Source organism: Allobosea sp. AAP35 (genome assembly GCF_001295925.1).
In the GTDB taxonomy this organism is placed as follows: domain Bacteria; phylum Pseudomonadota; class Alphaproteobacteria; order Rhizobiales; family Beijerinckiaceae; genus Allobosea.
The window spans coordinates 1-57,671 of the sequence record NZ_LJHQ01000037.1 but is presented as its reverse complement, the minus strand read 5'-3'; the positions used below and the strand labels follow the sequence as shown (position 1 = coordinate 57,671).

Genomic DNA, 57,671 nt, shown 5'->3' with positions numbered 1-57,671 from the left:
TTCATCTTCCGCTCGGTCGCCCATATGCGCACGGTGATGGACGGTCCGATCGGCGATGCCTTGCTGAAGGAGTTCGAGAAGCACGACCTGATCGGCCTGGCCTTCTACGATTCCGGCTCGCGCTCCTTCTACAATTCCAAGCGCGCCATCAACACGCCCGCCGACATGAAGGGCCTGAAGATCCGCGTGCAGCAGTCCGACATGTTCGTCAGCCTGGTCTCGGCGCTCGGCGCCAACGCCACGCCGATGAATTTCGGCGAGGTCTATTCCGGCCTGCAGACCGGTGTCATCGACGGCGCCGAAAACAACTGGCCTTCCTATGAATCGACCAAGCATTACGAGGTCTCGAAGTTCTACTCGCTGACCGAGCACTCGCTTTCGCCTGAGGTGCTGGTGATGTCGAAGAAGAGCTTCGACAAGTTCAACGCCGAGGACAAGGCGCTGATCAAGGCCGCGGCGAAGGAATCCGTCGCCAAGATGCGCGAGCTTTGGGATGCCCGCGAGAAGGCCTCCGAAGCCAAGGTCAAGGCTGGCGGCGCGGTCGTCAACGCGGTCGAGAAGCAGCCCTTCATCGACGCGATGAAGCCGGTCTACGACAAGTTCGTCACCGATGCGAAGCTCAAGGAGATGGTTGCCGCCATCCAGGCGGTGAAGTGAGCTTCTCCTGACACGGAATGGCGCGCCGAAACGGCGCGCCATTTGCGTTGCATCGAATGCTGCCCCGGGACAAACGCCGATGTCACCAGCCTTGAATCGTCTTTCCAGCTTTCTGGCCACGCTGGCGTTATGGCTGTCCGCGATCGGCCTGATCGGCATGACGCTGGCCGTCGCCTGGCAGGTCTTCGGGCGCTATGTGCTCAACAGCACGCCGACCTGGACCGAGGCGCTGTCGATCCAGCTGATGGGCTGGTTCATTCTCCTCGGCGCCGCCGTCGGCGTCCGCGAGGGCTATCATCTCGGCTTCGACATCCTGCGCATCGCGTTCCCGGGGCGGCCCGCCAAGCTGATGGCGCTCGTCAGCCATCTCGTCGTGCTCGCCTTCGGCCTCGCCATGGTCTGGTACAGCTGGGACCTCGTCATCGGCACCTGGACCGCCACGATCCCGATCCTGGGCTGGCCGGGCGGTGTCGATTTCCTGCCGCTGCTCGGCGGTGGCGCGCTGATCTCCTTCTTCACCCTCGAACATCTCTACAATCTGGCCACCGGCCATGAGGATGGGACCGGCGCATGAGCCTCGAACTGATCATCCTCTTCGGCAGCTTCGTCGTGCTGCTGCTGATCGGCACGCCGATCGCGTTTTGCCTGGGCGCCGCCTCGCTGGCGACCGTCGTCTATATGGGAATCCCGCCGCTGGTCGTCTTCCAGCGTCTGAATTCCGGCATCAGCGTGTTCTCGCTGATGGCGATCCCCTTCTTCATCTATGCCGGCGACCTGATGATCCGCGGCGGCATCGCCGAGCGGCTGGTGCGCTTCGCCGGCTCGCTGGTCGGGCATCTGCGCGGTGGGCTGGGCCAGGTGAACATCGCCGCATCGACCCTGTTCGGCGGCATCTCCGGCTCGGCCGTGGCGGACGCATCCGCCATCGGCGGGCTGATGATCCCGCAGATGCAGAAGCGCGGCTATGACACCTCCTTTGCCGTCAACGTCACGGTCAGCTCCGCCATCATCGCGCTGCTGATCCCGCCCTCCCACAACATGATCATCTATTCGCTGTCGGCCGGTGGCGCGATCTCGATCGCCGATCTCTTCACCGCCGGCATCGTGCCGGGCCTGATGCTGGCCACGGCGCTGATGCTCGTGACCTGGATCGTCGCGCGCAAGCGCGGCTACCCGGCCGAAGCCTTCCCCGGCTGGGCGCGAGTCGCGACCTATGCCGTCTCAGCCTTCCCCGGCATCATCCTGATCGGCATCATCTTCGGCGGCGTGCGCTCGGGCGTCTTCACCGCCACGGAAAGCTCCTGCATCGCGGCGGTCTACGCCCTGCTGATCACGGTGCTGGTCTATCGCGGCATGAACCTCGTCGAGTTCAAGGACGCGACCTTCGCGGCCGTGCGCACCACGGCGATGGTGCTGCTGGTGATCGGCTGCGCGGCCGCCTTCGGCTGGCTGCTCGCCTTCTTCCAGGTGCCCTCGGCCATGGTCGCGTTCATGCGGTCGATCTCGAACGACCCGATCGTGATCTTCCTGCTGATCAACCTGCTGCTGTTGTTCCTGGGCACCTTCATGGACATGTCGCCGCTGATCATCATCACCACGCCGATCTTCCTGCCGGTGGTGACGGCTTTCGGCATGGACCCGGTTCATTTCGGCGCGATCCTGATCCTCAATCTCGGCATCGGCCTGTGCACCCCGCCGGTCGGCGCCGTGCTCTTCGTCGGCTGCGCGATCGGCCGGATCTCGATCTGGGAGGCGATGCGCACCATCTGGCCTTTCTACGGCGCCAGCCTCGCCGTACTGATGCTCGTCACTTATGTCCCCGCCTTCTCCCTCTGGCTGCCGAGCGTATTCCGTTGACGCGACTGAAGACGAACACCCTCACCGCCCTGCCCGCAACCGTCCGCCGTCCCGCCTATGACCGCTCGCGGCTGACGCCGGGCATCGTCCATCTGGGCTTGGGCGCCTTCGCCCGCGCCCATCTCTGCGAATACACCGAGGATGCGCTGGAGCGCGAGTTCGGCGCCTGGGGCGTCACCGGAGCGAGCCTGCAGCGGCCCGACCAGCGCGACAGGTTGGCCCCCCAGGACGGGCTCTACACCCTGCTGAAGCGCGCCCCGGCGGGGCCGGAGCTGCGCCTCATCGGCTGCCTTGGTGAGGTGCTCGTCGCCCCGGAAAACCCCGCCACGCTGATCGCCCGCATGGCGTCACCCGACACCCGCATCGTCTCGCTGACAGTGACCGAGAAGGGCTATTGCCACGACCCCGCCACCGGCAGGCTGAAAGCCGACCATCCCGGCATCGTCCACGACCTCGCCAACCCGCTCAGCCCCCGCTCGGCCGTCGGCCTGATCGTCGCTGCGCTGAAGGCCCGTCGCGCCGCCGGGCTCGGGCCCTTCACCGCGCTGAGCTGCGACAACCTTCCCCATAATGGCGGCGTGCTGCGCGGCCTCGTGCGCGATTTCGCGGCGCTGAGCGATGACGGGCTCGCCCAGTGGATCGAGGCCGAGGGCGCCTTCCCGGCGACGATGGTCGACCGCATCGTGCCCGCCACGACGCAGGCCGACATCGCCGAGGTCGCCGGCCTGATCGGGCTGGAGGACGCAGCCCCCGTGATCGGCGAGCCCTTCCGGCAATGGGCGATCCAGGACGTCTTCGCAGCCGGCCGCCCCGCCTGGGAGCGCGTCGGCGCGCAGATGGTTTCCGAGGTTGCGCCCTTCGAGTTCATGAAGCTGCGCATGCTCAACGGCGCGCATTCCAGCCTCGCCTATCTCGGCTATCTTGCCGGCCATGAGACGGTCGCCGAGGCCAGCGGCGACGCCGTCTTCGCCCGCTTCCTCGAAGGCCTCTGGGCCGAGATCATCCCCACTGTCCCGGCCCCGCAGGGCGTGATGCTCGGCGACTATGGGCAGGCGCTGCTGGCCCGCTTCCGCAATCCCGCCATCCGCCACCGCACCTGGCAGATCGCCATGGACGGTTCGCAGAAGCTGCCGCAGCGGCTGCTGGGCACGATCCGCGACCGCCTCAAGGCCGGCGCGCCGATCGACCATCTCGCCCTCGGCGTTGCAGCCTGGATGGCCTATGTCGCGGGCACCGACGAGAAGGGCGCGCCGATCGACGTCCGCGATCCGCTGGCCGCGACCTTCGCGGAGAAGAGCCTAGCCGCCGGTCGCAACGCTGAAGCCCTGAGCCGTTCCCTGCTCGGCATCGAAGCGATCTTCGGCACCGATCTGCCGCGCGAGCCGCGCTTCACGCGGGCCGTCGAGACGCACCTTGCGGCCCTGTTCGACAAGGGCGCGAAGGCGACGGTGGCCGGGGTCGCTTCATAAGAGGCGCGCGACGATGGCGTCATTCTCGGGCGAAGCGCAGCGCAGACCCGAGAATCTCGTGCAGAATGAGGCTCACTGGTCCTGAGATGCTCGGGTCAATCCCGAGCATGACGCGCAATGGCAGCCCAGCGCTTGCAAGGCCCTTGATCCCGCCCGCGCCCTCGCGCCAGATGCGCGCATGATCCGCGCCCTTCTCCTCACATTGGCCCTGCTGACGCTCGCCCCGCAGACCGCACTCGCCCAGTCGCGCGTCACCGTGCCGAATTTCTGGGACCCGCGCATCCGGCTCGACCGGCCCGAGCCCGGCCCGCCGCGCGTGATCCGCTTCCTCACCGATGACGAGTACCCGCCGCTGCACTTCGCCGGGCCCGATGGCACCCTGACTGGGTTTTCGGTCGAACTCGCCCGCGCCGTCTGCGAAAAGCTCGGCTGGACCTGCACCGTGCAGGCGCGCCGCTTCGACACGCTGCTGGACTCGCTCGCCGAGGGTCGCGGCGACGTGCTGGCGGCTGCGATCAACCTCACGCCACAGATCCGCGCGCGCTTTGCCGCGAGCCATCTCTATTTTCGCAGCGCGGCCCGCCTCGCCACGACGCGCGGCAACGCGCAGGCCGAACTCGACACCCGCTCCCTGCAGGGCAAGCGCGTCGCCGTCGTCGCCGGCACGGCCCATCACGCCTTTCTCGAACGGCTGCTGCCCTTCGTCCAGCGCCGCGAGTCCGGCACGCTTCTCGCGGCGGTCACGGCACTGCGCAGCGGCGATGCCGAATTCGTCTTCGCCGACGGCGTCGCGCTCTCGCTGCTGCTGGCCGGCACGGGCGGCAGCGAACTCGCCTTCACCGGCGGACCCTTCCTCGAAAGCCGCTATTTCGGCGAGGGCGTCGGCTTCCTGATCCGCAAGGACGAGGCGCCGCTCAAGCGCTCCCTCGACTATGCGCTGCAATCGCTCTGGGACGACGGCACCTATGCCAGGCTCTATCTGCGGTTTTTTCCGGTGAGCCCGTTTTGACCACTTTCGTCATTCTCGGGCGAAGCGAAGCGCAGACCCGAGAATCTCGTGCAGGAGATGCTTCCGGAGAGATGCTCCGGCGAGAGATGCTCGGGTCTTCGCCCGAGCATGACGTATCCCCTCAAACCGTCTCCGCAGGCGCGTTCGCGCTCAGCGCCTGCTTCGCCACCGCCGCCAGCCAGCCCGACGCGGCAGGCAGGATCGCGTCGTTGAAATCGTAGCGGTCGTTGTGGAGTTCGCCGCCATCGCGCACCGGCCCGTTGCCGATCCAGACATAGGCGCCCGGCAGGCGCGCCAGGAAATGCGCGAAATCCTCGCCGGTGGTGCTGGCCTTCAGGTCGCGCCGGACGGCCAGCCCCGCAGCCTCTGCAGCGGCAGCAGCCAGCGCCTCCTCCGGCGCGGTGTTGACGGTGGCGAGGCCATGCGTCGTCTCGACCTCGGCCTCCATCTCGAAGGTCGCGGCGATGTTGTCCGCGACGGCACGGATGCGCGCCAGCACCCGTTCGCGCACCGCCGGCACGAAGGTGCGGAAGGTCCCTTCGATGAAGACGCTGGTCGGGATCTGGTTGGCGGCGAGCCCGCCATGCACCTGGCCGATCGACACCACCGCCGACTCCATCGGATCGACATTGCGCGAGACGATGGTCTGCAGCGCGAGGATGAGATGGCCCATCGCCACGATCGGGTCGCGCGTCGTCTCCGGCAGCGCCGCGTGCCCGGCCGTGCCGTTGAGCGTGATCTTGAAGCGGCCGGGCTCCGACATCACCGGCCCGCGATGCACGGCGATCGTGCCGGCCTCAAGCCCCGGCCAATTGTGCAGGGCAAAGATGCGCTCCATCGGAAATCGCGCGAGCACCCCGTCGGCGAGCATCGCCTGCGCCCCGCCCGCGCCCTCCTCCGCCGGCTGGAAGACGAAGCGCACCGTGCCGCTCCAGCCCTCGTCGCGCGCGAGCAGCGCGGCCGCTCCCAGCAGCGCGGTGGTGTGCCCGTCATGGCCGCAGGCATGCATGACATTGGCGGTTCCAGACTTATAAGGCAGATCGTTCGCCTCGGCGATCGGCAGCGCGTCCATGTCGGCGCGCAGGCCCACGGATCGCTCGGACCCACCGCGCGTCAGCGTCGCCACCACGCCATGCCCGCCGATGCCGGCCGTGAACGGCACGCCGAGTTCGGCCAGCTTCTCCTGCACGAAGGCACTCGTCGCTTTCTCGTGCCGCCCGAGTTCGGGATGGGCGTGCAGGTGTCGGCGCCAGGCAGTCAGGGTCTCGTGGAGGTGGGAATCCAAGGCAGGCGTCCTTCGTAGGTCTGGAAGGGCAGCACACTATACCCCGCACCCGCTCGGACAACCTCTGGTGACGTCGAGGCGGGTCAGACTCATTGACGCCCCCCTTGGCAATCTGCGAAAGCCCCTCCCTCGCATTTTCGCGCAGAACCTTGGAGAGGACACCACCCGACATGCCCGTTTTCGACCCCGCCCTTGTGGACGCCGCCCAGCGTTCGGCCGCCTGGCCGTTCGAGGAAGCTCGCAAGCTCGTCGCGCGGATCGAGAAATCGGGCAAGACGGAGGTGATCTTCGAGACGGGCTACGGCCCCTCGGGCCTGCCCCATATTGGCACCTTCGGCGAGGTCGCGCGCACCTCGATGGTCCGCCATGCCTTCCGGGTCCTCACCGACGATGCCGTCCCCACGCGGCTGATCGCCTTCTCCGACGACATGGACGGGCTGCGCAAGGTGCCCGACAACGTCCCCAACAAGGAGCTGCTGACGGCCGCACTCGGCAAGCCCCTGACCGAGGTGCCCGACCCCTTCGGCACGCATGACTCGTTTGGCCGGCACAACAATGCGCGGCTGCGCGCCTTCCTCGACCAGTTCGGCTTCGACTACGAGTTCAGGTCCTCGACGGACGCCTACCGCGCCGGCGAATTCGACGCGACGCTGCTCAAGATGCTGGCGCGCTACGACGCGATCATGAAGATCATGCTGCCGACACTGCGCGAGGAGCGGGCAGCGACCTATTCGCCCTTCCTGCCGATCCACCCGGTGACGCGCATCGTCATGCAGGTGCCGATCGAGGCGCGCGACATCGAAGCCGGCACCATCACCTGGACGGACCCAGCCACGGGCGAACGTTTCGTGACGCCGGTCACCGGCGGCCATGTCAAGCTGCAGTGGAAGCCCGACTGGGCGATGCGCTGGGTCGCGCTCGGCATCGATTACGAAATGGCGGGCAAGGACCTGATCGACTCGGTCAAGGTCTCCTCGCAGATCGCGCGCGCGCTCGATGCGCAGCCGCCCGAAGGCTTCAATTACGAGCTCTTCCTGGACGAACAGGGCCAGAAGATCTCCAAGTCCAAGGGCAACGGGCTGACCATCGAGCAATGGCTCGAATATGGCCCGCCCGAAAGCCTGGCGCTCTACATGTTCCAGCGCCCGCGCGAGGCCAAGAAGCTGCATTTCGACGTCATCCCGCGCGCGGTCGACGAATATCTGCAGTTCCTCAGCGGCTATGAGCGCCAGGACTGGAAGAGCCGCCTCGGCAACCCGGTCTGGCATCTGCACCATGGGCAGCCGCCCCAGCCAGAGGTCATCGCCACCGGCGAGGGCGAGAACGCGACGCGTGCGCAGGTCACCTTCGGCCTGCTGATGAACCTCGTCGCCGTCGCCAATTCCGAGGACAAGGCCGTGCTCTGGGGCTTCCTCCAGCGCTATGCGCCGGGCATCTCGCCGCAGACCCATCCGCGGCTCGACGCGCTGGTCGGCTACGCGATCGCCTATTTCCGCGACTTCGTGAAGCCGGCAAAAAACTACCGCGTCGCCGACGAAACCGAGACCACCGCCTTCGCCGCGCTGGATGCCGCCATCGCCGCCCTGCCGGCGGACGCCACCGCCGAGATGGTGCAGGACACGGCGCTCGACGTCGCCCGTGCCATCCCGCGCTACCAGAACCTCACCGCCAAGAACGCCACGCCCGATCGGCCCGGCGTCTCCGGCGACTGGTGGAAGGCGATTTACCAGGTGATGTTCGGCGAGGAGCAGGGCCCCCGCTTCGGCTCCTTCGCCGCGATCTATGGCCTTGCCAACACCCGCGCTTTGATCGCCAAAGCGCTGGCCGGCGGGCTGGTTGAGGAACACGCGGCGTTCATCGCGTCGCGGAAGGGGTAACACCCGTCCCGTCATTCCGGACAAGCGGCGCAGCCGCGCAGATCCGGAATCCATCTTAGGGCGGACAGTTCTACGATGGATTTCCGGCGCTCCGCTTCGCTACGGCCGGAATGACGACGTTGAAGGGACAGTATGTGACGACACCCGCCCAGGCCGTCGAGCACGCCATCACCTCGCGCCGCGCCACCCGCGCCTTCCTGCCGACGCCGGTCGACCCCGCCCTGCTGCACCGCCTGATCGAGGTCGCCGCCCGCGCGCCCAGCGGCACCAACATGCAGCCCTGGAAGCTGCGCGTTATCGGCCCGCAGGCCCGCGAACGGCTTGAAGCCGCGCTGATCGCGGCGCTGGAGTCGGGAGAAATGCCCGCGGAGGAGGAATACCGCTACTATCCGCAGATTTTCCGCGAGCCCTATCTCTCGCGCCGCCGCAAGGTCGGCTGGGATCTTTACGGGCTGCTTGGCGTCACCAAGGGCGACACGGCCGGCATGAAGCGCCAGAGCGCCGCCAATCTGCGCTTCTTTGGCGCGCCGGTCGCGTTGATGCTGACAATGGACCGCGACCTCGAAATCGGCTCCTGGCTCGATCTCGGCATGTTCGTCCAGAGCCTGCTGATCGCGGCGCAGGGCCATGGCCTGCAATCCTGCCCGCAGGCGATCTTCGCGCGCTTTCACCCCGTGGTGCGGCGCGAGCTCTCCATCCCCGACAGCGAGATCGTCGTCTGCGGCATCGCCATCGGCCATGCCGACCCCGACGCTCCGCAGAACCACCTCGTATCCGAGCGCGAGCCGGTCGAGGGCTTCACCACTTGGCTCGATTAGACACCGGCAGCGTCAGGCCGGCTGCCCGGACTTGCCCATGCCCTTCATGATGGGCTGCACGACGTAATGCATCACCACGATGGCGATGCCGCCGACGATCAGCCCGAACACGGCCGAGAACACCGCTCCCGTCAGCCATTCAAGAACACCGCCCGCAGGCAGCATTGAACCGGCCGCGACCGCGAGCCCATGGCTGGCATGGCCCAGTCCGGTCAGACCAAACTCTTCCAGCCCGTGGATGATGATGCCGCCGCCGACCCAAAGCATCGCCGCCGTCCCGACCGCGCTAAGGGCGGAGAGGAAATACGGCATGCCGAGCACCAGGCCACGCCCGAACAGCGCAACCGGCGCGAATCGCTGCTGCGCCAGCGCCAGCCCGATATCGTCGGCTTTCACGATCAGCGCCACGGCACCGTAGACAATCACCGTGATGCCGATACCGACCACAGCGAGCACCGTCGCCTGCATCCAAAACGAAGCGGTCGAGACCGTCGAGAGCGTGATCGCCATGATCTCGGCCGAGAGGATGAAATCCGTCTTGATCGCGCCGGCGATCTTCTGCTCTTCGAGCAGCTTGGGATCGAGCACGGCCTTGCCGGCCTCTTCGGGGCTCGCGGCCGCATGCGGCACGACGAGTTCGAGGATTTTCTCGGCGCCCTCGTAACAAAGATAGACACCGCCCGCCATCAGCAGCGGCGTGATCAGCCAGGGCGCGACGAGCGCCAGAATCAGCGCGCCCGGAAGCAGGAACAGCAGCTTGTTCTTCAGCGAGCCGAGCGCGATCTTCCAGATGATCGGCAGTTCGCGCGCGGCCGCAAAGCCGACCGCATAGCGCGGCGTCACGGCCGCATCGTCGATGACGATGCCCGCCGCCTTGGTGCCGGCCTTGGTCGCCTGCGCCACGACATCGTCGACGGAGGATGCCGCAACCTTGGCGATCCCGGCGATATCGTCGAGCAGCGCAAACAGTCCTGAAGCCACGGTCTCATTCCCCTGCTGCACGACAGCGAACCGGCTAGCGACCCGCCGCGACTGCGTCGTGACAAAGACGCAGATCGACCGGTTTGGTTCAACCCGGATTGATCTCGAACAGACCGGCGCAGCCCATGCCACCGGCGACGCACATGGTGACGACCGCATAGCGCGCCTTGCGTCGGCGGCCTTCCAGCAGCGCATGGCCGACGAGGCGCGCCCCGCTCATGCCGAAGGGGTGGCCGATCGCGATCGCCCCGCCATTGACGTTGACCTTGTCGGGATCGATGCCAAGCGTATCGCGGCAATAGAGCGACTGCGAGGCGAAGGCCTCGTTGAGCTCCCAAAGGTCGATGTCGGAAACCGTCAGCCCGTTGCGCTCCAGCAGGCGCGGCACCGCAAACACCGGGCCGATGCCCATCTCGTCAGGCTCGCAGCCGGCCGAGGCGAAGCCGCGGAAGATGCCCAGCGGCGAAAGCCCGCGTCGTGCCGCCTCCTCCGCCGACATCACCACGCTGGCCGAGGCCCCGTCCGACAACTGGCTGGCATTGCCGGCGGTGACGAACTGCTCTTCGCCGCGCACCGGTTTGAGCTTGAGCAGCCCCTCCAGCGTCGTGTCGGGCCGGTTGCCCTCGTCCTGCGAGAGCGTGACCTCGCGCTGGCTGACCTCGCCGGTCGCCTTGTCGGTAACAGTCATGACGGCGCTCATCGGCACGATCTCGTCGTCGAACAGCCGGCGCTGCTGGGCGGCAGCCGTGCGCTGCTGGCTCTCCAACGAGAATTCGTCCTGGGCCTGCCGCGAGATGCCGTAACGCTGCGCCACGATGTCGGCCGTCTCGATCATTGAGGTGTAGATCGTCGGCTTGTGGGCGAGCAGCCAGTCGTTCTGTGTCAGGTCGCGCCGCACCACGGGCTGCACGAGGCTGATGGACTCGACGCCGCCGCCGACCGCGACCGGCACGCCGTCCATGACGACCCGCCGCGCCGCATGCGCGATCGCCTCCAGCCCGGAGGCGCAGAAGCGGCTGACCGTAACGCCGGCCGACTGGACAGGGAGGCCTGCGACCAGCGCCGCATGGCGCGCGACATTGCCGCCGGTTGCGGCTTCCGGATAGCCGCAGCCCATCACCACCTCTTCGACGGCGCCGGGTTCGAGATCGGCGCGCAGCAACGCATGCCGGATCGCATGGGCCGCCAGATCGGCGCCCCGCACCTGGTTGAAGGCGCCGCGATGAGCCTTGCCGATGGGCGTGCGGGCGGTGGAGACGATCACGGCTTCGGTCATGAACGGTTCATTCCTTCATCGGCTTCGGCACGGTCTGGCCACCTAGATAGTCGTTGCCTTCAGATCGGCAAATCCCTTGCCCTCCGCCGCGAGCCTGCGCAGCAATGGCGCGGGTTCAAGCGTCGCATCGCCCATCTCCGCGGCCTGCGCCTCCAGCCGCGCGACGAGGATGTCGAGCCCGACACTGTCGGCCCAATGCATCGGCCCGCCGCGCCAGGCCGGCCAGTTGTAGCCGTTGAGCCAGATCACATCGATGTCGCCGGGCCGCACCGCGATGCCCTCTTCCAGAATGCGGGCGCCCTCATTGACCATCGGATCGAGCAGGCGCGACAGGATCTCGTCGCTCTTAAAGCTGCGGCGGTTCGCGCCCTGCTCTTCCGAAATCCGCGCGATCAGGGCCTCGACCTCCGGGTCGCGCAGCCCGCTGCGCGCACCGTCCGGATAGAGGAAATAGCCGCGCCCGGTCTTCTGGCCGAACCAGCCGGCCTCGCAGATCGCGTCCGCGACGGCCGCCGTCTTGCCGCGCGCCTTGCGCGACCGCCAGCCGATATCGTTGCCCGCGAGATCGGCCATGGCGCAGGGGCCCATCTTGAAGCCGAAGCCGGTCAGCGCCGCATCGACCTCATGCGGCAACGCGCCGGCGACGAGCAGGCGCTCGGTCGCCCGGGTGCGGGCCTCCAGCATGCGGTTGCCGACGAAGCCGAAGCCGTTGCCGACCACGACCGGCACCTTGCCGAGCCGGCGCCCGAGCGCCATGGCGGTGACGACGGCCTCGTCCGAGACCCCATCGGGGCGCACCACCTCAAGCAGCTTCATGACATTGGCGGGGCTGAAGAAATGCATCCCCAGCACGTCCTGCGGGCGTTTCGTCGCCGCCGCGATCGTCGGAATATCGAGATAGGACGTGTTGCTGGCGAGGATCGCGCCGGGTTTCGCGATGGCGTCGAGCGCGCCGAAGATCTGCTGTTTGACGCCCATCTCCTCGAAGGCCGCCTCGATCACGACATCCGCGTCCGCCGCCGCATCGAGCCCCAGGGCCGGCGTGATCAGAGCCAGGCGCTCGTCGCGCTTCTCGGGGCTCAGCGAACCGCGCGTCACCGACATCTCGTAGATCGCCGCGACCCGGTTCATGCCGTTGTCGATCTGCGCCTGCTCCTGTTCGATCAACGTCACCGGGATGCCGGCATTGGCGAAGCACATGGCGATGCCGCCGCCCATCGTACCCGCGCCGATCACCGCAGCCTTCGCGATCGCGCGCGGCTTCACGTCAGCGCCGATGCCCGGCACCCGGGCAATCTCGCGCTCGGCGAAGAAGACATGGCGCAATGCCCGCGAGCGCGGATCGGCGACGAGCTTCACAAACAGCGCCCGCTCGGCCGCCAGCCCCTCGGTGAAAGGCAACGTGAAGACACCGCGCACCGCCTCGATCAGCGCCATGGCATCGGGCATCTCGCCGGAGGTCTTGGTCGCGGCAAGGGCTTGCGCCTCGAACGCCTCGCGATCGGCGGCCGTCAGACGGGCGGTCATATCGCGCACCGGTTCCGGCGCCCCGCGCGCCGCGAGAGCACGCGCCAGCGCCATGGCGGCGGCCACGACATCGCCATCGGCCACGTCATCGACCAGGCCGAGTTGCAACGCCCGGCTGGCAGGGATCGGCTCGCCCGACAGCATCATCGGAAAGGCCTGCGCCGCCCCGATCAGGCGCGGCAGGCGCTGCGTGCCACCCGCGCCCGGGATCAGCCCGAGCTTGATCTCGGGCTGGCCGAACGACGCCGACGCGGAGCCGACGCGACCATGACAGGCTAGCGCAAGCTCCAGCCCGCCGCCGAGCGCCACGCCCTGGATCGCGGCGACGACGGGCTTGGGGCAGTTCTCGATCGCATCGAGCAGATCCGGCAGGAGAGGAGCGACTGGAGGCTTGCCAAATTCGCTGATGTCGGCGCCGGCAATAAAAGCCCTGCCAACCGCCGCGATCACGATGGCCGCGACAGCCGGGTCGGAGCCCACATCCGCAATCACACGAGCAAGGTCGGCGCGCAGGGCCTGGCCGAGCGCATTGACTGGCGGGTTGTCGATCGTCGCGATCGCGATCTCGCCATGGCGGGCGAGCCGGACGGTCTCCATCAGCGCGTGTCCTTAAGGCTTGCCGGCGCCTTCGGTCCGGCCGATTGAGGGCGAAGGAGGAAGTCCGGCAGGTGGCTTTTTGTCAAGCGGGCACGGCGCTTGACCCTCCGCGAAACGCCATGCCAAGCCTGTCGGCGGGACGCCAACGCGCTGTCGCATCCGCGACCGTCAACGCGTTGGAGCCGGCAGCATAAGCCGCAGGGATGGAGACGAGCCGATGAGCGCCACTGTTTTAACCGAGATCGTCGCGCCCGGCGTCATCCAGATCACCATGAACCGGCCGGAGCGCAAGAACGCGCTCGACCGCGCGAGCTATGTCGGGCTGATCGAGGCCTTCGCCGCCGCCGAGGCCGATCCGCAGAGCCGCGTCATCGTCATCACGGGCGCAGGCGGCTGCTTCACCAGCGGCAACGACATCCGCGATTTCGCCGCGGCAGCCGGCGATGGCGCGCGCATCGCCATGGATTTCTTAGGCGCGATCTCGACCGCGACCAAGCCGATCGTCGCCGCGGTGGAGGGCTTCGCGGTCGGCATCGGTACGACGATGCTGCTGCATTGCGACCTGGCCTATGCCGGGGCCGGCGCGACCTTCCGTATGCCTTTCGTCACGTTGGGGCTCTCGCCTGAAGGCGCCTCGAGCTACCTGCTGCCGCTCGTCGCCGGCTCCAAGCGCGCCGCGGAGTTGCTGATGCTGGGCGAGGCTTTCGGGCCGCAGGCCGCGCAGGAAGCCGGCCTCGTCAATGCCGTGGTGGCGGAGGGCGCTGCGCTGGATGCCGCACTGGCAAACGCGAAGGCGCTGGCTGCGCTGCCGCCGCAATCGGTCGCTCTGACCAAGCTTCTGCTGAAGCGCGGCCAGGCTGCCAGCGTGGCCGAAACGCTGGTCGTCGAGGCGAAGCATTTCGGCGAGCGCCTGCGCTCGGATGAAGCGCAGGCCGCGTTTGCCGCCTTCCTGAAGCGCTGAACTCAGCCGCGCCCCGCGCGCGACCTTAAGCGCCGCTTGGGCTCTCGATGGCCGGCTTTGGCCGGCTCGTCACGCCACGCCAGGCCATGAAGGCCCATAGCCCCATGGTGGCGACGCCCAGCGTGCCCGCGATCGGCCGCGACAGGAATCCGATCAGGGAGCCGTCGGCCTTGATCATCGACGACATGAAGTTCTGCTCCAGCATCTCGCCGAGCACGAGGCCCAGGATCAGCGGCGCGACCGGAACGCCATGCTCCTCGAGGAACCAGCCGAACACGCCCATCACCACCATCAACACGACGCCGTAGAGCGAGTTGGTCATCGCAAACGAGCCGACGATGCAGAAGATCAGGATGATCGGCATGAGGATGTTGCGCGGCACCCGCAGGATCTGCTTGGCGGATTTGATCGCCGCCCAGCCGAGCGGGAACATCAGCAGATTGGCGATGATGAAGATGATGAAGACGGCGTAGATCAGTTCCGGCGTCTGCAGGAAGACGGTCGGCCCCGGATTCATGCCCTTCATGTAGAGCACGCCGATGACGATCGCCGTAATCGAATCGCCGGGAATGCCGAAGACGAGGGCCGGAATCCAGGCCGCGCCCAGAGCCGAATTATTGGCCGAGGTCGCATCGACGATGCCTTCGATATGGCCTTTGCCGAATTTCTCGGGCTCCTTGGAGGTCTTCTTCGAGACCGCATAGGAGACCCAGGACGCGATGTCGGCGCCCGCGCCCGGCAGCGCGCCGATCACGGTCCCGATCATCGAGCCGCGCAGGAAGTTGAACCAGTATTTCTTGAACACGCCCCAGACGCCGGTCATCAGGCTACCGATGGCCTGCGGCACGGAGCGCCCGCCCTTTTCCATCGTCACGGCGCCCCGGAGCAGTTCCGAGACGGCGAACATGCCGATCAGCGTCGGGATGAAGTTGATGCCCGACATCAGGTCGATGTTGCCGAAGGTGAAGCGCGGCTGGCCGGCGGCGGGATCGATGCCCACGCAGGCGATCGCCAGCCCGATGAAGAGCGAGAGCAGCCCCTTCAGCGCATCGCCCGTGCCGATGAAGACGGCACAGGTCAGGCCGAGGCAGGCCAGCCAGAAATATTCAAAGGACGAAAAGTTGATCGCGACCTCGGCCAGAACCGGTGCCAGCAGGATCAGGATGGCGACGCCGAAGATGCCGCCCAGCACCGAGAAGACGAGGTTGACGCCCATCGCCAGGTCGAGCTGACCCTTCTTGGTCATCTCGTAACTCTCATCGGCATAGGCCGCCGAAGCCGGCGTTCCCGGCATCCGCAGCATGGCGGCCGGGATGTCTCCGGCGAAGATCGCCATGGCGGTTGCGGTCACAATCGCCCCAAGCGCCGGCACCGGCGCCATGAAGAACGTCACCGGCACCAGAAGCGCCGTCGCCATCGTCGCGGTAAGGCCCGGCATGGCGCCGACGAACATCCCGAACATCGCCGAGCCCATGATGACCGCGAGCACGGTCGGGTCGAAGACCATCCCGAAAGCGGTGTAGATTGCTGTCATGTCAGGGCTTTCTCAAAGCACGCTGTCGAGGATGCCGCGCGGCAGCGGCACCCGCATCACGCTTCCAAAGAAATACTGCACGGCGGCCGTCATCACGATGGCGACGATCAGCGCCGTCAGCGGGCGCACGCCGAACCACAGGAAGAGGCCGAACTGGATGAGGAAGGCCGTCGGAATGAAGCCGAGCGGCTCCGACGCCACCAGATAGAACACCATCGCCGCCAGCATCAGGGCGAAGGAGGCGAGCCGGGCGGGGCGCCGCGCCCAGTCCTCGAGGACCAGCCAGGGCCGCCCGCCGCCGCGCCATTCGCGCAGCATCAGCAGCAGCGAGCAACCGACGATGCCGCCGCCGATGATCCGCGGAAACAAATTGGGCCCGTAGTTCTGGCCCGGAAAGGCTGGAAACGAGAAGGTTATCGCGATCATGACGATCGCAAGCACAAGGAATGCGGTGCCAAAAATGGCATCGTTGAAGCGCATCACGCGAACTTTCGTGGACAGGGAAACGCGCACGCCCGCGGCATGCTGATCCGACAGGGCAGCCGCACGCTCGCGCGGCTGCCCCTTGTTCGATCGGTTACGCGGGCTTCCTGGCGAGCCCGCCGGCCGTCAGCGCCACGCCCATCTGCTTGTCGCTCTCGGCCATGAACTTGCCGAAGCCGGGGGCGTCGGCATAGATCATCGTAAACCCGCGCGCATCCATGAACTCCTTGTATTCCTTGGAGTCGTAGATGGTCTTGAGCTCGGCGTTCATGATCTTGGCGACGTTCTCCGGCAGCTTCAGCGGGCCGGCGATGCCGCGCCAGGAACCGACCTGGAAGTCGATGCCCAGCGTCTCCTTCATCGTCGGCACGTCCTTGAACTGCGGATTGCGCTGTTCGGCCATGATCGCCAGCGAGCGGGCGCGGCCGGCGTCCAGCATGGCGCGCGCCTCCGGCACAGAGCAGGTCACGAAGTCGATGCCGCCGGCAGCGAGATCCTGCATCGCCGGCGCCGCGCCGTTGGACGGAGCCCAGGCGACATGATCGGGCGCGAGCTTCATGCCGAGCATCCAGCCGATCAGGGCGAGATGCCAGATGCCGCCCTGGCCGGTGCCCGAGGCCTTCATCTTGCCGGGAGGAGCCGCCTTGATGGCGTCGGCGAGGTCCTTGATCGTCTTGTAGGGCGAATCGCCCTTGACCTGCACGCCCGACGGGTCCGAGTTCATCAGCGCCAGCGGGGTGTAGCTCGACGGGTTGAGCTGCGTCAGGCCCTGATGATGCATCATCGCGATCTCGGAGGTGATGATGCCGAGCGTGTAGCCGTCCGGCGCGCCGGTCGCGATCGCGGAATGGCCGACGACGCCCGAGCCGCCGGTGCGGTTGACGACGTTGAACGGTTGGCCGAGGCTCTTCTCGAGCAGGGCCGAGACGATGCGCACCACGGCATCAGTGCCGCCGCCGGCGCCCCAGGGGCACAGCATCTGGACGGGCCGGGTCGGCCACTTGGCCTGGCCGATGGCCGGGCTGGCGACGAGGCCGGCGGCGCCAGCGGCCGCGGCGCTCTTCAAAACATTGCGTCGGGTGATGAGCGTCATAACAAATTCCTCCGTTAAATCGATTAAGTGACGAGAGCTTCTCTCCCTATCGGGGGTCTCTCTTGGATTGCCACGCTATTTGACCCGATTGCGAGGCGGGTGACAACCTTTAGTTCACGATGGTCTTGCTCGGCGTTGGCTACAGCGCGCACTGAATCGGCAGGACCGAACGCGAGATCTTGTCCACCACCGCGCCGAGGCTGAGCTCCGGGCCGGGCTGCGCCACAGACGATGTCAGCCCCGCGCGCGCCAGCAGACCCTGCAATCCAGCGGGCTCGGCCACGCCATAGGCGCGCTGCGGCGCAACCCCGGCGATCAGCACCTTGTCGGAGGGATTATCCGTCACGATGCCCGCGACACGCCCCTGCCGATCGAAGACCGGCGCGCCGGCCTGGCCGGGCTGCAGCGGGGCGAACACGGCCGGCCCCGCGCCGATCCTAACGCTCAGGCCGGGAAAGGCGACGGCGGCACGCTTACCGCTGTCCTCGCCGAAGGCGACGATAACGAGGCTCTCGCCCTCGCCGATCGGCTCTGCCCGCAAACCCGGCAATGCGAGAACGGCCCCTCCCTCGATCTCGATCAGGGCAAGACCGTTTTCGGCCGCGCCGCGCTGCCTGGCCGGGCGGCCGCCAACGCGCAGCGAGCGGCAACCTTCAAGGGCGGCAGTCGCGCTCACCACGACACGATCGGCGACGGCCAGTCCGACGCCATGCCGTTCGGTGATCCGCACCGGCGCGATCGAAACGGCCGGGCCCGCGATCGGCGCGGACGGGGCTGACGCGACGGCCGAGCCGCCCGGCAAGGGCCCGGTCGGGAACGGCTCGAAGCTCGAGGCGATCGCGATCACCAGCTTGTCGACCGAGCCCGACAGCGCCTTGTCATAGCCGATCGAGAAGCCGCGCAGGCCTGCGGGCCCCGCCGCCAGCCGGCGATAGAACTTGCCGGTCGGCGTCTCGCCGGTGATGACGAAGAAATCCGGCCGCAGCAGCTTGTAGGTGAGCTTGCGACCGGGATTGTTCGGCGTCGGCGCGATCGCCCTCTCGTAGATGGCCTCGAGCGTCTCGCCCGGCGGCGTCGCGGACGTGTCGAGCGTGATCTTGCCGTCGGCGCTTTGCCAGCGGCTGCCCGCCGGCGAGACGTCGCGCTTGGGCAGGATGGTCGCGGGGATGCCGAGACGCGCGCCGGTTCTGTCATCGACGACGATCCTGAAACCTACCGCGTCGCGCGCCACCTGACCTGCCTGCGCCAGGGCGCGCCGCTCGGCCGGGTTCAGCTGACCGTCGGGCGCGCCTTTCGCGGGCGCCTTCAGCGCATTGATGGCGCGAAAGGTCAGCGGACCATAGGAGCCGCTGGCCGCGCTGTTGAGATGACCGGTCCAGATGAGATCGGTCTGGATCGCCTTGCGCTCGGCCTCGGGCAACGCCTCGAAACTGGCCTGCGCCGCGGCGAGCTGGGGATTGGGAGCAGGCGTGGGCGCTTGCGCGGAAAGCCCGACGGGAGACAGGGCCAGCGGCAGGGCCAACGCCGACGATCGCATCAGCCGCGCGAACCGGGTTCTCATCACCATGTCCCCCAACAGAAGACCGGCATTGAGCGTCAGATCGCCAGTGCCTGCAAGAGCCAGCGAGCATGAGCCCGCGAGCATGCCTGCGCGCGCTGTGCGGGCGTCGGTTGGCACGCTCTTTCGCATTGCGCGCGCCAACCCGGATGATAGCCTGCCGCCGCGTCAGACCCGCCAGCCAGACGTCGCCTCGCGCGACCGGAATGCGGGACAGCCACCGGAGGATTTTTCATGCGCCTGTTGCCCCGCCTCGCGCTCCTCCTCGGGCTGGTTCTGGCCGCCCATCCGGCGCTCGCCCAGAAGGCTTATGTCCGAAACGACCTCGCCGCCGACGGCCAGCGGCTGGAGGAGCGCCTCAAGCGCGAGGTCTCCGCGGGCGCCCGCTCGGCCGCCGATCTCGTGCGCGCCGGCGAAGCGGCGCTTGCGCGCGGCGACGCCCGCGCCGCCCTGCCCCAGGCCAATGCCGCCGTCGTCGCCGAGCCCGCCAATGCCGCCGGCTGGCGCCTGATGGCGCGCGCCGCCAGCGCCATCGAGCCGCGCGATTACCGCGAGCGCTGGGAGCTGCGCGAGCGCGCCATCAGCGCCGCCTATCTCGCCTATCAGCGCTCCGCCGGCCGCAATGACGAGGCCGCCTCGCTGGGTCTGCTCGCCCGCATTTTCGAGCGCCACGAACTCTGGCGCCCGGCGCTGACGACCTATCGGCTGAGCCTCGATCTCGTCGACAACGCCTCGCTGCGCACCGCCTATGAGGGCCTGCGCGAGCAGCGCGGCTTCCGTCTGACCGGCAACAAGGTCGATGCCGATGCGGCCTCTCCCCGTGCCTGTTTCGAGTTCTCGGAGCCGCTGGCGCGCGGCCGCGTCGATTTCGCGCCTTATGTCGCGATCTCCGGCAGGAAGGGCGATTTCGCCGTGTCGGCCGAGGACCGCCAGATCTGCGTCGATGGGCTTCGCCATGGCGAGCGCTACGGCTTCGTCATCCGCCAGGGCGTGCCCTCGGCGATTCCCGACGAAAAGCTGCTGAAATCGGCCGATTACGAGGTCTATGTCCGCGACCGCACGCCCTCCGTCCGTTTCACCGGCAAGAACTACGTCCTGCCGCGCACCGGCCAGCAGGGCGTGCCGGTCGTCTCGGTCAATGCCGACAAGCTCGACCTGGAAGTCATGCGCATCGGCGACCGCAACCTGATCAATTCCGTCCATTCCGAGGATTTTCTCGGCCAGCTCGGCGCCTACCAGTCCAGGCAGATCGAGAGCGACAAGGGCCAGCGCGTCTGGACCGGGTCGATGGAGGTCAAGTCCGAGCTCAACAAGGACGTCGTCACCGCCTTCCCGGTGATCGAGGCCGTCGGCGCGCTGAAACCCGGCGTCTACGTCATGTTCGCCAAACCGAGCGGCGGCCGCGCGCCCGCGCCTTCCGATGGCGATGGCGACTATGACGACGGCACGACGCGGGCGACGCAGTGGTTCGTCGTCTCCGATCTCGGCCTGACCTCCTTCTCCGGCCCCGACGGCGTGCATGTTCTGGTGCGCTCGCTCTCCGACGCTGCCCCCGTCGCCAACGCCGAACTGCGCCTGCTGGCGAGGAACAACGAGGTGCTGGCGACGATCCGGTCGGATTCCAGCGGCTATGCGCGCTTCGACGCCGGCCTCGCGAAGGGTCAGGGCGGCTTGGCGCCGGGCCTCGTCACGGCGGGGCTGGGTGAGGATTACGGCTTCCTCGACCTGAAGCAGACGGCCTTCGATCTCTCGGATCGCGGCGTCAAGGGCCGCGTCGCACCCGCCGGGCTCGACGCCTATCTCTACACCGAGCGCGGCGTCTACCGCTCGGGCGAGACCGTCTATCTGACCAGCCTGCTGCGCGATGCGCGCGGCGCGGCCGTCACCGGTCTGCCGCTGACCCTGGTGGTGAAGCGCCCCGACGGCGTCGAGTACCGCCGCCGTCAGGTCGAGGACCAGGGTGCCGGCGGGCGCGCGCATTCGATCCCGCTGCTGTCGGGCGCCGCGACCGGCACCTGGCGCGTCCAGGCCTATGCCGACCCGAAGGGGCCTGCGATCGGCGAGGTCTCCTTCCTCGTCGAGGATTACGTTCCCGAGCGCCTCGAACTGACGCTGACGCCAAAAGTACCCGTGCTCCAGGCGGGCGAGCCGGCGCAGATCGACGTCACCGCGCGCTATCTTTATGGCGCGCCGGGCTCCGCGCTCGACGTCACCGGCTCGATGACGATCCGCGCCGCCGGCCAGTCCGCCATTCCCGGCTTTGCCGGCTATCAGGTCGGCCTGACCGACGAGGCCTTCGAGGCGGTCCAGTCCGAATTCGAGGAGAGCACCACGACCGACGCCGCCGGCAAGGTCACCGTGACCAACCCGGTCGCGCAGCCGGAGACCAACCGCCCGCTCGAAGCCGAGTTCACCATCCGCGTCGGCGAGCCAGGCGGGCGCGCCATCGCCCGCTCCGTGACGCTGCCGATCGTGCCCAAGGGCGCCGCCATCGGCGTGCGCAAGGCGTTCAAGGACGGAGAGCTCGGCAACGGCCAGACCGCGACCTTCGACGTGATCATGGCCAATGGCGACGGCCGGCGTCTGGCACGTCCGGGCGTGAAATGGACGCTGTCCAAGGTCACCCGCAACTACCAGTGGTTCTTCCAGGACGGCCGCTGGAACTATGAGGGCGTGAAATCGACCCGCCGCGTCGCCGATGGCGAGATCGCGGTGGTCGAAGGCACGCCGGCACGCATCGCGGCGCAGGTCGAATGGGGCAACTACCGGCTCGACGTTTCCGCCGACGGGCCCGACGCGACCGAGACCTCGGTCTCCTTCAGCGTCGGCTACGAGGCCGACAAGACCGCCGATACGCCCGACGTGCTCGATGTCGCCCTCGACAAGGCGGCTTACGCCGATGGCGAAAGCCTGCAGGTCCGGCTCGCCCCGCGCTTCGCCGGCAAGGCGACGCTCGCCGTCATCACCGACCGCGTCGTCGATCTCCGCACCATCGACATCGCAACGGGCGGCACCACCGCGACCGTCCCGGTCAGGGCCGAATGGGGCGCCGGCGCCTATCTCGTCGTGCTCGCCCACCGCCCGATGGACACCGCCGCCCAGCGCCTGCCAGGCCGCGCCATCGGCCTGTCCTGGTTCTCGATCGGCAAGGAGAGCCGCACGCTCGCGCTCGATCTCGGCGCGCCCAACCTCGTGCGCCCGCTCTCGACGCTGTCGCTGCCGGTCAAGGTCACAGGTGCCGTCGCCGGCGAGGACGCCTTTGTCACCGTCGCCGCCGTCGATGTCGGCATCCTCAATCTCACCCGGTTCGAAAGCCCCGATCCGAGCCAATTTTTCTTCGGCCAGCGCCAGATCGGCCATGAGCTGCGCGACCTCTACGGCTATCTCATCGACGGCATGCAGGGCACGCGCGGCGCGATCCGCAGCGGCGGCGACGCCGCTCCCTCCCTCGAAGGCGAGAAGCCAACGCCGGAGCCGGTCGCGCGCTATTCCGGCGTGGTCAAGGTCGGCCCCGACGGCGTGGCGAAGGTCGATTTCGAGTTGCCGGCCTTCAACGGCTCGCTGCGCGTCATGGCGGTCGCCTGGTCGGCCGGGCGGACCGGTCAGGCCAGCGCCGAGGTCATCGTGCGCGACCAGGTCGTGGCGCAGGCGACCCTGCCGCGCTTCCTCGCCATCGGCGACCAGTCGCGTTTCCATCTCGCCATCGACAATGTCGAGGGCCCGGCCGGGGCTTATGTCGTCGATCTCGACGTGCGCGGGCCGGTGCTGGTGGCCGCCGACGCGACCCGCCGCACGATCCAGCTCGCCACCGGCGCCAAGGCGCAGATGACGATCCCCGTTACGGCTGCGGGCCTCGGCCGCGCCGAATTCGATGTCCGCATCACCGGGCCGGGCGGCGTCGGGACCGTGCAGAACCTCGCTGTTCGGGTTCAGCCTTCCGCCAACACCATCGCCCGCCGGATCGTGCGGCCGATCCCCGGCAATGGCGGGGCGATCACCGTCTCCTCCGACCTGATGGCCGATCTCGTGCCGAATTCAGGGCAGGTTTCGGTGTCCGTCTCGCCGCTGGCCTCGCTCGACGTGCCGGCCTTGCTCAAGGCGCTCGACCGCTACCCCTATGGCTGTACCGAGCAGACGGTCAGCCGCGCTCTGCCGCTGCTCGCCGTCAACAAGCTGGCGAGCCTGGAGAACCTCGCGCTCGACGCCAATGCCGATGAGCGCGTCCAGACCGCGATCGAGCGCGTGCTGGCACGACAGGGCGCCAACGGCTCCTTCGGCCTCTGGAGCGTCGGGGGCGAGGATCTCTGGCTCGACGCCTTTACGGCCGACTTCCTGACCCGCGCCCGCGAGCGCCAGTTTCCAGTGCCGCAGACCGCCTTCAACCTCGCGCTCGACCGGCTGCGCAACCAGGTCGTCAACACCGGCGAGATCGTCAAGGAGGAGGCGGCCGGCATCGCCTATGCGCTCTATGTCCTGGCCCGCAACGGCCGGCCGGTGATGGGCGATCTGCGCTACCTCGCCGACAACAAACTCGCCGATTTCGCCACGCCCCTCGCCCGCGCCCAGATCGGCGCGGCGCTTTCGGCGCTGGGTGATCGCGGCCGCGGCCGCGCTGCCTTCACCAGCGCGCTCGCCGGCCTGCAGGAGCGCGGCGACGACAGCCTGTCGCGGCCCGATTACGGCTCGCGCCTGCGCGATGGCGCAGCCGTGCTGGCGCTGATCGCCGAATCCTCAGGCGAGCGCGCCGACATCAGCCGCGCCGCCTCCGTCCTCGACAGCGCCCGCAACAGCGCGCGCCATACCTCGACGCAGGAGCAGATGTGGATGGTGCTGGCGGCGCAGGCCATGGCGAAGGACGCCGAGGGCATGACGCTGACCGTCGACGGCGCCGAGCGGAAAGGTCCGCTGTACCGCACGATTTCGGCCGAGGCGCTTGAAGCCAAGCCGCTGACCGTCGCCAACCCCGGCGCCGCGACCGCCCAGGCCGTCATCACCGTCTCGGGCATCCCCACCGGGGCCGAGCCCGCGCTCAACCAGGGCTTCGGGCTGGAGCGCGTGATCTACACGATGAAGGGCGAACGCGCCGACCCCGCGCGCCTGCGCCAGAACGAGCGCTATGTCGTGGCCCTCACCGTCACCGAACCGGCCAGCCGCTATGGCCGGCTGCTGCTGGTCGATCCCGTCCCCGCCGGGCTCGAGATCGAAAACGCCAACCTCACCGAGGGCGCCTCCGTCGCCGGGCTCGACTGGCTGAAACAGGAGGTCTCCCCCGTCCACACGGAGGCGCGCGACGACCGCTATGTCGCGGCCTTCGAGCGACTGGGCGGCACCGACCAGAAGCTTTCCTACACGGTCGCCTACATCGCCCGCGCGGTCTCGCCCGGGCGCTATGTCGCGCCGGCGGCAGTGATCGAGGACATGTATCGCCCCGATCGCTTCGGGCGGACGGGGTTCGGCACGGTCGATATCGCGTCGGCGCGGTAATGCGCGGCGATCGCAAGCCGTCATTCTCGGGCGAGGCAGAGCTTCGACCCGAGAATCTCTCGCAGGATGGAGCGCCCTCCCTGCCTGAGATGCTCGGGTCGAGCCCGAGCATGACGGCGAAACGCCGCCGCTTCCGCAAGCTGAAGATTGCAGCCGCGTCCCTCGCTCTGCTCTTCACCGCCGCAACCGCCACGCTCTTCCACTATGCCGCCAGCCTCCCGCCGCTCGACCTCGCCGCCGCAAGCGAGCGCTCGACCGTCGTGCTCGACCGCGAAGGCAAGCTGCTGCGCCCCTTCCTGACCGCCGACGGCCGCTGGAAGCTCCCGGTCGGCGTCGACGACGTCGATCCGCGCTATCTCGCCATGCTCAAGGCCTTCGAGGACAGGCGCTTCGACAGCCACCCCGGCATCGACGCGCTGGGGCTAGCCCGCGCGGCCGGCCAGATGCTATGGAACGGCCGCGTCGTCTCCGGCGGTTCAACCCTGACAATGCAGGTCGCGCGCCTGCTGGAACCGCGCGAGGAGCGAACGCTTGCGGCCAAACTCCGGCAGGCGGTGCGCGCCATCGAGATCGAACGCCGCTTCACCAAGACGGAGATCCTCGATCTTTACCTGACGCTCGCCCCCTTCGGCGGAAATCTCGAAGGCGTTCGAGCCGCGAGCTTTGCTTATTTCGGCAAGGAGCCCAAGCGCCTGTCCACCGCCGAAGCCGCGCTGCTCGTCGCCCTGCCGCAATCACCCGAGACGCGCCGGCCCGACCGGTTCATCGTGGCCGCCCGCAAGGCGCGCGACCGCGTGCTGTCCCGCGTCGCTCAGGCTGGCCTTGCCACGGCTTCCGAGGTCGCCGCCGCTCGTGAAGAACCGGTGCCGACGGCCCGCAAACCCTTCCCCCATCTCGCCCCCCATGTCGCCGAGCAGGTCGTGGCGGAAGCGCCTGTCGCCCGCAGCCACCGCCTCAGCCTCGATGCGCGCCTTCAAGCCAGTCTTGAGAGCCTTGCCCGCGAGCGCGCTCTCGGCCTCCCGCCACAGGTCTCGATCGCCATCCTCGCGATCGACAACGAGACCGGCGAGGTGCGCGCCTCGGTCGGCGGCGTCGATTATTTCGCGACTGAGCGCGCCGGCTCGCTCGATCTGACACGGGCGTTGCGCTCGCCGGGCTCGGCCCTCAAGCCCTTCATCTACGCGCTCGCCTTCGACAACGGCATCGCCCATCCCGAAACGATCCTCGAGGACCGGCCGGCACGCTACGGCATCTACATCCCCGAGAACTTCGACATGAGCTTCCAGGGCATGGTCTCGGCCCGCAAGGCGCTGCAGCTTTCGCTCAACGTACCCGCTGTCGAGCTTCTGTCGGCGTTGGGTCCGCAGCGCTTCCTGTCGCGCCTGCGCGATGCGGGCGTCGCGGTCGCCATGCCCAAGGAAGGCGGTGCGCCCGGCCTCGCCGTCGGGCTCGGCGGGCTCGGCATCACGCTGCAGGACCTGACGCGGCTTTATGCCGGGCTGGCGCGCGGTGGGGAGGTGCCGGAGCTCAAAGTCAGGGCGGAGTCGGCTCCCCAGGATGAGGGCTTCGATAAACATCGCCTCGTCGAGCCTGTCGCCGCCTGGTACGTCGCCGACACGCTGCTCGGAGCCCCGCCGCCGCTCAACGCCGCGCCCGGCCGCATCGCCTTCAAGACCGGCACCTCCTATGGCTATCGCGATGCCTGGGCGGTGGGGTTCGACCGCAAGCACACCATCGGTGTCTGGGTCGGGCGCGCCGACAACGGCGCGGTGCCGGGCCTGGTCGGGCGCAGCGTCGCGGCCCCGATCTTGTTCGACGCCTTCGCGCGGCTCGGCCTCGATCCGCGTCCCTTCCCGCAACCGCCGCATGCGATCGTCGCCACCAGCGCGCATCTGCCGCCACCATTGCGCCATCTGCGCCAGGACGTGCCCAAGACAGTTGCCGCCATGACGACGCCGTCGCTGAGGCTCGCCTTTCCGCCCGAAGGCGCAAGGATCGACCTCTCAGCCTCCACGGCGGACGGACGGCCGGAGCTCAATCTCAAGGTCGCCGGCGGCGCTCCGCCCTACACCTGGCTCGTCGACGGCGCGCCGGTGCTGGCTCCGACGCGTCGGCGCGAAAGCGCCTGGCAGCCGCCGGGCAAGGGCTTCCTGCGGATTTCGGTGATTGACGGCACCGGCGCCAGCGAGAGCGTCTCGGTGCGACTGCAGTAGCTCTTCCCTGACACCAACCGCGCCATCATTCCGGGCGAGCGCAGCGAAGTCCCGGAATCCATCATAGAGCCCGTTCGGAGACGGAGGTTGCTCTACGATGGATTCCGGAGCGGCGCGGCTTCGCCGCTTGTCCGGAATGAAGGGTGCGATAGGGAGCCCTTACTCCGCCGGTTGCGGATGCGCCGCCGGCCCATCCTTCGCCACATGCCCATGCACCGCCCGCTTCTTGCTGGCGAGGTAGGAATAGGCGACCGGAACCACATAGAGCGTCAACAGCGTGCCGAAGGTCATGCCGCCGACGATGACCCAGCCGATCTGCGAGCGGCTTTCGGCGCCCGCGCCGCTCGCCAGCGCCAGCGGCACCGCACCGAGCACCATCGCGCCCGTGGTCATCAGGATCGGGCGCAGCCGCATCTCGGCCGCCTCGACCAGCGCATCGGCCATCTCCTTGCCCTCCTCCCGGAGCTGGTTGGTGAACTCCAGGATCAGGATGCCGTGCTTGGTGATGAGGCCGACCAGCGTGATCAGCCCGATCTGGCTGTAGACGTTCATCGTCCCGCCGGTGAAGTAAAGCGCCGCCAGCGCGCCCGTCAGCGACAGCGGCACCGAGACCATGATCACGACCGGGTCGATGAAGCTCTCGAACTGCGCCGCCAGCACCAGATAGATGAAACCCAGCGCGAGCAGGAAGACGATTGCGATCGAAGCGCCCGACTGCTTGAACTCGCGACTCTGGCCGCCATAGTCGATCTGCACCGTCTTCGGCAGCACCTTGGCCGCGGCCTGTTCCAGCACATTCAGCGCATCGCCGAGCGAATAACCGGGACCGGGAACGGCCGTGATCGTCGCCGAACGCAGCTGGTTGAAGCGGATCAGCTCCTTGGGCGCGACGCCCTCCTCAACCGTGACCAGGCTCGACAGCTGCACCACCGCGCCGCCGCGCCCCATCAGATAGATCGACTGCAACGCCTGGGGCGTATTGCGGTCCTCGCCCGCGACCTGGATGACGACATCGTACTGCTCGCCATTCATGTTGAAGCGCGTGACCTGGCGCCCGCCCAGCAGCGTCTCCATCGTCCGGCCGATGACATCGACGCCGACCCCGAGATCGGCCGCGCGCTGCCGGTCGATCGAGACCTTGATCTGCGGCTTGTCGAGGATGAGGTTGGATTCGACGTTCGTCAGCGCCGGCGAACCCGAGACCTCGGCAATGACGGCATCGACATAGTCCTTGATCTGCACATAGGATTCCGACGAGCGCAGCACGAACTCGATCGGCCTGCTGCTGGCCCCGCCCTGGCCCAGCGAAGGCGGGTTGGTGGCAAACAGGCGGATGCCCGGGATTTGCGACAGGCTGCGGTTCATTTCCGCGACGATGTCCTGCTGCTTGCGCGTGCGCTCCTCCCAGGGCTTAAGCCGGGCAAAGGCGATGGCCCGGGTCACATCCGGGAAACCGACGATGACGAGATAGGTCTGCACTTCGGGTATCTTGCTGACGATCTCCTCGACGCGCCTTGCGTATTCGGCGGTGAAGCTGATCGTCGCGCCTTCGGGGGCCACGCCGATCGCCGTGATCGTGCCGCGATCCTCGACCGGAGCCAGTTCGGAGCGCAGGCCGGTGAAGAAGAAATAGCTCGCCCCGGCGACAGCCAAAGCCAGGATGACGATCACCGGGCGGATCGACAGCGCCCCGCGCAGCGAGGCGCGGTAACCGCGCGAGAGCCCGTTGAAGCCGCGCTCCATCACCGTGTAGAGCCAGCCATGCGAGCTTTCGTGCTTTAAAAGCTTGGCACACATCATCGGCGTCAGCGTCAGCGCGACGAAGCCCGACACCAGCACGGCGCCCGCCAGCGTGAGCGCAAATTCGATGAAGAGCTTGCCGGTGCGGCCGGTGGAGAACGCCATCGGCGCATAGACCGCGACCAGCGTCAGCGTCATTGCGATGACCGCGAAGGCGATCTCGTTGATGCCGCGGATCGCCGCCGCATTGGATTCCATGCCGTCCTCGATGTGACGATGCACGTTTTCGAGAACGACGATCGCATCGTCGACGACGAGCCCGATCGCCAGCACCATCGAGAGCAGCGTCAGCGTGTTGACGGTGAAACCGAACGCATACATCAGCGCAAACGACCCCACGAGCGACACCGGAATGGTGACGAGCGGGATCAGCGTCGCGCGCAGCGAGCGCAGGAAGATGAAGATGATCAGGACGACCAGCACCGTCGCTTCCGCGATCGTCACATAGACGGCCTGGATCGAGCGGTCGATGAAAACCGAGCTGTCATAGGAGGTGGCGATGGTCATGCCATCGGGCAGATCCTCGATGATCTCCGGCAAGGCCGCACGCACGCCGCTGGAGACGTCGAGCGGATTGGCCGTCGCCTGCTTGACGATGCCGATCGTCACGGACGAGTTGCCCGAAAACCAGGCGGCATTGCGCTCGGCCAGCGCCCCGAGTTCGACCTTGGCGACATCCTGCAGCTTCACGGGGAAGCCGTTGACATCCTTCACCACGATTTGCTGGAACTGTTCGGGCGTGGTCAGCCCGGTCTGCGACAGCACGGTGAATTCGCGGTTGTTGCTCTCGATCCGGCCCGAGGGAATTTCGACGTTCTGCGCGCGAACCGCCGCCTCGATCTCCTGCACGGTGATATTGTAGGCCGACATCCGGGCCCGATCGAGCCAGATCCGCATCGCATAGCGCCGCTCGCCGCGAATCTGGACCTCTGCCACGCCGGTGATGTTCTGGACGCGATCGGTGATGAAGCGGTCGGCGAAATCGGTCAGTTCCAGCGGGTTGTGGCGTGAACTGACCAGCGAGAGGAACAGGATCGGCTGCGCGTCGGCCTCGACCTTGGCGATGATCGGCTCGTCGATTTCGGTCGGCATGCGCCCGCGCACGCGGCTGACGCGGTCGCGCACGTCGGAGGCAGCGACATCGGGATCGACATCGGGCCGGAAGCGCACGGAAATGTTGCTCTGCTCCTGGCGGCTGGTCGAGGAGATGATCTCGATGCCCTCAATGCCGGCGATCGAATTTTCCAGGATCTGCGTGACCTGCGTCTCGATGATCTCGGCGCTGGCCCCCGAATAGACGGTCCGCACCGAGACGATCGGCTCGTCGATATTGGGGTATTCGCGCACGGTGAGGCGCGTATAGGAGACGGCGCCGATCAAAAGCACGAGTAGGCTCAGCACCGTCGAGAGGACGGGCCGGCGGACGAAGAGTTCGAACAGGCTCATGGCTGCGGGCTCGGAGCTGTGCCGGGAAGGGCGCTGGTCTGGACCGGCGGCTGCGCGTTCTTGATCGAAACGGTCGCGCCCTCGCGCAGACGCATCTGACCGGAGCTGACCACCTGCATCTGGGGTGTCAGGCCCTTCACGATTTCGACCTTGCCGGGCAGGCGCTTGCCGAGCTCGACGCGCACGCGTTTCGCCTTTCCGTTCTCGACGATGTAGACAATCTTGCCAACACCGTCAGGCACCACAGCCGATTCCGGGATCAGCATCGCATTCTCGCGCCGATCGACGACGATGGTGACACGGGCAAACAGGCCGGGCTTCAGGACGAGGTCCGCATTGGGGACCGTGGCGCGCAGCCGGATCGCGCGGCCATTGACGTCGACCACCGGATCGACGGCGAAGATATTGCCCTTGAAGTCGGCTCCCGGCACGGCATCGACCTTCAGGCTGATGGTCTGCCCGACCTTGACCTGGGCGAGGAAGATTTCCGGCACCCGGAAATCGACCTTGATCGGGTCGATATTGGTCAGCGTGATCAATTGCTTGCCGACGGACACATAGTCGCCGACGCTGACGGAGCGCAGGCCCACGACGCCGTTGAAGGGCGCCATGATCGCCGACTGCGCCAGCTTGGCCTGGGCGAGTTGGATGCGCGCCTCGCTGGAGGCAAGCTGGGCGGTCGCCTGCTCGAGCGCCACCTGCGTGCCTGCGCCGCGCTGCACCAGCGACTGGTTGCGCTGGAAGGTGTCGCGCGCCAGGCTGAGATCGGCCTGGAGCTGCTTGAGTTCGGCATCGAGGATCGCCGTGTCGAGCCTGACGAGCAGCTGGCCTCTTTCGACGCGCTGGCCTTCCTTGAACCCGAGCGCCGTGACGCGGCCGGCGATCTCGGGCGCGATCACGACGGATTCGTCGGCCGCCAGCGTCCCCAGCGCCTCGACCTCCTCATTGACCGTCGCGCGCTCGATCCGCGTGACCTCGATCGGCACGGCGCCACGCGCAGCCGGCGCAGCGGCCTGGGCCGGGACCTGGGTCTGCTTGTAATGACGGTAGCCGTAATAACCACCGCCCGCCAGACCGATGATGAGGAGCAGATAGACAAGCCGCTTCATAAAACTGGACGCTCCGGGAATGTCGATTTAGCTTAGACTCACCAGTCCAGTTTGATAAGGGCCGCGCTAGGCGGAAACATGACAGCGACGAACCGGTCAAGAACCTCCGCGAGCGAAGCGACCACTGCGATCCGGCTCGATGCAAGACGCCTGCCGTCCGAGAAGGCGCGCAGCGACAAGCATCAGGCGATTACGCAGGCGGCCTCGGAGATGTTCCTCGCGGAAGGTTTCGATGGGGTCACCCTGGACCAGATCGCGCAACGCGCCGGCGTGTCCAAGCAGACAATCTACAGCCATTTTTCCGATAAGCAGGGGCTTTTCCGCGCCATCTGCACCGAACTGACCGAGAGATTGACGATTCCGCTGCGCAAATCGGTGGCCAGGGGCGATCTCCGCAGCACGCTCACGCGCCTCGGCGAGGATGCGCTGGCGATGATGCTGCACCCCGCCTCGCTCGATCTTCACCGTCTCGTGATGAGCGCCGCGCTGCGCTTTCCCGAACTGGGCCAGGCCGCTTATGAAGCCGGCGCGGAGCGCCTGGTCGGCGACCTTTCGACGCTGCTTCTGCAACGTTCACAAATGGGTGATGGTCTGCGCGAGCCGATCGATGAGAAGCGCGCCCGGATCCTGGCCGAACAGTTCATCGGCATGCTGCGCGGCTTTCATCAGCTGCGCGGCCTGCTCGCCATCGAGCCGTTGCCGGCGACAGACCGCAGCGCCTATGTCGCGGCTTGCGTCGATCTGCTGTTGCGCGGCGCCTGAGACGACGACAGCCTGTCACCCGGTCGTCATCTCCGCTGGCTAGCTCTTTCTCATGAAACGGCGTGAACCCGACGGCAGCCCAGCCTGCCGCCGGCTGAATTCATGCTCGTCATGCAAGCGAGACTGCGACCATGCTGCGTATCGAAGGCCTGACCAAGCGCTTCGGCGGGAACGCCGCCGTCGATGACGTCACGCTCTCCATCCCGCGGGGCGAGATGGTCGGCATCATCGGTCGGTCCGGAGCCGGCAAATCGACCCTGCTGCGGATGCTCAACCGTCTGGCCGATCCCAGCGCCGGCCGCATTGTCTCCGGCGAGCGCGACGTCACCGCCCTGAAGGGCGCGGCGCTGCGCCGCTGGCGGCGCGACACGGCGATGATCTTTCAGCAGTTCAACCTCGTCGGCCGCCTCGACGTTCTCACCAATGTCCTGCTCGGCCGGCTGAACCACCGCGCTGCCGGGTTGACCCTGATCAAGAGCTTTTCGCGCGACGACAAGATCCGCGCCATCGCCGCGCTCGAGCGCCTCGACATGGGCCATCTCCTCGCCCAGCGCGCCGAGACCCTTTCGGGCGGCCAGCAGCAGCGCGTCGCTATCGCCCGCGCCCTCGTTCAGGAGCCGCAGATCATCCTCGCCGACGAGCCGATCGCCTCGCTCGACCCGCGCAACACCCAGGTCGTGATGGATGCGCTGTTCCGGATCAACCGCGAGGACGGCATCACCGTCGTCTCGAACCTGCATCACCTCGATATCGCATCGAAATACTGCGACCGGCTGATCGGCATGGCCGCTGGCAAGGTCGTTTTCGACGGCCCGCCCCATCAGCTCACCAGCGAGGTCGCGGCCAAGCTCTACGGCATCGAGGCCAAGGATGCCGGCGCCGAGGCGCTGCACCAGCTCGACGCCATCGCCAGCGAGGAAGCCGGGCGCGCCAAGCAGGATGCCGAGCGCGCAAAACACAACGTTGCCTGAAGTCCCGTCCCCGGCTCTCCGGGGATTCCCGACACCAACCGATCCACCACACCGCCAGGAGCCACCCATGCTGACCCGTCGCCATACCCTCACGCTCGCCGCCGCCGGCCTCGCCGCCGCGCTGGCCACCCCCGCCTTCGCCCAGGATTGGAAGGCGAAGTTCCCCGAGCTCGTTTTCGCCGTCGTCCCGGCCGAGAACGCCTCGGGCGTGACCGAGCGCTATGCGCCCTTCGCCGCCTACCTGACCAAGGAACTCGGTGTGAAGGTGACGGTGCGTGTCGCCAACGACTACGCGGCCGTGATCGAAGGCCAGCGCGCCGGCAACATCCATATCGGCGAATACGGCCCGTCTTCTTACGTCCGTGCCTGGACCGTCTCGAACGGCGGCGTCGAGCCCTTCGCGACGCTTCGCGCCTTCGACGGCTCGACCGGCTATTATTCGGTTGCCTATGCCAAGAAGGATACGGCGGGCGCCAAGCTCGAGGATTTCAAGGGCAAGAACCTCTGCCTCGTCGATCCCAACTCGACCTCGGGCAACAACGTGCCGCTGTATTCGATGGCCAAGATGAGCATCGAGCCCGACAAGTTCTTCGGCAAGATCGTCAACGCCGGCAGCCACGAGAACGCCGTCATGGCGGTTCAGCAGGGCACCTGCGAAATCGGCTTCAACTGGTGGAACTCGGAAGAAGACTCCAACCTCTCTCGGATGGCCAACAAGAACATGGTCAAGAAGGACGATTTCAAGATCGTCTTCAAGTCGGACAAGATCCCCGGCTCGCCCTACGCCATGCTGTCGTCGATGCCCGCCGAGCTGAAGACCGCGATCTCCAAGGCCTTCTTCGACATGCAGACCAAGGACAAGGCGGCCTTCGACAAGCTGTCCGACGGCAAGTCGCCCGGCTTCGCCCCGATGAAGCATGAAGACTACAACGTCACCATCGAACTGCAGAAGTTCGTCGACGACCTCCGCAAGAAGCGCAGCTGATCGCCTAACTGCTCGGGCCCCTCTCGTGCTGCGAGAGGGGCCCGCCTGCGTCTTGGCTGACGGACCCAAACCGACATGACTCTCGCGATCGACCGTAACGATCCGGCGCTCCTCGCCCATGCCGATCTCTATCGGCGTGAGATGGCGGTGAAGCGCCGGCAGACACTGATAGGTGGCGCGATCTTCGTCGCCTGCGTGATCGCGGCGGCGATCGGCTCGGAAGCCAACCCGATCAAGTTCTTCGAGAACGTCTGGCGTTTCCCCAAATACATCGTCGATACGATGCCGACGCTGCGCTTCGCGACGTTCGGTGCCGACGTGGCCGAGTGGTTCTGGGGCCTGAATGGCTGGCTGAAGCTGCTCTGGCAGACAGTCCTGATCGCCTATACCGGCACGATCATCGGCGTCGTCGGCGGCTTCCTGCTCTGCTTCGTCGCGGCCGCCAACCTCGGCGCCAGGGGTTGGCTGCGGTTTGCCACCAAGCGCTATCTCGAATTCTGCCGCACGGTGCCGGAACTCGTCTTCGCACTGATCTTCGTCATCGCCTTCGGCCTCGGCCCCCTGCCGGGCGTGCTCGCCATCGCGATCCACACCACCGGCGCCATGGGCAAGCTGTTCTCGGAGGTCGTCGAGAACATCGACATGAAGCCGGTCGACGGCCTGACCGCGACCGGCGCGGGCTGGTGGCAGGTCATCCGCTATGCCGTCGTCCCGCAGGTTCTGTCGAACTTCGCCAGCTACTCGCTGCTGCGCTTCGAGATCAATGTGCGCGGCGCCTCGATCATGGGCTTCGTCGGCGCCGGCGGCATCGGCCAGGATCTGATCGAGGCCATCCGCAAATTCTACTTCACCGACGTCAGCGCCATCCTGTTGCTGATCATCGTCACCGTGATGCTGATCGATTACGGCACCGAGCGCCTGCGCCATGCGCTGCTGAGCCTGGAGCAAGGCAAATGAGCCTCGTCCTCTCCCCCACAGAGCAGTCCGCGCTGGTCGAACGGCACAAGGCGGCGATCGACGGTTCGCTGCGGACCCGCCTGACGACGATTGCGGTCGTGCTCGGCCTCGTCGGCCTGTTTCTCCACGGGCTTTCGACACTTGAAGTCTCGTTCTGGCGCCTGATCGCCGGCTTCGGCAATCTCGGCACCTTCGTTGTTTTGATGCTGCCGCCCGATCCAGGCTCGTTCGCGCGCGCCATCCTGTTCATCAAGGCCTTGTTCGAGACCATCGCGATCGCCTTCCTCGGCACGATCCTGGCGGCAATCCTGGCCTTCCCGCTTGGCTTCCTCGCCGCCAAGAACGTCGTCGCCAACCGCGTCGTCCATTTCTTCGCGCGCCGCTCGATGGACACGGTGCGCGGGGTCGATGCGCTGATCTGGGCGCTGATCTGGGTCAATGTCGTGGGCCTGGGCCCTTTCGCCGGCATGCTCGCGATCATGACCAGCGATCTCGGCGCCTTCGGCAAGCTCTATTCGGAAGCCATCGAATCCGCCGACCGCAAGCCGGTCGAGGGCGTCACCTCGATGGGCGGCAACAAGCTCCACGAGATCCGCTTCGGCCTGATCCCCCAGGTGCTGCCGGTGATCGCGAGCCAGGTGCTCTACTACATCGAATCCAACACCCGTTCCTCGACCATCATCGGCATCGTCGGCGCCGGCGGCATCGGCCTCTACCTCGCCGAGACCATCCGCACGCTCGAATGGCAGCAGGTCTCCTTCCTGATCCTGCTGATCTTGGCGGCCGTCACCGCGATCGATTTCATCTCGGCCAAGCTGCGCTTCGCGATTATCGGCAAGCGCGCCATCTGACGCATCGACGCGTGTCATTCTGGGGCTTTGCAAAGCAAAGAACCCGGAACCCATGACAGGGTAAGATCGCCCGGGCCGGCGCTCCGACATGGCGGCCGTCGCGTCATGACATTCAACCCGGTCGTGGATTCCGGGTTCTGCCCTGCGGGCCGCCCCGGAATGACAGGAGGCTCGCCCTACACCTACTTCACTCCGCGAACGGCTCGACCACCATCTCCATGCGCTCGCCGGCAAAGACGCTGCTGACGAGATGGATCGGCGTCAGGTCCGGCAGTGCATCGACCGCCAGCGACACCATCACGGCTGCCCCGGGCTCGATGTGCAGGAGATCCGCCTCCCGCTCGCTGGCAAGCCGCGCTGTCAGCCGCGTCGAGAGGCGAACATAATCGGCGATGCCATAGGCCTTCAGCGCCGCCGTCATCGATCCCTCGGCTTCGCGATAGGCCGCGTCGAAGCCCGGAAACCGCGCCACCGAAAGCCAATGCGTGCCGGTGCCCATCGGCGTGCCGTCGGCGCGGCTCAGACTTTCAAGCCGCCACAGCGCCGCGCCCGGCTCCAGCCCCAGCGCCGCGCAGGTCTCCGGTTCGCCCACGATCTGCTGCTGCGACAGGATGCTGCCCGATCCGACGAGCCCGATGCGGCCGAGATTGGCCCGCAAGCTGACCCGCCGCCCGAGCGGATATGGAACGCGCCGCGCGCTGACCTGCGTGCCGCGCCCGCGCGACACCGTGACCAGCCCCTGCTCCGCCAGATGCCGAAACGCCTGCCGCACCGTGTGGCGATGCACGCCATGCTGGTCCGCCAGCACGGTCGCCGCCGGCAGCGTATCGCCTGCCGCATAGGCGCCGCCAGCGATCGCTGCGGCCAGTTCATCGGCGATCCGGCGCCACGCCGTGCCGGGCTCGGCAGATCCTGCCTCCGGCGCGACATCGCGCATGGCCTTCACATCAGTCACCAAAGCGTCATGCAAAATGTATAGACCTTTCGTCGCAGCTCAGCTATTATAGTCTAGACATTCAAGAACCACCAGACGGCGGACGATGATGACGGCAGAGAAATCCGAGAGGCAAGGCTGGATGGCGGTTTTGTCCCGCGCCTCCCGTGCCGAGATCGCGGCCCTGCTGGGGCCTGATCTGCCCGAGCACGAGGTGCTGAAGGCCCCCGAGATCGGGACCGTGATGGTCGAGGGCCGCGCCGGCGGCGCCGGCCGCCGCTTCAATCTCGGCGAAGCCACGGTGACGCGCTGCGTCGTGCGGCTCGCCGACGGGTTGATGGGCTTCTCCTATGCGCTGGGCCGTGACGCCCGGAAGGCGCGCCTCGCCGCGATCCTCGATGCGCGGTTGCAGGCGCAAGCCCCGGGCTCGGCGCTGCACCAGGCCGTCGGCGCGCTCGCTGCCCGCCAGGCGACAGCCCGCGACCTCGCCTCGCGCAAGGCCGCCGCGACCAAGGTCGATTTCTTCACACTGGTACGGGGCGCCTGATGACCACGAACCCCCTCATCGGCGCGGGCTTCACCGACCCGGTCTTCCAGTCGCAGAGCGCCTTCCGCGCGCTGCTCGCCGCCCTGTCCGAGCCCGGCACGCGGCAGGTCGTCACTGGCGGCATCGCGCCGCCCGACGGCCTGCATGCGGCGACCGCAACCGCCCTGCTGACGCTCGCCGATTACGAGACACCGATCTGGCTGCCGCCGGGCTTGCGCGACGACGTGGCCGGCGCCTGGCTGCGCTTCCACTGCGGCGCCGCCCTCGTTTCCGAGCCCGGCCTTGCCGCCTTCGCCGTCATCGACGGCGCCTCGAGCGCACCCCTGCTCGCTGATTTCAACCCTGGCAACGACCAGTTCCCCGACCGCTCGACCACCGTCATCGTGCAGTGCACCGGGCTCGACGGCGATGAAGCGGTGACGCTGACGGGTCCGGGCATCGCCAACTCGCGCCTCATCTCGCCCGCCGGCCTGCGCCCTGGCTTCTGGGCCGAGGTCGCCGCCAACAATGACGCCTATCCGCTCGGCGTCGATCTCCTGCTCAGCCATGGCGACGCCGTTTTCGGGCTGCCGCGCTCGACCCGGATCGGGGAGGCCATCTGATGTATGTAGCCGTCAAGGGCGGCGAGGCCGCCATCCTCGCCACGCATGATCTGGTCGCGGAGGCCCGCCGTGGCGACGCGGCCGTGCCGGAAATCTCGGTCGCGCAAATCCGCGAGCAGCAGGGCCTCGCCTGTGCCCGCGTCATGAACGAAGGCTCGCTTTACGATGCCGATCTTGCGGCGCTGGCGCTCAAGCAGGCGCAGGGCGACGTCATCGAGGCCGCCTTCCTGATGCGCGCCTACCGCACGACGCTGCCGCGCTTCGGATCGTCCGAGCCGATCGATACAGCCCGGATGGCGATCCGCCGCCGCGTCTCGGCGACCTACAAGGATCTGCCGGGCGGGCAGGTGCTGGGGCCGACCTATGACTACACGCACCGGCTGTTCGATTTCGCGCTGATGGACAACGAGAGCGTCATGGTCGGGCCTGACCCGACCATATCAGGACAAGACGGCGCATCTGGCGCGAACGCGGCAGGAGATGCTCGGGTCAAGCCCGAGCATGACGCGAAACCCCTTGATTCCCACATGCCCCGCGTCCCCGACATCCTTGGCGCCGAGGGGCTGATGGAGCCGGAGATCGCACCCGAGGGTGACCCCCGCCCCTTCGACCTCACCCGCGAGCCGGTCTCCTTCCCGGCCGATCGCGATGTCCGGCTGCAGGCGATGGCGCGCGGCGACGAGGGTTTTCTGCTCGGCCTCGGCTATTCGGTGCAGCGCGGCTTCGGCAACAGCCACCCCTTCGTGGGCGAGATCCGCGTCGGCGAGGTTTCGGTCGAGTTCGTGCCCGAGGAACTCGGCTTCGCGGTCGATCTCGGCGAGATCACCCTGACCGAATGCCAGATGGTCAACCAGTTCGCCGGCTCGAAGGATGTCCCGCCGCAGTTCACCCGCGGCTACGGCCTGGCCTTCGGCCACAGCGAGCGCAAGGCGATGTCGATGTCCTTGGTCGACCGGGCGCTGAAATGCCGCGAGTTCGGCGAGGCGGCGCAGTACCCGGCGCAGCAGGACGAATTCGTCCTCTATCACTCCGACAATGTCGAGGCGGCCGGCTTCGTCGAACATCTCAAGCTGCCCCATTACGTTGATTTCCAAGGCGAGCTCGAACTGATCCGCCGCATCCGCAAGGAGCGGGCCGAGCGCCTGGCGAATGAAACCGAAGCTCTGCCGGAGGCAGCGGAATGAACGCTCAGCAGACTTGGCCGGCAGACGACGCCAGCCCCGCCTACAACTACGCCTATCTCGACGAGCAGACGAAGCGGATGATCCGCCGCGCCTTGCTCAAGGCCGTGGCCGTGCCCGGCTATCAGGTGCCGTTCGGCTCGCGCGAAATGCCGCTCGCCCGCGGCTGGGGCACCGGCGGCATTCAGGTCACGGCGGCGATCATCGGACCCGACGACACGCTGAAGGTCATCGACCAGGGCGCCGACGACACCACCAACGCGGTCTCGATCCGCCGCTTCTTCGAGAAGACCGCCGACGCCCGCACCACGGAAGCGACCGCCGAGGCGACGATCATCCAGACTCGGCACCGCATCCCGGAGGCGCCGCTGCGTGCGGGCCAGATCATGGTCTACCAGGTCCCCCAGCCCGAGCCGCTGCGCAAGCTCGAGCCGCGCGAGGCCGAGACCCGGAAGATGCACGCCTGGGCCGAATACGGCCTGATGCAGGTCAAGCTCTACGAGAACATCGCCCGCTTCGGCGAGGTGACGACGACCTATGATTACCCGGTCATGATCAACGGCCGCTACATCATGGCGCCATCCCCCATTCCGAAATTCGACAATCCCAAGATGCACATGTCGCCGGCGCTGCAGCTCTTCGGCGCCGGCCGCGAGAAGCGCATCTATGCGTTGCCGCCGCATACCAGCGTGCGCAGCCTCGATTTCGAGGACCATCCCTTCCGCATCCAGAGCTGGAGCGCACCCTGCGCGCTCTGCGCCGCGACCGACAGCTATCTCGACGAGGTCGTGATCGACGACCAGGGCGCGCGCATGTTCGTCTGCTCCGACAGCCATCATTGCGAGACGCGGCGGGCGCAGGGTCATCGCGGCACGATGCTGGGCGATGCGGCGACGAGCGGTCTGGTCGATCCTTCTCCCTCCGCCGTCATCCCGGGCGACCGCAGGGAGACCCGGGATCCATTCCGGAACCCCACCGAGCAAGGCTCAGGCATGGATCCCGGGTCTGCGCTTCGCTCCGCCCGGGATGACGACGCGAAGGTGGAAGCGGGAGCGAAATCATGACCACCCACGCCACCTTCCCCGAAACCGCCTACGATCCTGCCCCACTTCTCTCCGTCACCGGCGTCTCGCGCTTCTATGGCGAGCGCATCGGCTGCAAGGACGTCTCCTTTGATCTTTGGCCGGGTGAGGTGCTCGGCATCGTCGGCGAATCCGGCTCCGGCAAGTCGACCCTGCTGCGCTGCCTTGCCGGAATCGACCAGCCCGATGAGGGCGAGGTCCTGTTCCGCGGCGGTCCGGAACCGCTCGACATCTATTCGGTGCCGGAGCAGGAGCGCCGCCGGCTGATGCGCACGGCCTGGGGCATCGTCCACCAGAACCCGCGCGACGGGCTGCGCATGGACGTTTCGGCCGGCGGCAATGTCGGCGAGCGCCTGATGGATCGCGGCGACCGGCACTACGGCGCGATCCGCGAGCGCGCGCTCGACTGGCTCTCCCGCGTCGAGATCGCTGGCGCGCGCATCGACGACCGGCCGCGCCAGTTCTCCGGCGGCATGCAGCAGCGCCTCCAGATCGCCCGCGTGCTGGTCTCCGAGCCTCGGCTTGTCTTCATGGACGAGCCGACCGGCGGGCTCGACGTCTCGGTCCAGGCCAAGCTGCTCGACCTGCTGCGCGTGCTGGTGCGCGATCTCGGGCTGGCCGCGATCATCGTCACCCATGACCTCGCGGTGGCGCGCCTGCTGACCGATCGGCTGATGGTGATGAAGGACGGGCATGTCGTCGAGCAGGGGCTGACCGACCAGGTGCTGGACGATCCCCACCACGCCTATACGCAACTCCTGACCTCGGCGGTTTTGACCGTATGAGCGGGTTCGTCCAGCCGCAATGGTCGGGCTTCTCATTGCCGCCCGCGACGGCCCCGGGCACGGGCGATGAAAGCCCGCAGCCGACGGGGCACGAGATCGACCGCCTCACGCTGGGCCCCGGCCAGGCCGTCGCGCCACCATCGGCGGCACCCACCGCCCCGGCTTCGCCCGTGCGGGGCGCTGCCGAGGTAGGCTTCGTCACATCCGCGTCACCCCGCGCGCACAAGGCACTGAGCCTAGGACTCCAGACCCCATGAACACGATGATTCGCGTCGAGAACGTCGCCAAGGCCTTCATCCTGCATAACCAGGGCGGCGTCCGGCTGCCCGTCTTTGGCGACGTCAATTTCAGCGTCGAGGCCGGCGAGGCGCTGGTGCTGGCGGGCGCATCGGGCGCCGGCAAGTCCAGCCTGCTTCGCATCCTCTACGGCAATTACCGCCCGACATCGGGCACGATCCATATCACCCATGGCGGGCAGCCGGTGGATATCGTCGCGGCCGTGCCGCGCACCGTGCTCGACATCCGCCGCCGCACGCTGGGCTTCGTCTCGCAGTTTCTGCGGGTGATCCCGCGCGTCAGCGCACTCGACATCGTGCGCGACCCGCTGCTGGCCCGGGGCGTGTCGCCAGATCAGGCGAGCGAGCGGGCGCAGGCTATGCTGGCGCGCCTCAACCTGCCGGAGCGCCTCTGGAACCTCGCACCCGCCACGTTCTCCGGTGGCGAGCAGCAGCGCGTCAACATCGCCCGCTCCTTCGTCGATCCCTCCGCCATCATGCTGATCGATGAGCCGACCGCTTCGCTCGACGCGGCCAACCGCGACGTTGTGGTCGATCTCATCGCCGAAGCCCGTGCTAAAGGGTCCGCCATCGTCGGGATTTTCCACGACGAGGCCGTGCGCGAAAAGGTCGCGACGCGCTATCTCGACATCACCGACTTTCGGAAGGCTGCCTGATGCAGACCGTTTTGACCAATGCCCGCCTGATCCTCGAAAACGAGATCGTCACCGGCACGGTCGTCTTCGACGACACCGGCATCACTGCCGTCGATCAGGGCCTCTCCTCATTGCCCGGTGCGATCGATGCCGGCGGCGACTATGTCGCGCCAGGCCTGGTCGAGATGCACACCGACAACATGGAAAAGCACTTCATGCCGCGGCCCAAGGTCTTCTGGCCGAACGGGCTCGCCGCCGCGCTGGTCCATGACGCGCAGATGGCGGCAGCCGGCGTCACCACCGTCTATGACGCGATCTGCGCCGGCACGCCGTTCTCGGCCAAGGACTACCGCAAGGACATCTTCGCCGATGTGATGAAGGCGCTGGAGGAAGGCCGCCGCGAGGGCGTCTTTCGCATCGACCACCGCATCCACATGCGCTGCGAGCTGACGAGCCCGGATCTGCTCACCGACATCGAGCCTTATCAGGACGACGAACTCGTCCAGCTCGTCTCGCTGATGGACCATACGCCGGGCCAGCGCCAATGGCGCAACATCGAGCATTTGCGCACCTATGCCATCGGCACCGGCAAGAGCGAGGCCGAGTTCAAGGAGGACGTCACGACCCGTCAGCAGGAAGGCGCCACCAATGTCAGGCGCAACTGGCAGGCCGTGGTGGACGTGTTCCGCTCGCGCGGCATCCCGATCGCGACCCATGACGACACCACGGTCGAGCATGTCGAGGAGGGCCTCGCCTCGGGCGCCGTGATCTCGGAATTTCCGACCACTGTCGAAGCCGCAGCCGCCGCCAAGCAGCGCGGGCTGGCGACCATCGCCGGCGCCCCCAATGTCGTGCGCGGCGGCTCGCATTCCGGCGGTGTTTCGGTTTCCGAACTCGCCGAAAAGGGCCTGCTCGACGGGCTGTCTTCGGACTATGTGCCCGCCAGCCTGCTCCAGGCGGTGCTGAAGCTTCACAACGATCATGGCCTCGGCCTGCCCGACGCGATGGGCATGGTGACCTGGAAGGTCGCCGACATTCTGGGCCTGAAGGATCGCGGCCATCTCCGGACCGGTCTGCGAGCCGACCTCGTGCGCTTCAAGGCACTGGGCCCGACCCCCGTCATCGCGGCCGTCTGGTCGCAAGGGCAGCGCGCGTTTTGAGCACGCCACGTTACGCCATCTACTATGCTCCCCCGGCCAACAGCGCGCTCTGGCGCTTTGGCTGCGCGACCCTTGGCTATGATGCCTTCACCGGCGACGACGTCGCCTTTGCCGTCCCGGCCGGCGCCGATGCCGAAAGCTGGCCGCAACTCACGGCCGAACCCCGCCGCTATGGCTTCCATGCCACGCTGAAGGCACCCTTCACTTTGGCGAACGGGCGCAGCGAGGGCCAGCTGCGGGCCTTTACCCATCAGATCGCCGCCGGGCTGGCGCGCGTGCCGCTGGCCGGCTTGACCGTCACCGCACTCGGCTCCTTCGTCGCTCTGGTGCCGGCACAGCCGAGCCCAGCCCTGCAGAAATTCGCCTTCGACATGGTCCAGGCCTTTGAGCCGTTTCGCGCGCCGCTGAGCGCCGCCGATCTGGAGCGACGCCTCGCCAGCCCGCTGACGCCGGCACAACGGGCCTATCTCGAAGCCTTCGGTTACCCTTATGTCGGCGATGACTTCCGCTTCCACATGACCTTGACCGGCTCGCTGCCGCGCGACGCGGTCGCTTCCCTCACGGCCGCGCTGGCCGATGCCCATGCGGCGGCGGTACCTGCGGAGCCCTTGGCCATCGACCGCCTTGCCCTGTTCCGGCAGGACGACCGCGACGGCCGCTTCCGCGTGATCGACAGCTTCCCGTTCGGCCACTGAGCCGGACGAGCTTTCCGCACAAGAAACGGCGAAGGACATTCCATGGCGGCCAAGACACTCGGGCTCGAACCCGTCATCGATCCGACGGCGAGCGTGCGGCAGGCCACGCTGGGGCGCTACACCGAGATCGGCGCGCGCACGTCGTTCATCGAGTCGACGATGGGCGACTACTCCTATGTCGTGAACGATTCCAACATCATCTATACGACCATCGGCAAATTCTGCTCGATCGCGGCGATGACCCGGATCAACCCGGGCAACCACCCGATGCAGCGGGCCAGCCAGTCGCATTTCACTTATCGCGCCAGCGCCTATTTCGACGATGCGGAAGACGACGCCGCCTTCTTCGAATGGCGCCGCTCGACCCCGGTGACAATCGGCCACGATGTCTGGATCGGCCATGGCGCCATCATCCTGCCCGGCCGTAGCATCGGCACCGGCGCGGTCGTCGCGGGCGGCGCGATCGTCACCAAGGATGTCGCGCCCTACACCATCGTCGCGGGCAACCCCGCGCGCACGATCCGGTCGCGTTTTTCCGCCGAGATCGCGCAACGGCTGCTGGCGCTCGCATGGTGGGACTGGGAGCATGCCCGCCTGCGCGAGGCTCTCGGCGATTTCAGGTCGCTCCCCGTCGACGCATTTCTTGATCGCTACGAGGCCAGGTCGGGCCTAGAACCGGACGCCTGAAGATCGGGCGGGGCCATTCCAACCGACGTCGATCAATTCTACAGTCCTGTCCTGTTTATTTCATCGGGATCGGCCATGTCCTTGATGAGAAATTAACCATTGCGGGCTTTCCTTACGTCAAGCGCCAAAGGTTGGCGCATGGGTTAGGGAGCGTTTCGATGTCGGCCGATCATCTCAGCAGCCGTCTTGCCTTCATGCAGCTCGATGCGCGAGGACGTGATCGGATCAAGGGCATGCACGACGACATCGTCGCAGCCCTGCCGGGCGCGCTTGAAGCCTTCTACGGCCAGCTCAGGAGCTATCCGGAGACGCAGCGCTTCTTCAGCAGCGAAACGCAAATCGATGGCGCCGCGAAGCGTCAGTCCTCGCATTGGGACCGGATCGCCAAGGGCCAGTTCGATCAGAACTACGTCGCCGCCGTCACCAAGGTCGGCGAGATCCACGCCCGCATCGGCCTCGAACCGCGCTGGTATATTGGTGGCTACGCCCTGATCCTAGAGCGGATCATCAGCGATGTGCTGGAAGCCCGTTGGCCGAAAGGCCGCTTCGGCGGCAAGATCGAAGGCGCTTCCGACCGGGCCGCCGAAATCAGCGCGCTGGTCAAGGCCGCCCTGCTCGACATGGACTATGCCATCTCGGTGTATCTGGAGGCGTCGGAAACCGCCCGCCTGAGGGTCGAGGAGCAGGCGAAGGCCGCCGAGCGCGCGCTCACGATCGAGCGCGAGAAGGCGGTCGTCGCAGTGACGGAAGGCATGGCGGCGCTCGCCAAGGGCGATCTGACCTTCCGCATCGGCCAAGACATCCCGCACGAATACGGGGCGATTCGCGACCACTTCAATGAGGCCATGGGCCGGCTCGAAGAGATGGTTTCCACCATCCAGGCCAGTTCGGCCGCCATTGCCGCCTCCTCCCAGGAGATCAACTCCGGCGCGGAAGACCTGTCGCTGCGCACCGAGCAGCAGGCCTCGGCGCTGGAGGAAAGCGCGGCCACGACCGAACAGCTCGCGGCTTCCGTCAAGACCTCCGCCCAGGCTTCGCGCCGGTCCGTGGCTCTGGCCGACGACGCCACCAAGATCGCGCGAACCGGTGGCGACATCGTCAGGAACGCCACCGAGGCGATGGCCCGCATCGAGGACGCTTCGAAGAAGATCTCCGAGATCACCAGCGTGATCGACGGCATCGCCTTCCAGACCAATCTCCTGGCGCTGAATGCGGCGGTCGAGGCCGCCCGCGCGGGCGATGCCGGCCGCGGCTTTGCGGTCGTCGCTGCCGAGGTCCGCGCGCTCGCCCAGCGCTCATCGGACGCCGCCAAGGACATCACCGGGCTGATCGCGTCGTCCGATGCGGAGGTGACCGAGGGCGTCAAGCTCGTCGGCCAGGCCGGCGGCACGCTGGAACAGATCGTCGAGGCTTCGGCGGCTGTCTCCAACACCGTCCAGGAGATCGCCAGCGCCTCGGGCGAACAGGCCAATGGCATCGACGAGATGAGCCAGACCATCAGCCATATGGACGAGATCACCCAGCAGAACGCCGCGCTCGCCGAGCAGAGCGCAGCCTCCGCCAAGACGCTTCTCGACCAGATCGCCCAGCTCAGCCGCCTGATCTCGACCTTCCGCACCAGGAACAGCCGCGTGGCGACCATGCCAGCCGCGCGACGCGCCGCCTGACAAGCCCCGCCTGAAGGCGTGGGCTTCGCCTTACGCCTTCAGCTGCCAGACCGTGCTGTGCTTGATGTCGGCATCCTCCAGCGATCGCGTCACCGGCACGTCGTAGCTCGCCAGCGCCTCCAGCCGGTCCCTGGGCAGATAGCTGCGTCCTGGATCGCCGATCAGCACCCGCGTTCCCCCTGACGCCAGCTGCGTCAGCCAGGCGATGACGCTGTGCGCCATCGTCCGCTCGTAGCAGATGTCACCGGCGCAGACGACGTCCCAGCCCTCGTCGCGACCCACCAGATCGTCGAGCCGCACCGTGACCGAAACGCCGTTGGCAAGGGCGTTCAGCGCGATGGCCTCCGCCGCGAAGGCGTCGATATCGCAGGCCTCGACAGGGCTCGCCCCACATTTCGCCACCGCGATCGCGACAAGCCCCGAGCCGCTGGCGAAATCCAGCACGCGGAGCCCGTGCACGATGCCCGGGTTATCCAGCAGATAGCGCGCCAACGCCTGCCCGCCGGCCCAGGCGAAAGCCCAGAACGGCGGCGGCAGGCCGATCATCGCGAGTTCGTCCTCCGTCTTCTGCCAAAGCTCGGTCGCCTCCTGCGCCACATGCAGGCTGATCTCGGGCGCATGCGGCACCGGCAGCAGGCGGGTGTGTTCGACGATGAAGGCGCGTCGATCGAGAGGCGGCGCACTCACGCCACGATATCCGTGGTCGGCGCGCTGAGCATGCTGCGATACAGCGTCTTGACCGCGTTCATCACGTCGCGCTCGGTGTATCCGTCGAGCAGGCGGGCCCGGGCGCTGGCTCCCATGCGCTCGGCCAGCGACGGAGCCCGCGCGAGCGCGATCAGCGCCTGTGCCAGGGCGGCGGCGTCATCCACCGGGACGACCCGGCCGTCCTGCCCGTCACGCACGAAGCTGCGGCAACCCGGCACATCGGTGGTCAGGATCGGGCGGCCACAGGCGGCGGCCTCAAGGATCGTGCGAGGCAACCCCTCGCCGCCGCGCGAGGGCAGGATGCACAGATGGTGCTGGCGCCATACGCCCTCGATATCGCGGGTCGGCCCGGCCCAGACCACGCCCGGCCGCGAAGCCCACTGCTTCAGCATATCCTCGGGGATAGCCTTGGGGTTGGACGGGTCGGGCGCGCCATGGATCGTCAGTTCGACCCGCGCGCCCTGCGCGCGGGCGAGCCGCACCGCCTCGACCGCGAGATCGACCCCCTTCGACCAGAGCAACCGCGCCACCAGCGCGACCTTGAACGGTGGCGTCGGCGGCATCGGCTCGGGCATCAGGATCAGCGGATCGACGCCGGCGCCGCCGACGATCGCGATCTTGGCCGCATCCTGCGGATCGAGACCCAACGTGACCGGATCATCGGGGTTCTCGAACAGGAAGCGCACCTGCGGCCCATCGATCGCGCCACGCAGCCACGCCGTCGCGGCCAGCCGGGCGGTGGCGGCGACCAGACCCTGCCTGGCACCGAGGAAGCCCAGCCCCGTCAGCGCATAGACGCGCCGCTCGACCCCCGCCAGGCGGCCGGCGAGCCCTGCGAGCGCGATCGGCTTCAGCGCGATGCAATGCAGGATGTCGGGCCGCTCAGCCTCGATCAGCCGCTTCAGCGAGGTGACCTGGCGCAGCAGCGCGCGCGGATCAAGGCTGCGGCGCTCCGCCTCGAGCGCGATCAGCCGGGCGCCCGTGGCTTCGATCGCGCGGCGATGCTGCCGCTCACGCGCGATCACGGCGACATCGAAATCGAGCTCGCGCGCCGCCCGCGCCATCGGCAGGAAATGCGACGCGAAGAACCAGTCCTCGGTTGCAACGAAAAGGAGTCTCGGGCGGGCCATGGCGCGACATCAGTCCGATGCGACGCAGAAGGTCAAGCGCCCGCGGCCTGGAAAGCAGGGCACGAGGCGCTTGCCGGATTGGCCCCGGCACGTGCTAGCCTATTGACCTGATGGAGACAGTCATGGACGGAGCCCCCCACACGTCGCCGGCAGCCACATTTCCCACCGCGCTGGCCCGGCTGCGCGCGGCGCTCGCCTCCGTCGCCAATGGCGATGTCGGGCCGATCAAGGCGCTCTACTCCCACGCCGACGACGCGACGAGCATGTATGGCTGGGGCGGCTACGAAAAGGGTTGGGACGCCATTTCCAAACGCTGGGACTGGGCCGGGCAGCAGTTCAAGGGCGGCACCGTCAGCCACGAGAACGTCACCACCATCATCGGGGCCGAACTCGCCTACACCACCGATATCGAGAGCTTCGACGTGAGGCTGCCGGGGATGGACCAGCCAACCCGCTGGACCAACCGCGTCACCCATGTCTTTCGCTTCGAGGACGGCAGCTGGCGCCTTCTGCACCGCCATGCCAACCGTCTCGAAGGGCAATACGAGCCGGCACAGCGCCTGGGCGGCAACGCCAACGCGCAGGCTTAGGCGGGAGCAATCAAGGCCGCGAAGCGGTGACGGGCAAGGCTTGCGACAGCGCCGCAGCGGCGTCGATGCGGCCCGCGCCATAGACCGGGTCGCGCCCCTTCGAGCCGAGATCGATCGCGCTCTGCGTCAGCAGCCGCCTCATGCCGGCGGGGTCGAGATCGGGCCGCTTCTCCAGCACCAGCGCGACCAGCCCCGACACATGCGCGGCTGCGATCGAGGTGCCAGAGGAGAAGGCGTAGCGCCCCTGCGGTTCGGCGGCGAGCACATCGACGCCCGGCGCCGCCAGCGCGATATAGCCGCCGCGACTGGCATGGCGGAAGATCCGGTCATCGGCATCGGTGGCCGTCACGGCAATGACATTGGGGTCGGCGCCCGGATGAAGCGGCGCGGCGCCCGGGCCGCCATTGCCGGCAGCCGCGACCGCGATGATCCCGCGGGCGGCGACGCCGGCCAGGCCGCGGGAGAGCAGCCTGTCTTCGGGCCCGGCAAAGCTGAGATTGATCACGCGGGCGCCGTGCTCCACCGCCCATTCGATCGCTGCCATGATCTGCAGGCTGGTGCCGCTCGCCGAAGCGGAGTTGGCGTGTCCCGAGAACGCCCGCGCGACCAGCAATTGCGCCGCCGGGGCGACTCCTTGCAACTGGCCTTGCGCCGAGATCGCCGCGGCCATCGCCGTGCCATGGGCATGCGGCACAAAGGCTTCGCCGAGCGCGTCGAAAAAACCGGCAATCGCGCCGCGCAGTTCCGGATGGCCGACATCGACCCCGGAATCGATCACCGCCACGCGGATCGCGGCCCCGCGCGCGAGCTTGTGCACATCGCCCAGCCGCAGCTTGTCGATGACATATTGCGGCGGCAGATCGCGGCGCGGCGTCCGCGCGGCGCGAGCTGCCGCCGGATCGGACAGGCGCAGCGTCGGCACGTCGGAACGTCCACCACCGGATGCCGTCGTGCTGACCGGCCGCGCCAGCTCCTGCTGAAGCTCATAGGTGAAATTCGGTTGCGCGCCGGCGATGGCGTTGTCGTCGGCCATCTGGGTCAAGACCGCGCGCAGGTCGCGACCGGCCTCGAGCCGGGCGCGGATCAGAGTCGTGCCCGCAAGTTCGACGCGACGACTGGTGATCAGCGTCGCGCCATAGCGCCGCAACACGGTTTCGGCCTGAGCACTGGGGGCGAGTTCGAACAGGATCTCGTCGGGGACGAATCTTGTCTCGTTGGCTGCGGGAACCATCGTGCGCGAGGCGCGCGACGATCCGAAGACCGACGGCAGCTGCCAGGCTGGCGGCTGCACCGTAATCGACCGCGTCGTGGGGCCTGAAGGAGCGGCCGCGGGCGTGTTGGCGTCACCGGTGCCCGGCGGCTGCGCCGGCACCTGCTGTGCCTGGACCGGTTGAATAAGACCGGGGCTCAAGGCAATCACGACGGCAAGGCATCCGCCGCCAGCCAGCCGCAGGGCGCGATTCAGGCGATGAACCAGGCAGAGCGATGACGTCATGATGCGCCCTCCCGATGCACCCGATGCAAGCGACGAGATAGCAGAAGGGGCGAGATAGCAGAAGGGGAAAGCCGCGTCATCCGCGTTACCCGCGCCGGACGCTCAGGGCGCCGGCGCGACGAAGCGGACGATCGCCGCCTCCGCCTTCATCCGCGCCGCAATGGCATCGACCTGGGTCTGCGTCAGGGAGGCATCGCCGACCCGGACCTTGAAATAGCCGTTGGCACGCGGTCCATCGACCACGGATGCATCGAACCGCCTGAAGAACGAAGCGATGTCGCCGGCCCGCGCATCGGACGCAAAGCTGAGAAGCACATAACGCTCCGACGAGCCGCCAGGAACAGATGCCGTTTCGAACCCCGTGTTTTCACGCAAGGCGATGCTGGTCAGTGCGATGCCCTGAATCGCGATCAGCGCGCAGGCGGCCGCGCCGGCATAGGCCAGGCGTCGTGGCGGCTGCGAGGCCATCACGGCACCGAGCCAGGTGATGAAGCCACCGCGGGCGGTCGCAAGCAGACCGAGCCGGCGCGGTTCGGCTTCCATCCCCGCCATCAGGCGATCCAGGACACGCGGCGATGGCGCGCCCAGGCTCTCGTTCAGCAGCGTCGTCTCGGCCATGTCGTCACGGATGATGGCAAGCCGAGCAACGAGATCGGGGTCGACGGCCAGCGCCGCCTCGACACGGCCCTTGTCGGCCGCCGAGATGCGCCCATTGGCATAGAACGGCAACAGCAGCTCGATCTCGGCGCGCTGCGGATCGGTCGCGATGGCGTCGGTCATGACTGAACTCCAGAACGGCTCGATGAAGGGCGGCAAGGCATCGGCGAATATCGGGCAACCGGGCGAGTGTCCGGCCTGGTCTCAGGGCCAGCCCCGGTCGATCCCCGCGTTCTTGAGCAGTTCACCCAGCTTCTTGCGGGCATGAAACAGTCGCGTCTTGACCGTGTTCTCGGGGATGCCGACGACCCGGGCGACCTCCTCGATGGAGCTCTCATGGTAGTAGACGAGATCGATGACCTCGGCATGCTCGCGCGACAGCTGTTTGAGGCAGGCCCGGATCGCGTGCCCCTTGTCCTGCTTCTGCAGCACGACCTCGGGATCGTCGGCTTCGTCCTCCATGCTCTCGGCGACATCATCGTCGAGCCCGGCGTCCCGGCGCTTGCGCAGGGCCGAGTAGGATTTGTTGCGCGCGATCGTGAGCAGCCAGGTCGTGACCGAGGAGCGCCCCTCAAACCGGTCGGCCTGACGCCAGAGATCCATGAAGACGTCACCGGTCACATCCTCCGCCATCGTCTCGTCGCGCAGCAGGCGCAGCGCGAAACGATAAACCCGCGTCTGATGCCGTGAGAACAGCACCTTCATCGCGAGCCGGTCGCCACCGGCGATCCGCTTGACGAGTTCGTCGTCCGATTCCGTATGCATCGCCCTCGAGGCCTAACATCCGGCTCGCAAGGGTTGGTCGCGGCGAGCTTGGAAAAGGTTCAACCGGCGGAGAGACTATTCTGCCTGCGACGATTTTTCATACGTCATCGGCGGGCTTGGTCAACCGGAAGTGACGTTTTCGCGCGGCAATGCAAGCGGACGCTGGCGCGACGGAAGGATCCACGCGCCGAAACCAGTTCGATGTGACGGGAATCCGGCTATTGACCGAAACCGGACGCGCTCAGGGAGCGGGCTTGGCCTTCGGCACGCGCTTGACCACCGCGGCGGCCTTCGCGGTCCTGGCCGCCTTGACGGCCGCTTTTGCATCGGCGATCTCGGCCTTGGCCTTGGCCTGCTCGTCGGCGATGATCGCGGCGGTCTCGGCATCAGCCGCTTCCTTGGCGAGCCGCAACGCCTTCAGGCGCACGGTCTTCTGCAGCACGAGGTCTCGCTCGAGCTGCTCGGCCTCCATCGCGCGGGAGGCCTCCTGCTTGCGGGCATCGGCCTTGTCGAAGGCGAGCTGGGCGCGACGTTTGATTTCGTCGGCGGAGAGTCCTCGCGTCGCCATGGCGGCTTGCTCCGGATAAATGCAGCGAAGGCGGGTTCCCGATCCGAGCCTAACGGCCCGAAGCGACCCGACTCCTGGGAGGGAGGCGTGTCACGCCAGCCGGACAGACGCGCCAAGGCGCATCGGTTCAGGCCGGAAGCATCGACTGCCGAGCCTCCTGCCGCGCAAGGCGTGCATGCGAAACCCCGTCAGCGGTACGCCGGGAACGATCGTGCCCGGCGCCGGATGTCTTAGCGGCGGCCGCCCTTGCCGGCAGCGCGCATCTGCGCGTACTGCACGGCTTCCAGCAGCACCTTGCGCGGGCGTTCGGCATCGCGCTTGGCCTGCTCGGCCTTGCGGGCGACTTCGCGGGCGATCTCGGCGAGGCGCTCTTCCTCGACAAGCCTCAGCCGCTCGATCTCGTCGAGACGCTCCTGCTCGGCGCGCGCGGCGGCCTTCTCGGCCTCGCGCTCGGCGCGGGCAACGGCGACGGCTTCGCGTTCCGCGCGTCGCTGCTGCATGATCGGGTCATCCGGACCGGGCCGTGCCTTGAAACGCTCGAGGAGCGCCTTCTTGGCGGCCGCGGAATTGGCCTGACGATCAGTGAAGCTGCGGTCGGTCGGGTTCTTCAAGGCTAGCCTTCTCTCGTGTTGTCACGGGCTCGAAAATGACCCGCGAGGGCGCAATAATCCAAAATGCGCCCCAATGGTATCGAAATCAGCGCGGCGCAGGTGCGCTTCCAGCGCGCACCGGCTTCGGCTTGGGCTTGGGCGCTGCAATCAGGCCTTCGCGCTGCATCTGCTTGCGGGCGACCTTGCGGGCGCGGCGGATGGCATCGGCCTTCTCGCGAACGCGCTTCTCGGACGGCTTCTCATAAGCCGAACGGCGCTTCATTTCGCGGAAGACGCCTTCGCGCTGCATCTTTTTCTTCAGAACCCGGAGGGCCTGGTCGACATTGTTGTCGCGAACGAGAACCTGCATGTCTCACTCCTGCGGTTGGAGGATGGAAAAAGGGCCGGGCATTTGGTCCCCGACCCTTCGTCATGCCGCATCATCTAGGCTTGGAAATGGCGGGCGCCAGTACATCCGTGGTCGCCCTTCCTGATCTCGTGGCCCGCTGACGCGGCTGTCGTCTCACTCGGCGCGGAGCTGGTCGGCGGACATCTTGCCCGAGCGCTTGTCCTGCGTGAGCTCATAGGAGATCTTCTGACCTTCCCGGAGATCGCGCATGCCAGCACGCTCGACGGCACTGATGTGGACGAACACGTCCTGGCCACCATCATCCGGCTGAATGAAACCAAAACCCTTGGTCGAATTGAACCACTTAACTGTACCGGCGCTCATGACGAACCCTTTCACGGTATTGTTGTAAGACGCGAGAAGGAGTCCGCGCGCCCTTTTTCGAATTTTAGCGGGAAGGTCGTCAGCAAGCGCATCTTCATGCGCGGGGCCACGTCGTTCGGCCTAAATATCGACACGCTCCATATGGGCGCTCGAAACCGCATTGTCAATGCAACTGTCGGGCAAATGCGGCGATCGGGCCTCCGCTGCCCGGCACGAACGCTTTACAACGGCGCGCTTTTCGCCAACAGGCAGGCATTGATCATTGCCAACCCGTCGGTTCCCCACCCCGTGCAGACGCCGTCGTTGAACCAGTTCCGCCGCATCGTCGTCAAGGTCGGATCGAGCCTGCTGGTCGACCGTGCGCGCGGCCGTCTGCGCCAGGCCTGGCTCGCCGCCCTGGCCGAGGATCTCGCCGAGTTGCACCAGCGCGGCGCCGATATTCTCGTCGTTTCCTCGGGCGCCATCGCTCTGGGCAGAACCGTGCTGGGCCTGCCCTCGGGCCCGCTGCGTCTCGAAGAGAGCCAGGCCGCCGCAGCGGTCGGCCAGATCGCCCTGGCCCGGACCTGGTCGGAGGCGCTGGGCGCGCACGCCTTGACCGCCGGGCAGATCCTGCTGACGCTCGCCGACACCGAGGAGCGCCGCCGCTATCTCAACGCGCGCGCCACGCTCGGCCGCCTGCTCGATCTGCGCGCGATCCCGGTGATCAACGAGAATGACACCGTCGCCACCACCGAGATCCGCTATGGCGACAACGACCGGCTCGCCGCCCGCGTCGCCACCATGGCGGGCGCGGACCTGCTCGTCCTGTTCTCCGACATCGACGGCCTCTACACCGCGCCCCCCGCCCGCGATCCGGCGGCGCGACATATCCCGCTGGTCGAGCGCATCACGCCGGAGATCGATGCGATGGCGGGAGGGGCGGCCTCCGAATTGTCGCGAGGCGGCATGCGCACCAAGATCGAGGCCGGCAAGATCGCGGCCGCCGGGGGCACCCATATGCTGATCGCAGACGGACGGCCGAAGAACCCGCTCGCCGCGATCGCCTCGGGCGCGCGCTGCACCTGGTTCCTCACCGCCTCGACGCCCGCGACCGCCCGCAAGACCTGGATCGCCGGCTCGCTGGAGCCTCGCGGCGCGCTTCATGTCGATGCCGGTGCGGCCCGTGCGCTGCGCGGCGGGGCCAGCCTGCTGCCCGTCGGCGTCAGCCGGATCGAGGGCGATTTCGCGCGCGGCGACGCCGTGCTGATCCGCGATGTCGAGGGCCGCGTCCTCGGCCGCGGGCTCGTCGCCTATGATGCTGGCGAGGCGGCGCTGGTGCTGGGCAAGGCGTCGCGCGATATCGAGGCGATTCTCGGCTATCCCGGCCGCGCCGAGATGATCCACCGGGACGACATGGCCCTCGGGGTCGGCTAGGGTTGCAACCGTGATGGCGTTGGGCAGGGTTGAAATGACGAGCGAAAGCACGCTCCGCGTGGTCTCGACGAGCGGCGTTGTCCGCGACGACGCGGCCGAGGATGTCGTTGCGCAGATGTTGGCCCTGGGCCGGCGCGCCCGCGCCGCGGCGCGGGAGATCGCGCTTTCATCCGAGTCCCAGCGCAACGCGGCTTTGCTCGCGATGGCCGCAGCGCTGCGTCAGAATGCCGGCCCGATTCTGGCCGCCAATGCGCTCGACCTCGCCGAGGCCCGGGCGGCCGGGCAGAACGCCGCCTTCATCGACCGGCTGCTGCTCGACGCTGCCCGGCTCGCCGAGGTCGCGGATGCGGTCGCCGGCATCGCCGACCTGCCCGATCCGCTGGGGCGTGTGCTCGCAACCTGGACGCAGCCCAACGGCCTGCGCTTCGAGCGCGTCGCGACGCCGCTGGGCGTCATCGCGGTGATCTTCGAAAGCCGGCCCAACGTCACGGCCGATGCCGGCGCGCTTTGCCTCAAGAGCGGCAATGCCGCGATCCTTCGCGCTGGCTCCGACAGCCTGCGCACGTCCACGCAGATCGCTCAGGCTTTGCGCACCGGTCTGGAATCCGCCGGCCTGCCCGCGGACGCCATACAAATCGTTCCGACGCGAGACCGCGCCGCCGTCGGCGAAATCCTGAAGGGCCTCGATGGCACCGTCGATGTCGTCGTCCCGCGCGGCGGCAAAAGTCTCGTCGCCCGCGTCCAGAGCGATGCCCGCGTCCCGGTCTTCGCCCATCTCGACGGCAACTGCCATGTCTATATCCATGCCGCGGCCGATCTCGCCATGGCATGCGAGATCGTGCTCAACGCCAAGCTGCGGCGCACCGGCGTCTGCGGCTCGGCCGAAACGCTGCTGGTCGATGCGGCCTGTGCCGAAACGCATCTGCGGCCGCTCGTCGCGGCATTGCTGGAGGCGGGCTGCGCCGTGCGTGGCGACGCCGCCACGAAGGCCATCGATACGCGCATCACGCCTGCCACGGCCGAGGATTGGGCGACTGAATATCTCGATCGCATCATCGCGGTGAAGGTGGTCGCCGGGCTCGACGCGGCGATCGACCATATCGAGCGCTATGGCTCACACCACACCGATGCGATCGTCACCGCCGACGAGACCGCCGCCGCCCGCTTCCTCAAGGAGGTCGATTCGGCGATCGTCCTGCACAATGCCTCGACCCAGTTCGCGGATGGCGGCGAATTCGGCTTCGGCGCGGAAATCGGCATCGCCACCGGCCGCATGCATGCACGTGGGCCGGTTGGCCTCGAGCAACTCTGCTCGTTCAAATATCGTGTCCATGGCAGTGGCCAGATTCGTCCGTGAGCCCAGATCCCCGGACGAGCACGCCTGCGCTGCCGCGCGCCTCTCATGCCGCGACCGAGCATCTGCGCCTGCCGCCGCATGCGCCGGGACTGCGCATCGGTTTGTTCGGCGGCACCTTCAACCCGGCCCATGACGGCCACCGCATGGCAAGCCTCACCGCGCTGCGGCGGCTGCAGCTCGATCGGGTCTGGTGGCTGGTCACGCCCGGCAACCCGCTGAAGGACAACGCCGCCCTGCCCGCACTGGCTCAGCGCGTGCGCTTCGGCCGCAAGCTCGCAGACCATGCGCGAATCCATGTCACCGGCATCGAGGCGATGCTGCGCACGCGCTACACCGCCGATACGCTGCGCGCCCTAAAGCGCCGTTGCCCGGGGGTGAAATTCGTCTGGATCATGGGGTCGGACAATCTCGCCGGCTTTCACCGCTGGAACGAATGGCGCGCCATCGCCCGGATGATGCCGATCGCGGTGATCGACCGGCCGGGCTCGACGCATAGTTCGGTCGCCTCGCCGGCCGCCAACTGGCTGTCGCGCTGGCGGATGGCGGAGAGCCAGGCGGCGGCGATCGCCCATGCCAGACCCCCGGCCTGGATTTTCCTGCACGGCCGTCGCTCCGAGCTGTCTTCGACGATGTTGCGCCAGCAGGCGCAGAGCGATTGAATTTCGGGCCGATCCGGCGTATTTTGATCCTGTCGTGCCCTGAGCACGTCGAACATGTGAGGATACGGAACTGAACCGTTCAACCCTTGGCGAAGCCGAGCCCACGCCGCTTCCCCAGGCCGCCGTTGCAGAGAACCCCTCTGCCGACAGCGTCGCCCTCGCATTGCATGTGCTCGAAGACATGAAGGCCGAAGACATCACGGTCATCGACCTGGTCGGCAAGACCTCGCTGGCTGACGCGATGATCATCGCGTCTGGCCGCGTGAACCGTCATGTCGCCTCCATCGCCGATTCGCTGGTCGAGGCGCTGAAAGCGTCGGGCCTGCAGCCCCCCAAGGTCGAGGGCATGCCGGCCTGCGACTGGGTGCTGATCGACACCGGCGACATCATCGTGCACGTCTTCCGCCCGGAAGTGCGCCAGTTCTACAATCTCGAGAAGATGTGGGGCGCCGATCGCCCCAATGAGCGCCTGGTCGGCTGAGGCCGCGACTCCGGGCCGACATGAAGCGAGATCGATGCGCCTCGCCCTGATCGCCGTCGGCCGGCTCAAGGACGGACCCGAACGCGAGCTCTGCGAACGCTACCGCGAGCGCGCCGCCACACTGGGGCGCGGGCTCGGGCTGACCGGCCCCGAGATCATCGAACTGGCCGAAAGCCGCGGCCGCCGGCCCGACGAGCGCAAGCGCGACGAGGCGGCCGCGATCACCGCCAGGCTCGCGCCGGGTCTGGTGATCGTGCTCGACGAACGCGGCAGGAGCCAGGGCAGCGACGCCTTCGCTGCCCGTATCGCAGCCGCGCGCGACGCGGGCACCGCTTCGCTCAGCCTTGTCATCGGCGGCGCCGACGGCCTCGCCGACGAGATCCGTGACGCAGCCGGGCTGACGCTGGGCTTCGGCGCGTTGACGATTCCGCACCAGCTGGTGCGGGTGCTCGTGCTCGAACAGCTCTACCGGACAATGACGATCCTGACCGGGCACCCCTATCATCGCGCCTGAGCTATCATGTCCCATGCGCCTTTTCCGGCCCCTGATTCGCGCGAGCGCCGCCGTGACCGATTCCCTTCCCCCCGCTTGCGGTGGGGAAGGGTTAGGAATGGGGGGGCGTGCAGGATATGGCGCGACGGTCGAGCCAGGCACAACGCCCCCCCACCCCACCCCTCCCCACTGCAAGCGGGG

Annotated in this window: 51 protein-coding genes (1 of these 51 running past the window's edge); 31 read left to right on the top strand and 20 right to left on the bottom strand. The window is 67.5% G+C overall.

The features are described from left to right. From IP69_RS12560 to IP69_RS12540, 5 genes are all read left to right on the top strand, one after another. A protein-coding gene (locus tag IP69_RS12560) for a TRAP transporter substrate-binding protein (RefSeq protein WP_054143166.1) crosses the window boundary here: on the top strand, nt 1-657 show its 3' portion. Its footprint begins 327 nt before the window's first position; the window shows 657 of its 984 coding nt (coding positions 328-984); its start codon lies beyond the left edge, outside the window; it ends in the stop codon at nt 655-657. A 79-nt stretch (nt 658-736) separates the two neighbouring features. Further along, nucleotides 737-1,231 (top strand): TRAP transporter small permease, encoded by a 495-nt coding sequence (locus IP69_RS12555; protein ID WP_054143165.1) that lies wholly within the window; start codon nt 737-739, stop codon nt 1,229-1,231. Further along, the gene (locus IP69_RS12550) at nt 1,228-2,514 is read left to right on the top strand and encodes a TRAP transporter large permease (protein WP_054143164.1); all 1,287 of its coding nucleotides are present in this window, start codon (nt 1,228-1,230) and stop codon (nt 2,512-2,514) included. Before IP69_RS12555 ends, IP69_RS12550 begins: the two co-directional genes overlap by 4 nt. Then, nucleotides 2,511-3,983, top strand: coding sequence for a mannitol dehydrogenase family protein (locus IP69_RS12545; RefSeq protein ID WP_156323432.1), 1,473 nt, complete (start codon nt 2,511-2,513; stop codon nt 3,981-3,983). The genes IP69_RS12550 and IP69_RS12545 overlap by 4 nt, the downstream gene beginning before the upstream one ends. Before the next feature lie 178 nt (nt 3,984-4,161). Continuing rightward, on the top strand, nt 4,162-4,992 hold the full coding sequence (locus IP69_RS12540) for a transporter substrate-binding domain-containing protein (RefSeq protein ID WP_054143163.1): 831 nt from the start codon (nt 4,162-4,164) through the stop codon (nt 4,990-4,992). A 121-nt stretch (nt 4,993-5,113) separates the two neighbouring features. Here IP69_RS12540 and IP69_RS12535 read toward each other — a convergent pair whose 3' ends face one another. Then, a complete protein-coding gene (locus tag IP69_RS12535; RefSeq protein ID WP_054143162.1) occupies nt 5,114-6,277 on the bottom strand; it encodes an amidohydrolase in 1,164 nt (387 codons plus the stop codon). Nucleotides 6,278-6,447: 170 nt separating this feature from the next. Here IP69_RS12535 and IP69_RS12530 point away from each other — a divergent pair, with 170 nt between their 5' ends. Then, nucleotides 6,448-8,154: a lysine--tRNA ligase gene (locus IP69_RS12530; RefSeq protein ID WP_054143161.1), complete on the top strand. Its 1,707-nt coding sequence runs from the start codon at nt 6,448-6,450 to the stop codon at nt 8,152-8,154. Nucleotides 8,155-8,288: 134 nt separating this feature from the next. After that, nucleotides 8,289-8,972, top strand: coding sequence for a nitroreductase (locus IP69_RS12525; RefSeq protein WP_248306818.1), 684 nt, complete (start codon nt 8,289-8,291; stop codon nt 8,970-8,972). Between the two features lie 12 nt (nt 8,973-8,984). On the opposite strand, the gene IP69_RS12520 is transcribed toward IP69_RS12525, so the two are convergent. The 3 genes from IP69_RS12520 to IP69_RS12510 form a co-directional block, all read right to left on the bottom strand. Beyond that, nucleotides 8,985-9,953 (bottom strand): DUF808 domain-containing protein, encoded by a 969-nt coding sequence (locus IP69_RS12520; RefSeq protein ID WP_054143288.1) that lies wholly within the window; start codon nt 9,951-9,953, stop codon nt 8,985-8,987. 88 nt (nt 9,954-10,041) lie between these two features. Beyond that, complete coding sequence (locus IP69_RS12515; protein WP_054143159.1) at nt 10,042-11,229, bottom strand: acetyl-CoA C-acyltransferase; 1,188 nt, start codon at nt 11,227-11,229, stop codon at nt 10,042-10,044. A 42-nt stretch (nt 11,230-11,271) separates the two neighbouring features. Then, nucleotides 11,272-13,356: a 3-hydroxyacyl-CoA dehydrogenase NAD-binding domain-containing protein gene (locus IP69_RS12510; RefSeq protein ID WP_197279850.1), complete on the bottom strand. Its 2,085-nt coding sequence runs from the start codon at nt 13,354-13,356 to the stop codon at nt 11,272-11,274. Nucleotides 13,357-13,570: 214 nt separating this feature from the next. Here IP69_RS12510 and IP69_RS12505 point away from each other — a divergent pair, with 214 nt between their 5' ends. After that, nucleotides 13,571-14,314 carry an enoyl-CoA hydratase-related protein gene (locus tag IP69_RS12505; RefSeq protein ID WP_054143157.1) on the top strand — a complete coding sequence of 248 codons (744 nt, stop codon included), beginning with the start codon at nt 13,571-13,573 and terminating at the stop codon, nt 14,312-14,314. A gap of 25 nt (nt 14,315-14,339) precedes the next feature. Here the strand turns inward: IP69_RS12505 and IP69_RS12500 are convergent, their stop codons facing one another. The 4 genes from IP69_RS12500 to IP69_RS12485 form a co-directional block, all read right to left on the bottom strand. Further along, complete coding sequence (locus IP69_RS12500; protein WP_054143156.1) at nt 14,340-15,848, bottom strand: tripartite tricarboxylate transporter permease; 1,509 nt, start codon at nt 15,846-15,848, stop codon at nt 14,340-14,342. Between the two features lie 12 nt (nt 15,849-15,860). Beyond that, entirely contained in the window at nt 15,861-16,328 is a 468-nt protein-coding gene (locus IP69_RS12495; protein WP_054143155.1) for a tripartite tricarboxylate transporter TctB family protein, read from the bottom strand. A gap of 97 nt (nt 16,329-16,425) precedes the next feature. Further along, a complete protein-coding gene (locus tag IP69_RS12490) occupies nt 16,426-17,424 on the bottom strand; it encodes a tripartite tricarboxylate transporter substrate binding protein (protein WP_054143154.1) in 999 nt (332 codons plus the stop codon). 139 nt (nt 17,425-17,563) lie between these two features. Further along, nucleotides 17,564-18,985, bottom strand: a complete 1,422-nt coding sequence (locus IP69_RS12485) for a trypsin-like peptidase domain-containing protein (RefSeq protein ID WP_156323430.1) — start codon at nt 18,983-18,985, stop codon at nt 17,564-17,566. Between the two features lie 231 nt (nt 18,986-19,216). Between IP69_RS12485 and IP69_RS12480 the strand changes: the two genes are divergently transcribed. Beyond that, entirely contained in the window at nt 19,217-24,466 is a 5,250-nt protein-coding gene (locus tag IP69_RS12480; protein WP_054143152.1) for an MG2 domain-containing protein, read from the top strand. A gap of 110 nt (nt 24,467-24,576) precedes the next feature. Next, complete coding sequence (pbpC, locus tag IP69_RS12475; protein WP_054143287.1) at nt 24,577-26,679, top strand: penicillin-binding protein 1C; 2,103 nt, start codon at nt 24,577-24,579, stop codon at nt 26,677-26,679. A 159-nt stretch (nt 26,680-26,838) separates the two neighbouring features. Here pbpC and IP69_RS12470 read toward each other — a convergent pair whose 3' ends face one another. Beyond that, a complete protein-coding gene (locus IP69_RS12470) occupies nt 26,839-29,925 on the bottom strand; it encodes an efflux RND transporter permease subunit (protein WP_054143151.1) in 3,087 nt (1,028 codons plus the stop codon). Beyond that, entirely contained in the window at nt 29,922-31,034 is a 1,113-nt protein-coding gene (locus IP69_RS12465; RefSeq protein ID WP_054143150.1) for an efflux RND transporter periplasmic adaptor subunit, read from the bottom strand. The genes IP69_RS12470 and IP69_RS12465 overlap by 4 nt, the downstream gene beginning before the upstream one ends. Before the next feature lie 78 nt (nt 31,035-31,112). On the opposite strand from IP69_RS12465, the gene IP69_RS12460 reads away from it, so the two are divergent. The 5 genes from IP69_RS12460 (at nt 31,113) to phnE (IP69_RS12440) (ending at nt 35,560) form a co-directional block, all read left to right on the top strand. Then, a complete protein-coding gene (locus IP69_RS12460; RefSeq protein ID WP_054143149.1) occupies nt 31,113-31,796 on the top strand; it encodes a TetR/AcrR family transcriptional regulator in 684 nt (227 codons plus the stop codon). Between the two features lie 131 nt (nt 31,797-31,927). Then, nucleotides 31,928-32,767, top strand: coding sequence for a phosphonate ABC transporter ATP-binding protein (gene phnC, locus IP69_RS12455; protein ID WP_054143148.1), 840 nt, complete (start codon nt 31,928-31,930; stop codon nt 32,765-32,767). Between the two features lie 67 nt (nt 32,768-32,834). After that, a complete protein-coding gene (gene phnD, locus IP69_RS12450; protein ID WP_054143147.1) occupies nt 32,835-33,752 on the top strand; it encodes a phosphonate ABC transporter substrate-binding protein in 918 nt (305 codons plus the stop codon). Between the two features lie 75 nt (nt 33,753-33,827). Beyond that, nucleotides 33,828-34,709, top strand: coding sequence for a phosphonate ABC transporter, permease protein PhnE (phnE, locus tag IP69_RS12445; protein WP_054143146.1), 882 nt, complete (start codon nt 33,828-33,830; stop codon nt 34,707-34,709). Continuing rightward, nucleotides 34,706-35,560: a phosphonate ABC transporter, permease protein PhnE gene (phnE, locus tag IP69_RS12440; RefSeq protein WP_054143145.1), complete on the top strand. Its 855-nt coding sequence runs from the start codon at nt 34,706-34,708 to the stop codon at nt 35,558-35,560. Before phnE (IP69_RS12445) ends, phnE (IP69_RS12440) begins: the two co-directional genes overlap by 4 nt. A 187-nt stretch (nt 35,561-35,747) precedes the next feature. Here phnE (IP69_RS12440) and phnF read toward each other — a convergent pair whose 3' ends face one another. After that, nucleotides 35,748-36,515: a phosphonate metabolism transcriptional regulator PhnF gene (gene phnF, locus IP69_RS12435; protein WP_156323429.1), complete on the bottom strand. Its 768-nt coding sequence runs from the start codon at nt 36,513-36,515 to the stop codon at nt 35,748-35,750. Nucleotides 36,516-36,600: 85 nt separating this feature from the next. Between phnF and phnG the strand changes: the two genes are divergently transcribed. From phnG to IP69_RS12385, 10 genes are all read left to right on the top strand, one after another. Beyond that, on the top strand, nt 36,601-37,041 hold the full coding sequence (phnG, locus tag IP69_RS12430; protein WP_156323428.1) for a phosphonate C-P lyase system protein PhnG: 441 nt from the start codon (nt 36,601-36,603) through the stop codon (nt 37,039-37,041). Beyond that, nucleotides 37,041-37,643 carry a phosphonate C-P lyase system protein PhnH gene (phnH, locus tag IP69_RS12425; protein ID WP_054143143.1) on the top strand — a complete coding sequence of 201 codons (603 nt, stop codon included), beginning with the start codon at nt 37,041-37,043 and terminating at the stop codon, nt 37,641-37,643. The genes phnG and phnH overlap by 1 nt, the downstream gene beginning before the upstream one ends. Next, a complete protein-coding gene (locus IP69_RS12420; RefSeq protein ID WP_054143142.1) occupies nt 37,643-38,827 on the top strand; it encodes a carbon-phosphorus lyase complex subunit PhnI in 1,185 nt (394 codons plus the stop codon). Before phnH ends, IP69_RS12420 begins: the two co-directional genes overlap by 1 nt. After that, nucleotides 38,824-39,888 carry an alpha-D-ribose 1-methylphosphonate 5-phosphate C-P-lyase PhnJ gene (locus IP69_RS12415; protein WP_082359265.1) on the top strand — a complete coding sequence of 355 codons (1,065 nt, stop codon included), beginning with the start codon at nt 38,824-38,826 and terminating at the stop codon, nt 39,886-39,888. The genes IP69_RS12420 and IP69_RS12415 overlap by 4 nt, the downstream gene beginning before the upstream one ends. Beyond that, nucleotides 39,885-40,691, top strand: coding sequence for a phosphonate C-P lyase system protein PhnK (gene phnK, locus IP69_RS12410; protein WP_054143141.1), 807 nt, complete (start codon nt 39,885-39,887; stop codon nt 40,689-40,691). Before IP69_RS12415 ends, phnK begins: the two co-directional genes overlap by 4 nt. A 253-nt stretch (nt 40,692-40,944) precedes the next feature. After that, nucleotides 40,945-41,643 carry a phosphonate C-P lyase system protein PhnL gene (gene phnL, locus IP69_RS12405; protein ID WP_054143140.1) on the top strand — a complete coding sequence of 233 codons (699 nt, stop codon included), beginning with the start codon at nt 40,945-40,947 and terminating at the stop codon, nt 41,641-41,643. Further along, nucleotides 41,643-42,782, top strand: a complete 1,140-nt coding sequence (locus IP69_RS12400) for an alpha-D-ribose 1-methylphosphonate 5-triphosphate diphosphatase (protein WP_054143139.1) — start codon at nt 41,643-41,645, stop codon at nt 42,780-42,782. The genes phnL and IP69_RS12400 overlap by 1 nt, the downstream gene beginning before the upstream one ends. Next, nucleotides 42,779-43,477, top strand: coding sequence for a DUF1045 domain-containing protein (locus tag IP69_RS12395; RefSeq protein WP_054143138.1), 699 nt, complete (start codon nt 42,779-42,781; stop codon nt 43,475-43,477). The genes IP69_RS12400 and IP69_RS12395 overlap by 4 nt, the downstream gene beginning before the upstream one ends. A 42-nt stretch (nt 43,478-43,519) precedes the next feature. Continuing rightward, complete coding sequence (locus tag IP69_RS12390) at nt 43,520-44,164, top strand: chloramphenicol acetyltransferase (RefSeq protein WP_054143137.1); 645 nt, start codon at nt 43,520-43,522, stop codon at nt 44,162-44,164. Nucleotides 44,165-44,322: 158 nt separating this feature from the next. Beyond that, a complete protein-coding gene (locus tag IP69_RS12385; protein ID WP_054143136.1) occupies nt 44,323-45,831 on the top strand; it encodes a globin-coupled sensor protein in 1,509 nt (502 codons plus the stop codon). Between the two features lie 30 nt (nt 45,832-45,861). Here the strand turns inward: IP69_RS12385 and IP69_RS12380 are convergent, their stop codons facing one another. After that, a complete protein-coding gene (locus tag IP69_RS12380; protein WP_054143135.1) occupies nt 45,862-46,518 on the bottom strand; it encodes a methyltransferase in 657 nt (218 codons plus the stop codon). After that, entirely contained in the window at nt 46,515-47,669 is a 1,155-nt protein-coding gene (locus tag IP69_RS12375; RefSeq protein WP_054143134.1) for a glycosyltransferase family 4 protein, read from the bottom strand. The genes IP69_RS12380 and IP69_RS12375 overlap by 4 nt, the downstream gene beginning before the upstream one ends. Nucleotides 47,670-47,791: 122 nt before the next feature. Between IP69_RS12375 and IP69_RS12370 the strand changes: the two genes are divergently transcribed. Beyond that, complete coding sequence (locus tag IP69_RS12370) at nt 47,792-48,259, top strand: nuclear transport factor 2 family protein (protein ID WP_054143133.1); 468 nt, start codon at nt 47,792-47,794, stop codon at nt 48,257-48,259. Between the two features lie 10 nt (nt 48,260-48,269). Here IP69_RS12370 and IP69_RS12365 read toward each other — a convergent pair whose 3' ends face one another. The 7 genes from IP69_RS12365 to IP69_RS12335 form a co-directional block, all read right to left on the bottom strand. Then, nucleotides 48,270-49,754 carry a S8 family serine peptidase gene (locus IP69_RS12365; protein ID WP_054143132.1) on the bottom strand — a complete coding sequence of 495 codons (1,485 nt, stop codon included), beginning with the start codon at nt 49,752-49,754 and terminating at the stop codon, nt 48,270-48,272. Between the two features lie 102 nt (nt 49,755-49,856). Next, nucleotides 49,857-50,534 carry a hypothetical protein gene (locus tag IP69_RS12360; RefSeq protein ID WP_054143131.1) on the bottom strand — a complete coding sequence of 226 codons (678 nt, stop codon included), beginning with the start codon at nt 50,532-50,534 and terminating at the stop codon, nt 49,857-49,859. 81 nt (nt 50,535-50,615) lie between these two features. Next, the gene (locus IP69_RS12355; protein ID WP_054143130.1) at nt 50,616-51,176 is read right to left on the bottom strand and encodes a sigma-70 family RNA polymerase sigma factor; all 561 of its coding nucleotides are present in this window, start codon (nt 51,174-51,176) and stop codon (nt 50,616-50,618) included. A gap of 241 nt (nt 51,177-51,417) precedes the next feature. Continuing rightward, nucleotides 51,418-51,744: a hypothetical protein gene (locus IP69_RS12350; RefSeq protein WP_054143129.1), complete on the bottom strand. Its 327-nt coding sequence runs from the start codon at nt 51,742-51,744 to the stop codon at nt 51,418-51,420. A 230-nt stretch (nt 51,745-51,974) separates the two neighbouring features. Then, the gene (locus tag IP69_RS12345) at nt 51,975-52,355 is read right to left on the bottom strand and encodes a DUF6481 family protein (RefSeq protein WP_054143128.1); all 381 of its coding nucleotides are present in this window, start codon (nt 52,353-52,355) and stop codon (nt 51,975-51,977) included. Nucleotides 52,356-52,440: 85 nt separating this feature from the next. Next, the gene (gene rpsU, locus IP69_RS12340) at nt 52,441-52,704 is read right to left on the bottom strand and encodes a 30S ribosomal protein S21 (protein ID WP_054143127.1); all 264 of its coding nucleotides are present in this window, start codon (nt 52,702-52,704) and stop codon (nt 52,441-52,443) included. Nucleotides 52,705-52,857: 153 nt separating this feature from the next. After that, complete coding sequence (locus tag IP69_RS12335; RefSeq protein ID WP_054143126.1) at nt 52,858-53,067, bottom strand: cold-shock protein; 210 nt, start codon at nt 53,065-53,067, stop codon at nt 52,858-52,860. A 288-nt stretch (nt 53,068-53,355) separates the two neighbouring features. Between IP69_RS12335 and proB the strand changes: the two genes are divergently transcribed. From proB to rlmH, 5 genes are all read left to right on the top strand, one after another. Beyond that, complete coding sequence (gene proB, locus IP69_RS12330; protein ID WP_054143285.1) at nt 53,356-54,480, top strand: glutamate 5-kinase; 1,125 nt, start codon at nt 53,356-53,358, stop codon at nt 54,478-54,480. A 115-nt stretch (nt 54,481-54,595) separates the two neighbouring features. Continuing rightward, nucleotides 54,596-55,837 (top strand): glutamate-5-semialdehyde dehydrogenase, encoded by a 1,242-nt coding sequence (locus tag IP69_RS12325; protein WP_082359285.1) that lies wholly within the window; start codon nt 54,596-54,598, stop codon nt 55,835-55,837. A 29-nt stretch (nt 55,838-55,866) separates the two neighbouring features. Then, nucleotides 55,867-56,496 (top strand): nicotinate-nucleotide adenylyltransferase, encoded by a 630-nt coding sequence (locus tag IP69_RS12320; RefSeq protein WP_054143284.1) that lies wholly within the window; start codon nt 55,867-55,869, stop codon nt 56,494-56,496. 163 nt (nt 56,497-56,659) lie between these two features. Beyond that, nucleotides 56,660-56,977, top strand: coding sequence for a ribosome silencing factor (gene rsfS / locus IP69_RS12315; protein ID WP_248306816.1), 318 nt, complete (start codon nt 56,660-56,662; stop codon nt 56,975-56,977). Nucleotides 56,978-57,011: 34 nt separating this feature from the next. After that, complete coding sequence (gene rlmH, locus IP69_RS12310) at nt 57,012-57,491, top strand: 23S rRNA (pseudouridine(1915)-N(3))-methyltransferase RlmH (protein ID WP_054143124.1); 480 nt, start codon at nt 57,012-57,014, stop codon at nt 57,489-57,491. Nucleotides 57,492-57,671 lie beyond the last annotated feature (180 nt).

Excerpts from the sequence above, each read along its gene's own strand:
- rlmH (WP_054143124.1), top strand. The coding sequence starts at position 57,012 with ATGCGCCTCGCCCTGATCGCCGTCGGCCGGCTCAAGGACGGACCCGAA.
- phnC (WP_054143148.1), top strand. The coding sequence starts at position 31,928 with ATGCTGCGTATCGAAGGCCTGACCAAGCGCTTCGGCGGGAACGCCGCC.
- IP69_RS12485 (WP_156323430.1), bottom strand. The coding sequence starts at position 18,985 with ATGAGAACCCGGTTCGCGCGGCTGATGCGATCGTCGGCGTTGGCCCTG.
- rpsU (WP_054143127.1), bottom strand. The coding sequence starts at position 52,704 with ATGCAGGTTCTCGTTCGCGACAACAATGTCGACCAGGCCCTCCGGGTT.
- IP69_RS12400 (WP_054143139.1), top strand. The coding sequence starts at position 41,643 with ATGCAGACCGTTTTGACCAATGCCCGCCTGATCCTCGAAAACGAGATC.
- IP69_RS12415 (WP_082359265.1), top strand. The coding sequence starts at position 38,824 with ATGAACGCTCAGCAGACTTGGCCGGCAGACGACGCCAGCCCCGCCTAC.
- IP69_RS12325 (WP_082359285.1), top strand. The coding sequence starts at position 54,596 with ATGTTGGCCCTGGGCCGGCGCGCCCGCGCCGCGGCGCGGGAGATCGCG.
- IP69_RS12515 (WP_054143159.1), bottom strand. The coding sequence starts at position 11,229 with ATGACCGAAGCCGTGATCGTCTCCACCGCCCGCACGCCCATCGGCAAG.
- IP69_RS12460 (WP_054143149.1), top strand. The coding sequence starts at position 31,113 with ATGACAGCGACGAACCGGTCAAGAACCTCCGCGAGCGAAGCGACCACT.
- IP69_RS12505 (WP_054143157.1), top strand. The coding sequence starts at position 13,571 with ATGAGCGCCACTGTTTTAACCGAGATCGTCGCGCCCGGCGTCATCCAG.
- phnE (WP_054143145.1), top strand. The coding sequence starts at position 34,706 with ATGAGCCTCGTCCTCTCCCCCACAGAGCAGTCCGCGCTGGTCGAACGG.
- IP69_RS12470 (WP_054143151.1), bottom strand. The coding sequence starts at position 29,925 with ATGAGCCTGTTCGAACTCTTCGTCCGCCGGCCCGTCCTCTCGACGGTG.
- IP69_RS12360 (WP_054143131.1), bottom strand. The coding sequence starts at position 50,534 with ATGACCGACGCCATCGCGACCGATCCGCAGCGCGCCGAGATCGAGCTG.
- IP69_RS12550 (WP_054143164.1), top strand. The coding sequence starts at position 1,228 with ATGAGCCTCGAACTGATCATCCTCTTCGGCAGCTTCGTCGTGCTGCTG.
- IP69_RS12530 (WP_054143161.1), top strand. The coding sequence starts at position 6,448 with ATGCCCGTTTTCGACCCCGCCCTTGTGGACGCCGCCCAGCGTTCGGCC.
- IP69_RS12465 (WP_054143150.1), bottom strand. The coding sequence starts at position 31,034 with ATGAAGCGGCTTGTCTATCTGCTCCTCATCATCGGTCTGGCGGGCGGT.
- phnL (WP_054143140.1), top strand. The coding sequence starts at position 40,945 with ATGAACACGATGATTCGCGTCGAGAACGTCGCCAAGGCCTTCATCCTG.
- IP69_RS12355 (WP_054143130.1), bottom strand. The coding sequence starts at position 51,176 with ATGCATACGGAATCGGACGACGAACTCGTCAAGCGGATCGCCGGTGGC.
- IP69_RS12490 (WP_054143154.1), bottom strand. The coding sequence starts at position 17,424 with ATGACGCTCATCACCCGACGCAATGTTTTGAAGAGCGCCGCGGCCGCT.
- IP69_RS12390 (WP_054143137.1), top strand. The coding sequence starts at position 43,520 with ATGGCGGCCAAGACACTCGGGCTCGAACCCGTCATCGATCCGACGGCG.
- IP69_RS12375 (WP_054143134.1), bottom strand. The coding sequence starts at position 47,669 with ATGGCCCGCCCGAGACTCCTTTTCGTTGCAACCGAGGACTGGTTCTTC.
- phnE (WP_054143146.1), top strand. The coding sequence starts at position 33,828 with ATGACTCTCGCGATCGACCGTAACGATCCGGCGCTCCTCGCCCATGCC.
- pbpC (WP_054143287.1), top strand. The coding sequence starts at position 24,577 with ATGACGGCGAAACGCCGCCGCTTCCGCAAGCTGAAGATTGCAGCCGCG.
- IP69_RS12495 (WP_054143155.1), bottom strand. The coding sequence starts at position 16,328 with ATGCGCTTCAACGATGCCATTTTTGGCACCGCATTCCTTGTGCTTGCG.
- IP69_RS12420 (WP_054143142.1), top strand. The coding sequence starts at position 37,643 with ATGTATGTAGCCGTCAAGGGCGGCGAGGCCGCCATCCTCGCCACGCAT.
- phnG (WP_156323428.1), top strand. The coding sequence starts at position 36,601 with ATGATGACGGCAGAGAAATCCGAGAGGCAAGGCTGGATGGCGGTTTTG.
- phnK (WP_054143141.1), top strand. The coding sequence starts at position 39,885 with ATGACCACCCACGCCACCTTCCCCGAAACCGCCTACGATCCTGCCCCA.
- phnD (WP_054143147.1), top strand. The coding sequence starts at position 32,835 with ATGCTGACCCGTCGCCATACCCTCACGCTCGCCGCCGCCGGCCTCGCC.
- IP69_RS12385 (WP_054143136.1), top strand. The coding sequence starts at position 44,323 with ATGTCGGCCGATCATCTCAGCAGCCGTCTTGCCTTCATGCAGCTCGAT.
- phnH (WP_054143143.1), top strand. The coding sequence starts at position 37,041 with ATGACCACGAACCCCCTCATCGGCGCGGGCTTCACCGACCCGGTCTTC.
- IP69_RS12500 (WP_054143156.1), bottom strand. The coding sequence starts at position 15,848 with ATGACAGCAATCTACACCGCTTTCGGGATGGTCTTCGACCCGACCGTG.
- IP69_RS12555 (WP_054143165.1), top strand. The coding sequence starts at position 737 with ATGTCACCAGCCTTGAATCGTCTTTCCAGCTTTCTGGCCACGCTGGCG.
- IP69_RS12350 (WP_054143129.1), bottom strand. The coding sequence starts at position 51,744 with ATGGCGACGCGAGGACTCTCCGCCGACGAAATCAAACGTCGCGCCCAG.
- IP69_RS12335 (WP_054143126.1), bottom strand. The coding sequence starts at position 53,067 with ATGAGCGCCGGTACAGTTAAGTGGTTCAATTCGACCAAGGGTTTTGGT.
- IP69_RS12480 (WP_054143152.1), top strand. The coding sequence starts at position 19,217 with ATGCGCCTGTTGCCCCGCCTCGCGCTCCTCCTCGGGCTGGTTCTGGCC.
- IP69_RS12540 (WP_054143163.1), top strand. The coding sequence starts at position 4,162 with ATGATCCGCGCCCTTCTCCTCACATTGGCCCTGCTGACGCTCGCCCCG.
- IP69_RS12365 (WP_054143132.1), bottom strand. The coding sequence starts at position 49,754 with ATGACGTCATCGCTCTGCCTGGTTCATCGCCTGAATCGCGCCCTGCGG.
- IP69_RS12370 (WP_054143133.1), top strand. The coding sequence starts at position 47,792 with ATGGACGGAGCCCCCCACACGTCGCCGGCAGCCACATTTCCCACCGCG.